The organism is Glycomyces albidus, assembly GCF_009451885.1.
Lineage (GTDB): Bacteria > Actinomycetota > Actinomycetes > Mycobacteriales > Micromonosporaceae > Glycomyces > Glycomyces albidus.
Map to the genome: position 1 here is coordinate 1 of NZ_WIAO01000017.1, position 56,794 is coordinate 56,794.

Consider the following 56,794-nt stretch of genomic DNA (forward strand, 5'->3'; position numbering starts at 1 on the left):
CGGTCCGAACACGAGCGACGAGCAGCTCTCCCGACATGGCTGCACTGGTATAACCATCACCGCGCCCACACCGCACTCGGAGGCAAACCACCCGCCACCCGCGTCCACAACCTCACAGGGCAATACACCTAGTCCTCGGACTCTTTCCCGGGGCTGTTGCGCTTGGCGTACTTGTCGACGTACTCCTGGCCCGTCAGGCGCCGGATCGCGTCCATGACCTCGTCGGTGACCGCGCGGATCACCACCCGGTCGTTCTCCATGCCCTTGTACCGGGAGAAGTCCAGCGGCTTGCCCACGCGCACGCCCACCGGCGCCACGCGCGGCCGCGACTCCCCGATCGGCAGGACCTTCTCCGTCCCGATCAGCCCGATCGGCACCACCGGCGCACCCGACGCCAGCGCCAGCCGCGCCACGCCCGGCTTCCCGCGGTACAGCCGCCCGTCGGGCGAGCGCGTCCCCTCCGGGAAGATCGCGAAGACCCGGCCCTCCTCGAGGACCTCGAGGGACGGCTCCAGGGCCGAGGCGCTCTTGCGCCCGCCCGAGCGGTCCACGGCCACCTGCCCGAGCGCCTTCACCGTCGAGGAGATGAGCTTCCCCTTGACGCCGGCGCCCGTGAAGTACTCGATCTTCGCCATCGTCGCGATGTGCCGCTTGGTGGTCAGGCCCAGGAAGTAGTGGTCGGCCACGGAGAGGTGGTTGGAGGCCAGGATCACCGGCCCCGTCTCGGGGATGTTCTCCCTGCCGTCGATCCACGGTCGCCAGATCAGTTTGATGGTCGGCGCGGCCGTCCATTGCAGTGTCTTGTACAGCACCGTGTTCAGCTCTCCAGTGGTCTCACCCATGGGACGGGTCGGCACAATTATGGCTCGCGAACCGCCGAGGCGGAACCCGCGAGCCGTCGGATCCCCAGAAGACCACATCGGCCCCGCCAGGAAGGCAGGGCCGAGTGTATACGGCATTCCGCTTCGCTACAGACCGTGCCTCCGGTAGCCACCGGCTCCGCTACAGGCTGCGCCTCCGGTACCTTCCGCTTCGCTACAGGCTGCGCCTCCAGTACCTTCCGCTCCGCTACAGACAGTGCCTCCGGTACCTTCCGCTTCGCTACAGGCTGCGCCTCCGGTACCTTCCGCTTCGCTACAGGCTGCGCCTCCAGTACCTTCCGCTCCGCTACAGGTACTGCCCCGGAGGGTGGTCGCGGTCGTCGCCGCGCGCCGCGCGCTCGGCCATCACGGCCCGGAGCTGCGGCGGGAGGTCGCTGCCGGCCGGCAGTGCCTTGATCTCGGCCCCGCGCATCTGGTCGAGTTGGAGCCGGGCGGCCATCTGCTGCGCGACGAGCGCTGCCTGGATGCCGTGGAAGAGCCCCTCGAGCCAGCCCACGAGCTGAGCCTGCGCGATCCGCAGTTCGGCTTCGGTGGGGGTCTCGTCGGAGCTGAACGGGAGCGACAGCCGCTCGAGCTCGTCGCGGAGTTCGGGGGCGAGCCCGGTCTCGAGTTCGGCGATGGAGCGCTGGTGGATGTCGCGGAGGCGCTGGCGGCCCTTGTCGTCGAGTTCGGCGGCGCGGACTTCTTCGAGGAGCTGCTTGATCATCGAGCCGACGCGCATGACCTTGGCCGGCTCGTGGACCATCCGGGACGGGTCGCTCTCGTAGGTGCGGTCCCCGTCTTCGCCGTCGGCGGCCTTGGCGGTGGCGATCGGGTTGCCGTCGGCGTCGACGATGAGCAGCTCGTCCTCCTCCTGGCGCTCGTCGCGGTCGTCGCGCTCCGGCTCGGTGTTCGCTTCGCTCATGGTCGGTTGGACCCCGCAGTCATGTCGATGGGTTCTGCTTCCTTGCATCGAGCCTAACGCGGGAACCCCCGGGGGTGTTCCCGCTCCTGATCCCGGCTCTGGATAGCGAAAAAGCCCGGTGGTCGAAACCATCGGGCCTTCACTGTGCGCGAGGGGGGACTTGAACCCCCACGTCCTTGCGGACACTGGCACCTGAAGCCAGCGCGTCTGCCATTCCGCCACTCGCGCCAGCGAGCGGCGGATCAGGAGTCCTGTCGCCACTCGCTCGTGTCGGCTGAGCCGACCGAACGATAGTACCCTGCGCGGGACGGGCCGCCCAACGGGGTATTGCCCCCGTTGAGGCAGGCGCCACTACAGGAGGGTGCGGATCCGTCCGACGGGTTCGCCGCCGCCGAGGACCTCGGGCCAGGTGAGGGCGTCGATCTCGGGCTTGGCGGCGAGCGGGATCTCCATGCCGGCGAGGGTGGTGAGCGCGCGGAGCGCGACGGGCATGGAGGCGCGGCCGCCGCCGTCGTCGATCTTGACGGCGACGGCGCCGACGCCGGGTGCGGCGACGACGTGGAATCCTTCGGCGCCGCCCTTGGCGAGCAGGCCGGGGACGGCGGCCATGGACCGCTGGTCGGGTCCGTTGGTGCCGTCGATGAGGTGGGGGTGGGCGCGCATCGCGTCGGCGACGCGCCGTTCCGGGCTGCCTTCGGGGGCTTCGACGAAGCGGGCGAAGGCGCGCGCGATGCCGTGGAGGGACACGGCGAGGACGGGCGCCCCGCAGCCGTCCACGCCGACGGCCCGGACGGGTTCGCCGGTGAGCTCTTCGACGGTGGCGGCGATGAGCTCCTGGAGCGGGTGCTCGGGGTCGCGGTAGGTCGCGGTGTCCCAGCCGGCGGCGGCGCAGGCGGCGAGCATCCCGGCGTGCTTCCCGGAGCAGTTCATGTAGACGCGCTTGGGGTCGGGGCCCTCGAGCGCGACGACCGCGTTCCGGGCGTCCTGGTTGCCGGGCAGGTCGGGCGGGCACTGGAGGTGCTCTTCGCCGAGGCCGGCGCGGCCGAGGACCGAGCGGACGCGTTCGAGGTGGAACGGTTCGCCGCGGTGGCTGGCGGCGGCGATCGCGAGGTCGGCCTCCGAGCCGGGCTCCCATCCGGCGCGGAGCATCGCGAGGGCCTGCATGGGCTTGTTGGAGGAGCGGGGGAACACGGGGGACTCGGCGTCACCGATCGCTGCGGCGAGGTTGCCCGCAGGGTCGGTCACGGCGACGCTGCCCCGGTGGGAGCTCTCGGTGAATCCGGACCTGACGACTTGTGCGACGGGTTCGCCGCCGCGGTACGAAGCACTCATACTGCGAGGCTAGCCGGGCGGCTAGAGACTCGCGGCCTGATCGCCCGTGATGAGGCGCACGTCCGGATCGGCGACGGCGGACCGCTTGACCATGGCGAGCGCGATCTGGCCCAGCTCGTAGTGCTGCACGGCGGTGCCGATGTACCCGACTTCCTTGCCATCCAAGGTGACCGGAGTGCCGTGGACGGGAGGGTGCTCGTCGGTGCCGTCGAGGTGGAGCATGACGAGGCGCCGCGGCGGCTGCCCGAGGTGGTGGACCTTCGCGACGGTCTCCTGCCCGCGGTAGCAGCCCTTGTCGAGGTGGACGGCGGCGGCGAGCCAGTGCGCGACCTCGTGCGGGACGGTCTTCTCGTCGGTGTCGACGCCGAAGCGCGGTAGCTTGGCGGCGACGCGGAGGGCGTCCCAGGCCCAGGTGCCGGCGAGCGACCCGGATCCGGCGCCTTCGGCGGCCTCGGCGAGCCGGTCGCGGCGGACGAGGACGTCGAAGGTGGGGACGCCGAGGGCGTCGGTGCGGCGGGTCCAGCCGTCGGCCTCCTGGAACGGGCCGCCCGGGTAGACGGAGGTCGGGACCGCGAGGAGGTCCTTCGAGGCGAATTTCGCGATCGGGACCGGCTGGACGGCCGGGGGCTCGTCGCCGGCGCGGGCGATGCCGGTGAAGCTGAACAGCGCCCAGTCGGCGGACTCGTCGCGGATGTCGACCTCGGTGCGGAACTTCATGAGCTCCAGGTATTTCAGGAGCGCCTCGCCGCGGCCGGGCTCGGTGTCGAGCCAGGTGGTGGCGCCGTCGTCGTAGACGTTCGCGTGGTGCTCGATGCGGCCGGTCGGGGAGAGGATGAGCGTCTCGGTGCCCTGGTGCGGCTTCAGGCTCGTCAGGTGCTGGGTGGAGAGCGAGTGCAGCCACGTCAGGCGGGCCTCGCCGGTGACCGAGACGACGTCGCGGTCGGAGCGGTCGAACAGCGCGCCCTTCTCCATCGCCTCCCGCTGCTCTTTGAGCGGCCCGCCGTAGTGCCAGGCGGTGCGGCCGTCCGCGGTGGCGACGGCGCCGGGGGCGTTCAGGAGCGGGGACGGTGCGATCGTGGTCATGCGTGCTTCTCCAGGCAGTCGGCGCAAGTGCCGAAGACGGCGACGTGGCCGACGTCCATGACGAACCCGGTGGCGTCGGCGACCTCCTTGCGCGCGTTGGCGAACATCGAGGGATCGACTTCGGTGATCCGGCCGCAGCGGTGGCACACCAGGTGGGCGTGGCCGCGGTCGCCGGACAGGTGGTACGTGGGGGCGCCGTGGGAGAGGTGGGTGTGCGACACGAGCTGGAGCTCTTCGAGGAGGTCCAGCGTGCGGTAGACGGTGGTGATGTTCACACCTTCGACCTGGTCGCGGATGCGCTCGTGGATCCGCTCGGGGGTGGCGTGCCCGAGCGCGCGGACGGCCTCCAGGACGAGCTGCCGCTGCGCGGTCATGCGCAGCCCCCTGGAGCGCAGCACCGCGGCCAGTTCGGTCTCGGCCTCGGCTTCAGTGGGCATGACTGCATCGTACTGCGCCCGCGCGGAACCGGACGCCAGCGCCGCTGCCGCCCCCGGCCGGCACGTTCGTTCCCGCCGGCCGGCGCGTTCGTTCCCGCCGGTGAACTCGTTCGGGTGACACTGCGGCTGCGGGGGACGGTTCCTGTCGGACCCGGCCGGGAGGATCGCACTATCTTCCCCGGGGTGGGTGGGGGCTGGGGATGGAACCACTACTAGCCCACCCGCCCGCCCTGCGGGCGGCCAACGTTCCCGCCCTTCCGCCGCGGGCGACTCCGGCCCGCGGCCCGGTTCCCGACCCGCCGTCCCCTTCCCCGGCCCTCCGCCCGGCGGAGCCGGCGCCGCGCGCACGCACCGCCGGTTCCGGTCGCGGCGGGGAGCACAATGAGCGCATGGCACTAGTAACCGCAGTACTGCACCGCGGCGTCGTCGACTCCGACGCGCCGCTCCTGTGCGCCGACGACCTCGGGGTCCTCCGCGGCGACGGCGTCTTCGAGACGATCAACGTCCGCGGCGGCGCGGCGTTCCTGCTCTCGGAGCACCTCGACCGCATGGCGAACTCGGCCCGGCGCATGGAGTTCGAGCTGCCGCCGAAGGCCGAGCTCGCCGAACTCGCCGAGCAGGCCCTCGAGGCGTGGCGCGACCGCGCCGAAGGCGAGGGCGCGCTCCGCCTGGTCGCCACCCGCGGCCGCGAGCACGGCGGCCCGCCCACCGTCTACGCGACGGTCGACCCCGTCCCGCGCGAGCGCATCCTGCCGCGCCGGGACGGCCTGCGGATCGCCACGGCGACCTTGGGGGTGAATGCCGATGCGCGGGGCGACGCCCCGTGGCTTCTAGGCGGGGTCAAGGCACTCTCGTACGCCTCGATGATGGCGGTGACGCGCTGGGCGAAGTCCCAGGGAGCGGACGACGCCCTGTGGGTCTCGGCCGACGGTTTCGCCCTGGAGGGCCCGACCTCGTCGCTGCTGTGGCTCGAAGGCGACACGCTCTGCACGACGCCGACGTCGGCGGGGATCCTGCCGGGGACCACGAGCGCGTACCTGCTGGAGCAGGCCCCGAAGGCGGGCCTGAAGACCGCGGAGAAGCTGATCCCGGTGGGGGACTTGAAGAACGCGGAGGCGGCGTGGCTCAGCTCCTCCGTCCGAGGTGTGGCCTTCATCACTCAGATCGACGGCGAGGCGGTCGCGCAGCGACCCGACATCACGGCTGAGCTGGACAAACTCGCCGGATTCGAAGTGCCTTCGTAACGGTTGAATATCGTTTCCCAGGTTCTTCCCAGGCTCGCCACAGGCTCCGCTCAGAGACGGTCCTCATAGTAATGAGTGTTCCGGTCACGCCGACAAGCCAAGCGGATGGACATGGGCAGTCTTCCGGGAGGCACGGAACAATCCGGGGGCACAAAGCCGGTAAGGGTAATCGGGCACAGCCCTACCGGTGCCAATGAAAAGTGGAGCTCCTCCACTTTATCGGGGCCGCAGCGAATGGGCAAGCGCTGCGGCCCCATTACTCTGTCACAGGATTGACACGAAACCGTATCGGCGCCAGTCACATCGCGGTACTGCCAGCGAAGACGCCGGCCCCTTTCAGCCGAGGACCTTCCCCGGATTGAGGATGCCGAGCGGGTCGAGCGCGGCTTTCAGCCGCCGCTGCACCGCCAGATTCACCGGGTCGAGCTCCCTTGCGAGCCAATCGCGCTTGAGCATTCCCACCCCGTGCTCGCCGGTGATGGTGCCGCCCATGGCGAGCGCCATGTCGAGGATCTCGTCGAACGCGGCCCGGCCCGCCGCCAGCGACGCCGGATCCTCGGGGTGGACGATGATGTTCGGGTGGAGGTTCCCGTCCCCGGCGTGCGCGATCACGCCGATGACGACGCCGTGCCGATCCGCCGCGGCCTGCACGCCGTCGAGGGCCTCGGCGAGCCGCGCGCGCGGCACCGCGACGTCGTCCACCAGGACCGTCCCCAGCTTCTCCATGGCGTGGAACGCGTTCCGCCGCGATTCGAGCAGCGCGTCGGCCTCCTCGGCGTCGGTCGCCCGGTACACCTCGGTCGCCCCCGCCTCCGTGCACAGCGCCTCGATCGCGACGAGCTCGCGCTCCGGATCGGTGTCGGCGGCGACCAGCAGCAGCGCGGCCGCTTCGGTCGGGAGCCCCATGGGGCGCAACGCCTCCAGGGCCCGCAGGTGCACGTTGTCGATGAGTTCGAGCAGGCTCGGCTCCCGGCCGGCGGCCATGATCGCGGTGACCGCGCGGCCGGCGTCGGCCGTCGTGGCGAAGACCGCGGCGAGCGTGAGCCGCTGCGCCGGAACCGGTGAGAGCCGCACCGTCGCCTCGGTGATGATCCCGAGGGTCCCTTCGGAACCGCAGAACAGCCGCACCAGGTCGTACCCGGCGACGCCCTTCGCGGTCCGGCGGCCGCAGCGCATGACCTCGCCCGAGGCGAGCACCACCTCGAGGCCGAGCACATACTCAGGGGTCGTGCCGTACTTGACGCAGCACATGCCGCCCGCGGCCGTGGCGATGTTCCCGCCGATCGTCGAGATCTGCCACGAGCCCGGGTCTGGGCTGTACCGAAGCCCGAACTCCTTGGCGGCCGCGGAGATCGCGGCGTTGAGGACCCCGGGCTGGACCACCGCGAGCCGGTCGACCGGGTCGATCGCGATGATCCGGTCCATGCCCGACACGTCGAGCAGGAGCGCGCCGTCGACGGCGGTCGCCGCGCCGGCGAGCCCGGTCCGGGCCCCCTGCGGCACCACCGGGACCGCGAGCTCCGCGGCGACCCGCACCGCCGCGGACACCTCCTCGGTCGAGCGGGCCCGCACCAGTGCGGCCGCCCGGCCGGGCGGCACGAGCCCGGCGTGGTCGACCGAGTGGGCGGCCAGCACGTCCGGGTCGGTGACGGGGTCCAGGCCCGCCTCGGTCAGGGCGGCGGTGAGGGCGCCTGCGAGTTCGCTCATGGAGCGATTGTCACCCGCGCCCCACGCGTCCTAGGCGTACGGGTCGGTGTCGACGATCCCGCGGATGATCTCGGCGAGCGCCTCGACCCGCTCGATGCCCTCCTCGTGGGAGGCCGAACCGCCGGTGAGGATCGCGATCTCGATCGGGTGGTCGGTGTCCCCGGCGATCACGCCGATGGAGTTGACGACCCACTCGCCGCCCATGGCGTCGCGGGTGTCCCAGCCGTTCTTCATCCACACGGTCTCGCCGTCGGCGGCCGCGGCCGAGACGCCCCACTGCTGGGAGTCGGAGAGGTCGCCCATGAGCGAGCGCGCGTACTCGGTCTGCTCGGCGTCGAGGAAGCCCGTCTCCTCGTACAGGGCGATCTCGAGCACCCGGAGCTGGTCGATCGCGGTGGTCTGGGTCTTGCCCCACTGCTCGGTCTCGTTCGGGTTGGTGTTCTCCAGCCCGAAGTCGATGTGCGCCTGCCTGATCGCGGCGTGGCCGTCGTCGAAGGTCCCGCCGTAGAGGACGTCGTTCGTCGCGTCGTTGCTGGAGTCCTGGATCATCTCCGCGGCCCGGTCGAGCAGCCAGTCCGGGACCTGGTCGAGGGTGCCGTACTCCTCGAGCATCATCGCGAGGATCTCGACCTTCACGATCGACGCCGTGTCGTACTGGGTCTCGCCCTCGTAGTCGAGGAGGAACTCGCCGTCGTCCACGGCGACCGACGCGTAGAAGTTCTCGTCGTCCTCTTCCTCGATGTACGCGGCGACGGCCTCGTCGAGCGCGGACTGGAGCTGCGCCTGGGCGGCCTCGCGCAGCTCCTCCTCGGACGGCTGGAGCGAGGAGCTCGACAGGTCGTCGGCCTGGGAGCCGGGGAGGCTCTCGTCGGAGGACCCACCCGAGCCGCCGTCGTCCCGGCCCGTGCTGACGACGAAGATCACCGCCGCGACGATGACGGCGAGTCCGGGGACGGCGAGGTAGGGCCAGAGTCGCCGCGAGGTGGAGGGTTGGGAGGTCACAGCTTGGAACCTGACTCTTCAAAAGGCGGGGTTGTGAACGATTACGCGGCCCACGCTAAAGCAGCCGCCGAAGCGATCACAAGCAGGGTCATCCGGGAGTTCCGTAACGGTTGCGCATCGGTGCGTACGCGAACCGAACGGACCCTGAACCCCCAATGATCTCTCGCCGCACGGGACACGACCAGCGTCACCCGTCACTCCCGACCCTCCGGCGCGGCATAGAACCGGACACGGCACGACGAAGCGCCCGCCGCAACGACGGGCGCTTCACGAAGAACCGCTTCGGCTTCCGAGGCCTGGCGACGAGTCGAATCCGGCGCTCGGCCACGCTCATGCCATGCAATCGGGCAATGCCATCGGGCAATGGTGCTGAGCGGCGCCGCCGAGCCGTGCGGCTCAGCCGACCGTGCCGTTCAGTGGTGCCGTTCAGTGGTGCTGGTTCCGGTGGGGCCGTGAGGCACTGGTCCGGGCGTTCGGAGTGGGACCTGGGGAGGAATTGACCATCAACGAGTGCCCGAGCCGCAGTGCCTCACGGAGACTCCACCGTGCCGCGCCTCGACTGCCCTGCGGGCAGTGCGATCGAAGACTGCGCCTTCGAAGGCTCCGGCCGCCGGGTGCGGCGGACCGGTTCGGGGCCGGTGATACACCGGGCCGCCCGCTGCCGCTCGCGGCGGTTCCGCACCCGTCCGGCCGGCACCCACGGCGACGCTTGCGCGCCGTAGATCTGCCGGGCCGGAGACTTGTGCACGGAACCCGCCGCGGCGGCCCACTGCGGCGCCGGGGTCTTGAGAGCGACGGCCGTCATGCCGTCGCTCGCTGCTTGAGGAGGGTGCGCGTCACTGCGGCGGCCACACCGATCAGGCAGATGATCGCGACCAGGGCGAGCAGCCCGTTCGCGCCGTCCCGGACGGCCTTCGGGTCGACCGCGACGACCTCTTCCTCCGCGACCGGGTCGAAGCCCGCGCCGTCGTCGACGCCCGGCTCGCCGAACGCGTTCACCTCGTCCTCGACCGGCGCCTCCGCCTCGTCCTGGGCGGGCTGCTCCGGGTCCGGGCCCTGCTGGGCCGCGGCGTCGTCGCCGGCCGGTCCGTCGCCCTCGGACCCGGCGGCCGTGTCGCCGTCCCCTTCGCCGTCCTCGTCGGCGGCCGGCAGGTCCTGCACGTCGTCCTCGCCGCCCGATTCGTCCTCGTCGGTCTGCGACTCCACCACGTGCACCTGCGCCGACCCGTACTCGGCGAACAGGCCGCGGCAGGACGGGACCATGGCGACCTCGGCGGACCGGTTCATCTCGAACACCTGGGTCGAGCCGTCCGAGATGTCGTAGACCTCGTCGCCCACATGGAGCTGCGCGTTCGTGCCGAGGTCGTTCGTGTACCGCACCTGCGAGCCCGACTCGACGGTCAGCTCCGAGGCGTCCGGGTTCGAGGAGGCCGACACCAGGCCGAGCGTGCCGCAGTCGCCGCTGAAGACGATCTCGCTGCCGGTGCCCGCCTCCGGCTCCTCCGCCGTGGCGATGCTCATCCCGGCCGCGCCGCCCGCCGCGATCACCGCGGCGGCCGAGAGCGCCGCCAGCCGCGAACGCCGGCGCTGCGAGCGCCGGTCCATCGCCGCCTGCGACGCCGGGGGGATCCGGCCGTCGTTCACCGGGTACGGCAGCGGAGGACGCGTCTGGGCCCGGGACTGGCGACCGAGCTTCGTGGTGTGTCTTCCCATGCCTGCGTCTCTCCAACCGCGATTTCCGTCGTCTGGGTACGGACCCGATCCACCGCGGGAATCAGGTCTCAACCCCGTTCAACGAACCGGCGGCCGAAAGGTGACGGCCCCTGCCGCACCCGATTCGTGGACGGTCCTCATGCGCCCGACCACCGGACGGCGACCCTCCGTAGGATGTGCCCTGACAGCACCGAGCGAGACCGCGGGAACCCCATGGTGATCACCGAGCCCGACTCCACCGAGCCCGACCGTGGCGACGGGCGCGAGCCCGAGGCCGCCGCGACGGCCCCCGAAGGCGCCGAGCCCGGCGATCAGACCGAGGACGGCACCGACGACCACGAACGCTGGCAGCGCTTCGCGGCCGGCGCCACCCCCGCGCCCGCCGCAGAAGCCCCGCCGGGGCGGCTCCGCGCCGCAGGCCGCCTCGCCGCGCGCGCCGCCCGCAGCGAATGGACCCTCGCCGCGCTCTTCAGCGCCCTCCTCGCCGTCGGCATGACCTGGCCGCTCGCCCGGAACCTGAACCGCGTCATCCCCCACGACCTCGGCGACCCGCTCCTCCAGGCGTACACGCTCGGCTGGCTCTCGGACGCGCTCCGCACCGACCCCGCGAGCGTCTGGGGCACCAACAGCTTCTGGCCCGCCCCCGACTCGCTCCTGTTCACCGACACCCTGTTCGGCTACGCCCCCGCCGCGATGTTCGCCGTCGACGGCCCCAGCACCCTCGTCGTCTACAACGTCCTCTTCATCGCCACGTTCGCCCTCGCCTTCCTCGGCGGGTACGCCCTGCTGCGCCAGCTCGGCGCCCGGGTCGCCGGATCCGCCGTCGGCGCCGCCGCGTTCGCTTACGCGCCCTGGAAACTCGCGCACCTCGGCCACCTCAACGTGCTCTCCTCGGGTGCGATCGCGCTCGCGCTGGCGATGCTGGCGCGCGGCCACGGCTGGTCGATGCGCGACGGGTTCAAGCCGGAGCGGCAGCGGCCCGGCTGGATCATCGCGGGCTGGCTGGTCGCCTTGTGGCAGTTCGCGATCGGCGTCGCCCTCGGCCTCTCGTTCGTGTACGTGATGCTCGCGATCGCCGTCGTGGTCGGCCTGTTCTGGCTCGTCAAGCGGCCGGCCCTGAACTGGCGCACGGTCGCCGCCGACGGCGCCGGCGGCGTCGTGTTCAGCCTGGGCGTCCTGTGGATCGCCGACCGCCACGCGTCGGTGGCGCAGGCGTACCCGGAGACGGTGCGCGACTACGACTACGTCGCCTGGTTCAGCCCCACCTGGCAGAGCTTCATCATCGCGCCGGAGGAGTCCCGGCTGTGGGGCGCGGCGCACGAGGCCGCCCGCACCGACCTCACCTGGCCGCCCGAGCAGACGCTGCTCGTCGGGTTCACAGTCCTCGCGCTCGCGATCGCCGGCCTCATCTGGTCGTCGTGGAGCCGGTGGCAGCGGTGGTGCCTCGCGCTCGGCATCGCAGTCCTCACCGCGCTCGCCATGGGCCCCCACTTCCTCGACGACGGCCGGTGGGCGTACGGGCTGCTGTACGAGTACGCGCCGGGCTTCGACGCGGTCCGCACGCCGGGCCGGCTCGTCCTCTACATCACGATCCTGCTGGCGATCCTGGCCGCGGGCACGCTGACGCGCCTGGCCGACGACGCCGACGCGGTCGCCCACGAGTCCAGAGTGGACCGGCGACTCCAGGTGAAGGCGCCCCGCCGCGTGCACGCGCTGTTCTTCCTGCCCATCGTGTTCGTGCTCGGGGAGGGCCTGATGGTCCCCGAGTTCCACGAGCCCCCGGCCGCTCCCCTCGATGTGTCCGAACTGGAGGGACCGGTGATGTTCCTGCCCTCCGACGGCCGCGACACGCAGGTCCAGTTCTGGACGGTGGACGGCTTCGTCGACATGGTCAACGGCAGCGCCGCGTTCACGCCGGCGGCGACCTCGGAGCTGCGGGAGATGTCGAAGTCCTTCCCCGACGAGTCGGCCATCGCCGACCTCCGCGAGGCGGGCGTCGAGACGGTCGTGGTGATTCCCGACTGGCTCCCCGGCAGCGATTGGGCCGGCCTCGACACCGAGCAGGAACCGCTGGGCGTCGACGTCGAACGCACCGACGACGCGATCATCTACCACTTGAACGCCGAGTAAAACGCATATAAGCGTTATTCCGGATATGTCCCCTAAGGGACCCCTGGCGCAAAAATACCCGCCGGGTCCGACATATCCCCTTCCGCGAGCATCACTCGCGCCGCGGACCGGCGCGCCCGAGTGCCGCTCAGGCCGGCCCGATCGGGGTCAGGAACGCGAGCGACCCGATCGCGTCCAGGCGCGGCGGGGAGTGCAGGGGCGATGCGGTGACGTCGAACGTCCGGTGCCCGCCGCGGTGCTCGATCCGCATGAGCGTGCGCTCCAGTGCGTCGGTCTGCAGCGCCTGGACGGGCGCGAGCCGCGCCAGCTCCGAGTCGACGAGCGGGTGCGCGCCGGCGGAGAAGTCCAGGAACCGAAGGCCCGCATCGAGAAAGCGGGGCATGGCGTAGTCGATGTCGGCTCGCAGGCCGAGCACTTGCCTTGTGGCGCGCGAGGTCGCGACGATCCGCGTGTCGGCGGCGAGCAGCATGCAGGCGTCGGCGCTCGCCGCGACCGCGCTGCGCCAGGGGGCCAGTGCCGGGTCGAGCCTCCTGCCATCGGGCCCGGGCGCGGAGCCGCGGAGCGGGATGACCAGTTCCATTTGCGTCAATTGGGCGTCCCGGGGGTAGTGGTTACGCTCAGTCTGTCCACGTTAACAGAGAAAAGTTGATCTCTGTCCCCGGCGCGTCTACCCTCAGGTCATGAGTGCTGATGTCGCGCCCGCATACGGAGTCGATTCGGAGGTGGGGCGCCTTCGCAGCGTCATGCTCCACCGCCCGGGAGGTGAGCTGCGCCGCCTGACACCGCGCAACAACGGCGCGCTCCTGTTCGACGGGATCCCGTGGGTCGAGCGCGCCCAGGAGGAGCACGACCGGTTCGCCGGGGTCCTCCTCGAACACGGCGTCGAAGTCCTGTACCTCGGTGCGCTGCTGCGCGAATGCCTCGAACTCGACGAGGCCCGCGAGGCCGTCACCGTCGGCGTCGCCGCCGACCCGCGCCTGGGCCAGGCCCTCGGCCGCGAGGTCGCCGCGTTCCTCTCGTCGCTCGAACCCGAGCGGCTCGCCGCGGTCCTCATCGAGGGGCTCACCAAGGAGGAGTTCGGGCCCTCGAGCAGCCTCCGGCACCGGATGATGCGCTCGACCGACTTCGTCATCGACCCGCTCCCGAACACCATGTTCACCCGCGACTCGTCGGTGTGGATCGGCGACGCCGTCGCCGTCACCAGCCTCGCGATGCCCGCCCGCCGCCGCGAGACCGCCCTGACCGGCATCATCTACCACCACCACCCGCGGTTCAGCGACGTGCCGAAGCTGTACGACCCGTCGCTGGAGCACCTCGAAGGCGGCGACGTCCTCGCCCTCGCCCCCGGCGTCCTCGCCGTCGGCGTCGGCGAACGCACCACCCCCGCGGGCGTGGAGCGCTTGGCGCGCAAGGTCTTCGAGCGCGGCACGATCGAGACGGTCCTCGCCGTGCCGATCGCGCAGCGCCGCGCCACGATGCACCTGGACACGGTCTGCACCATGGTCGACCGCGACCGCATGGTCATCTACGCTCCGGCCGCGCAGCGCCTGGAGTCGTACACGATCACCCCCGACGGCGACCGGATCGCGATCGAGGGCCCGCGCCGGTTCCTCGACGCCGCCGCTGAAGCGATCGGCGTCGAGGAGATCGAGATCATCCACACCGGCGAACGCGACGTCGTCACCGCCGAACGCGAGCAGTGGGACGACGGCAACAACACCCTCGCCCTCGCCCCCGGCGTCTCGGTCGCCTACGAGCGCAACACGGTCACCAACGGCCGCCTCGAACGCGCGGGCATCAAGGTCCTGACGATCCCCGGCTCCGAACTCGGCTCCGGCCGAGGCGGCCCCCGCTGCATGTCCTGCCCGACGAGCCGAGCACCCCTCACGACCGAGACCTCGGAAAGGCGGCCGTGAGCGCCGGAGCAGGCGCCGACACGCCGGAACCGCCGTGCAACGCGTTCACGCTCCCCTGAGAGGCGCACCCACGACTCACGAGAACCGCTACCGCAACGGTGCGCGAGCGCATCGGACGCTAGACGCGGAGAGGCCGCACCCCGCGGGGTGCGGCCTCCCAATGCGTTCGCTTCAGATGTTCGCGGCGATGTCGCGGCGGTAGTAGCCGCCTTCGAGCTTGATGCCCTCGGTGAGGGCGTACGCCTCCTGGCGGGCCTGGGCGACGGACTTGCCGGTGCCGACGCAGCCGAGGACCCGGCCGCCGGTGGCGATGAGCTGGCCGGAGGCGTCGAGGGCCGTGCCGGCGTGGAGGACGCCGTCGGCTTCGGCGCCGTACAGGGGACGGCCCGTGACGGGCGTGCCCGGATAGCCCTCGTTCGCGATCACGACGCACACCGCCGCGCCCTCGCGCCACCACAGCGACCCGAAGTCGGCGAGCTTTCCGGTGGCCGCCGCGTACAGGAGCTGCCCGAGCGGGGTCTCCAGCAGCGCGAGCACCGCCTGGATCTCCGGGTCGCCGAAGCGGGCGTTGAACTCGACGACCTTGAGGCCCTTCGACGTCAGCGCCAGACCGCAGTACAGGGTCCCGACGAACGGGATGCCGCGCCCGGCGAGCTCGGCCAGGGTCGGCTCGGCGACGCGCTCCATGACCTCGGCGACCAGGTCGTCCGGGGCCCACGGCAGCGGCGTGTACGCGCCCATGCCGCCGGTGTTCGGGCCGGTCCCGCCCTCGCCGATGCGCTTGAAATCCTGCGCGGGCAGCATCGGCTTCGCGCTCGTGCCGTCGCAGACGACGAACAGGGACACCTCGGGGCCGTCGAGGTACTCCTCGATGACGACGCGCTCGCAGTCGACGGCGTGGGCCAGCGCCTGCTCGCGGTCCTCGGTGACGACGACGCCCTTGCCGGCGGCGAGGCCGTCGTCCTTGACGACGTAGGGGGCGCCGAACTCGTCGAGGGCGGCCTCGGCCTCCTCGCGGGTGCGGCAGACGCGCGCGGCGGCGGTCGGCACGCCCGCGGCGGCCATGATCTCCTTCGCGAACGCCTTCGAGCCCTCGATCAATGCGGCCTGGCCGCTCGGCCCGTACACGGGGATGCCCTTGGCGCGGACCGCGTCCGCGACGCCGGCCACGAGCGGGGCCTCGGGGCCCACGATCACGAGGTCGGCTGCGGAGGTCACCGCCAGGGACGCCACCGAGGCGGGGTCGGTCTGGTTCACCGGCACGCAGTCGCCGAGTGCGGCCATGCCGGGGTTCCCCGGGGCGCAGATGAGCTTGGTGACGGATTCGTCCTCGGCCAGAGCCGCCGCGATGGCGTGCTCGCGGCCGCCGGAGCCGATCAGGAGTACTCGCACCCGGTCAGTTTACGGGGCGGATACGTGCTGGTTAACCGGTACGCCGAGTGTCACCGATTACTGGGCGCGGGACGCGCGCCTCGGAACCGCCCATTCCCTCTTTCGGGGGACAGGGGCGTCTCGGGGCTTCGTTTGTGTCGCACCCGCGCGCCAGGATCGGACTATCTTCCCCGGGGTGGGTGGGGGCTCGGGATGGCAATACCTCTATCCCACCCACCCGCCCTCCGGGCGGCGCACGTGCTGACCGCCTCCTGCCCCGACCGCCTCCCGGCACGCAGCGAGGGCGGCGGTCCCACAGCCCCGCGGTGGCCGTGGAGCGCGACTGCCGCGCTGCGCGCGGCGCGACTCCGCATGGAAGCGGACCCAAGCGGACCCCAGTGCACATGCCCCGCCCGTCCGTCGGTCCCCGTCATTCATGCATGACCGAGAACGCCGGGTCCGTGATGTGAACAGGGCCCGGACCAGCTGCACTCGTCGTGCATGCGTGAACGCTCGATGCCATCATTGGCGCGTGACTGCGAATGTGCTCGCCGAGCGTTACGCCTCCGCGCCGATGCGCGACATCTGGGACCCCGTCGGGAAGATCAAGGCCGAGCGGCGGCTGTGGCTGGCCGTGCTCCGCGCGCAGCACGACCTCGGCGTCACCGTGCCCGACGGTGTGATCGCTGACTACGAGCGGGTCCTGGACCAGGTCAACCTGGAGTCCATCGCCGTGCGCGAGCGCGTCACGAAGCACGACGTGAAGGCCCGCATCGAGGAGTTCTCCGACCTCGCCGGCCACCAGCACATCCACAAGGGCATGACCAGCCGCGACCTCACCGAGAACGTCGAGCAGATGCAGGTCCGCCAGGCTCTCGAGCTCGTCCGGGACCGGCTCGTGGCCGCGCTCGTGCGCCTCGCCGCCCGCGCCGAGCAGTACCGCGATCTCGTCATGGCCGGGCGCAGCCACAACGTGCCCGCCCAGGCCACGACCCTCGGGAAGCGCTTCGCGACATGGGCCGAGGAGCTCCTCGCCGCCTACGAGCGCATCGAGGACCTGCTGCGCCGCTACCCGCTGCGCGGCATCAAGGGCCCGGTCGGCACCGCCCAGGACATGCTCGACCTGTTCGGCGGCGACAACGCGAAGCTCGCCGAGCTCGAGCGCCGCATCGCCGGCCACCTCGGGTTCGAGCGGGTCATGGACTCGGTCGGCCAGGTCTACCCGCGCTCGCTCGACTACGAGGTCGGCACCGCGCTCGTGCAGGCCGTGGCGGCGCCGTCGTCCGCCGCCGTCACGATCCGGCTCATGGCCGGCGCCGAGCTCGCCACCGAAGGGTTCATGCCGGGCCAGGTCGGCTCGTCCGCGATGCCGCACAAGATGAACACCCGCTCCTCCGAGCGCGTCAACGGCCTCGCGGTCGTGGCCCGCGGCTACGCGGCGATGCTCGGCGAGCTCGCCGGGGACCAGTGGAACGAAGGGGACGTCTCGTGCTCGGTGGTCCGGCGCGTCGCCCTCCCGGACCTCTTCTACGCCGTCGACGGGCTCTATGAGACATTCCTCACCATCCTCGACAACTTCGGCGCGTACCCGGCCGTCATCGGTGCCGAACTCGACCGCTACCTCCCCTTCCTGACGTCCACAAAGGTCCTCATGGAGGCCATCAAGCAGGGCGCCGGCCGCGAAGACGCGCACGAGGCCATCAAGGAGCACGCCGTCGCCGTGGCCCGCGCCATGCGCGAGGACGGCCAGCGCGGCAACGACCTGTTCGACCGCCTCGCCGCCGACCCGCGCCTCCCCCTCGACCGGGCCGGCCTCGGCGCGCTCGTCGCGAATACGGGTGAATTCACCGGCGCCGCAGGAGATCAGGTGGACCGTGTCGCCGAAAGGGTGGCGGAAGCGGCGAAAGCGCACCCCGAAGCGGCCGCCTACCGGCCCGGCGGGATCCTCTGACGGGCTGTGACCTGGCACCGTCCCCGTAACGCGGCGCTGGCCCAGGTCACTACCGGTGAATATGCTGGTCCTGTCCCGTCCATGTGACCGACAGGAGTGCGACCGTGGCCCGTGTAGTGGTCGACGTGATGCTGAAGTCCGAAATCCTCGACCCCCAGGGCGAGGCCGTCCTCGGGGCGCTGCCCCGCCTCGGCGTCACCGATGTGGCGTCGGTGCGGATCGGCAAGCGCGTCGAGATCGAGTTCGACGAGAACGCCCAGAACGTCGAGGAGCAGTCGCGTGTCATCGCCGACCAGCTCCTGGCCAACCCCGTCATCGAGAGCTTCACCGTCTCGGTGCAGCCCGACGCCGTCGAGGCGGCATGAGCGCGCGCATCGGGATCGTCACGTTCCCCGGCTCGCTCGACGACCGGGACGCCGCCCGCGCGGCGTACCTGGCCGGCGCCGAACCGGTCGCCCTGTGGCACGACGACGCCCACATCCACGGGGTCGACGCCGTCTACCTGCCCGGCGGGTTCTCCTACGGCGATGCGCTGCGCTGCGGCGCGATCGCCCGCTTCAGCCAGGTGATGGAGACCGTGAAGGCCGCCGCCGCCCAGGGGATGCCCGTCCTCGGCGTCTGCAACGGCTTCCAGGTCCTGTGCGAGTCGCACCTGCTGCCCGGCGCGCTCGTGCGCAACGCGCACCTGCGCTACCGCAACCGCCCCGCGCGCCTGCGCGTCGAGACCACCCGGACCGCGTGGACGAACGCGTACGCGCCGGACGCCGAGGTCGTCATGCCCGCCAAGCACGGCGAGGGCCGGTACGTCGCCGACGAGGCGACCCTCGACGCGCTCGAGCAGAACGGCCGGGTCGTCTTCCGGTACCTCGACAACCCGAACGGGTCGATGCGCGACATCGCCGGGATCGCGAACGAGGCCGGGAACGTCGTCGGCCTCATGCCCCACCCCGAGCACGCCGTCGAGGCGCTCACCGGGCCGTCGACCGACGGCCTCGGCATGATCGCCTCCGTCCTGGCCCACCTCAGCGAGGGAGCGAGACGATGAACCAGCTCAACGTCGCCGTGGACACCGTCGGCGTCGCCGACGCGACCCCGGACGAGAAGCAGCCCTGGGCCGAACTGGGCCTCAAAGAGGACGAGTACCAGCGGATCCGCGAGATCCTCGGCCGCCGCCCCACCCAGTCCGAGCTCGCCATGTACTCGATCATGTGGTCGGAGCACTGCTCGTACAAGTCGAGCAGGGTGCACCTGCGGCAATTCGGCGAGAAGAACCCGCGGACCCCGCGCCTCCTGGCCGGGATCGGCGAGAACGCCGGCGTCGTCGCCATCGATGACAACATCGCCGTCACGTTCAAGGTCGAGTCGCACAACCACCCGTCGTACGTCGAGCCCAAGCAGGGCGCGGCCACCGGCGTCGGCGGCATCATCCGCGACATCATCGCGATGGGCGCCCGCCCGATCGCCGTCATGGACTCGCTGCGGTTCGGCGCCATCGACCACCCCGACACCGCCCGGGTCCTCCCGGGCGTCGTCGACGGCATCGGCCACTACGGCAACTGCGTGGGCCTGCCGAACATCGGCGGCGAGACCTTCTTCGACCCGTGCTACCAGGGCAACCCGCTCGTCAACGCGCTCAGCGTCGGCGTCATGCCCCGCTCGCGCCTCCAGTCGATGCAGGCCAGCGGCACCGGGAACATCGTGATCCTGCTGGGCGCCAAGACCGGCCGCGACGGCATCGGCGGCGTGTCCGTTCTCGCCTCCGCGACGTTCTCGGAGTCCGGCGAGGACGACGCCCGCCCGTCCGTCCAGGTCGGCGACCCGTTCACCGAGAAGCTCCTCATCGAGGTGTGCCTCGAGCTGTTCGACGCCGGACTCGTCGTCGGCGTCCAGGACCTCGGCGGCGCCGGCCTCACCTGCGCGCTCTCGGAGACCGCGGCCGCCGGCGACGGCGGCATGCACGTCGACCTCGAACTGGTCCCGCTGCGCGCCAAGGGCATGGAACCGCACGACATCCTCGCGTCCGAGTCGCAGGAGCGGATGCTCCTCATCGTCGACCCGGCCAAGGCCGACGAGGTCCTCGCCCGCGCCCGCCGCTGGGGCCTGCTCGCCACCGCGATCGGCACCGTCACCGACACCGGCCGCCTCGTCGTGGACTTCCACGGCCAGACCGTCGTCGACGTCCCGCCGAAGTCGCTCGCCGACGAGGGCCCGGTCTACCACCGGCCCATCGCCGAACCGAACGACCTCGCGCTCATCGCGGTCGACCGCGCCGAGACCCTGCCGCGCCCGACCACCGACGAGGAGATCCGCCAGACCGTCCTCGACATGGCCGCCAGCCCGAACCTGTGCGACAAGTCGTGGATCACCGAGCAGTACGACTCGTCGGTGTTCGGCAACACGGTCCTCGGCGCCCCGCACGACGCCGGCGTGGTCCGCCTCGACGAGCGCACCGGCGTCGGCATCGCGATCTCCCTCGACGGCAACGGCCGCTTCGCGCGGCTCGACCCGTACCACGGGGCGCAGCTCGCGCTGGCCGAGGCGTACCGGAACGTCGCCGTCACCGGCGCCACCCCGATCGCCGTCTCCGACTGCCTGAACTTCGGCTCCCCCGAGGACCCGCACGTGATGTGGCAGTTCGAGCGGGCCGTGACGGGCATCGCGGACGGATGCCAGAAGCTCGGCATCCCGGTCACCGGCGGCAACGTCTCGTTCTACAACCAGACCGGCCGCGAAGCGATCCACCCGACGCCCGTCATCGGCGTGCTCGGCGTGCTCGAGGACGTCGCCCGCCGCATCCCGCTCGGGCTCGGCCGCACCGGCGACACCATCGCGCTCATCGGCACCACCGGCGAGGAGCTCTCGGGCTCGGAGTGGGCCGCGGTCAAGCACGGCCACCTCGGCGGCGTCCCGCCGAAGGTCGACCTCGACCACGAGATGAAACTCGCCGACCTGCTCTCGCGGCTCGCCGAGACCGAGCAGCTCGCCGCGGCGCACGACCTCTCCGAGGGCGGGCTCGCGCAGGCGCTGGTCGAGGCGATCAGCCACTCGGGCATGGGTGCGCAGATCCTCCTCCCGGAGGGCGCGGACCCGTTCACGTACCTGTTCTCGGAGTCCTCGGGCCGGGTCCTCGTCGTCATCCCGCGCGGCCAGGAGCTCGCGGTGCGCAGCGCCTGCGAGTCCCGCGGCCTGCCGATCACGCCGCTGGGCGTGACCGACGCGAACACCGACGGCCTGCACCTGCGCGACCACTTCGACATCTCCCGCGCCGAGATCGACGCGGCCTGGAAGGGCCGCATCGGAGCCCGGCTCGGCGAGTAGCCGCGCACCGCACGACCAGACGATCGCCCCGGCGCACCGCGCCGGGGCGATCGCCGTCGCGGCGCACGCCGAACGTCCGGCACCGGCCGGGGATGGACCCCCGGTTTCGACGCCAGCGCGGAGCACCTGAAGGGGAGCTGAAGCAGCGCACGCCGACTGCACTGAGGCCGACTGGGTGAGGGCCCCCGGTCTCGAACGTACCTGGGGACACCTGAAGGGGAGCTGAAGCAGCGCACGCCGACAGCGTCGAAGCCGGCCGGGAAAGGGCCCCCGGTCTCGAACGTACCCGGGGACACCTGAAGGGGAGCTGAAGCGGCTCCTATGCCTCGGCTTCACCGGCGAGGGGTTCGCCGCGGGGGCCGGTGAGCGGGAGTACGTCGGTGAGGTCGGCGCGCTGGCCGGAGGCCGAGACGCGGCCGGTGGCGACGGCGTCGGCGAAGGCGAGGCGGCCGGAGGCGAGCTCGACGAACACGACCGGTTGACACTCGATGACGTTCGGCGGCGTGCCGCGCCGGTGGCGAGGGCCTTCGACGCACTGCACCGCGCCGTACGGCGGCACCCGAACCTCTACGGAGTGACCTGGGGCTTTGGCGGCCAATGCGCGCAGCAGCTCCCGGACCGCGGCCTTGAGGGTCTCCCGGTCCGGGGCTTCGTCGTTGTCGATCGCCGCGATGGCATCGGCCACAGCATCCACGGAGAGACCTCCCGGTCACGTTAGACTGCCCGTTACGGCACGTTGCCGAACGGCGATGACCGCCGCCGAACGATCGCCCGCGGCACCGCCCGCACCCCGGTCCCGTAACCGAAATGAGACCAGGCATAGTGGCGACGACGGCCCGCTTCCGTGGGTTCGTCGTGCCTGCCCGCTGCGGACCGCCGCGGACCGGGCCTGAAAGCACATGCCCAGGAGGGGATGTAGATGACCGTAGCGGCCGAACCGAGCGGGACCCAGAGTAACGTCCCGCGGTCCCGGCGCAGGCGAGGGGGTGGCCTGCGCGCGCGCCTGGCCGGCCTCGCCGCGGCGGGCGGCGTCCTGCTGCTCGGAGTCCTCGCCTTCCCGCAGGCCGCGATGGCCCAGGGGCAGTTCACGGCGGCGATCAACAACCCGAACCCGTACATCGACATCGGCGGCGCCCCCGCGGCCGTGTCGGTGACGCTGAGCGCGGCGCACCAGGACCCGATGGGCAAGGACGCCGACGTCTCCGCGGAGCTCGGCGGGATCGGCGACTACGCCTACATCACGATCCAGGACGGCGGCGGCTGCACCGTCACCGGCGACGCCTCCGTCAAATGCGAGGACGTCCCCATGGGACAGTCCCGCACGATCACCTTCCTGATCAACCCCTACCCCGACTCCGACCTGCCCGAGGGCCAGCAGGAGATGGGCGAGTTCAAGGTCCGGTACAACGGCGGCGACACCTCCACGAACGTCACCGTCATGGGCCACGCCCAGAACGCGATCAGCCAGATCAGCGGCAAGGTCACCTCGAACGGCGAACCCGTCGCCGGCGCGAGCGTCGTCCTCGAGGACGGCGAGGGCAACGAGCACGAGACCGAGACCGGCGACGACGGCGGCTTCGCCATCACCGGCGACGGCAACCCGATCGCGCCCGGCGACATGACCATGACCATCTCGAAAGAGGGCTTCGAGGACAAGGTCGAGGAGTTCAGCGTCGAGTCCGGCGAGTTCACCCGGAACGTGACCCTCGCCCAGACCGAGACCGAGGAGTCCTCCGCGCCGGCGCCCACGACCGAGGCGGCGCCGAGCTCCGAGGAGCCCGCGAGCGCCGAGCCCGAAGAGGACGGCGGCATCTCCGGCACCCTGCTCTTCCTCATCATCATCGGCGCGCTGCTCGTCGTCGGCGGCATCGTCGGCATCGTGTTCCTGCTGCGCGGCGGCAAGGACGACAAGGACGACGACGGCGAGAGCTTCGCCCCCGACGGCCCGCCCGAGCACCAGCCCACCGCCGCCCAGGTCGGCACGCCCGGCGTCTACCAGGCCGGGCCCGCGCCCGGTTCGGACGCGCCGACGATGATCCACCCCGGCGGCCTCGTCGACTCCGCCGCCCCGACCCAGTTCGGTCCGGCGTACGGCGGCGACAGCGCCTCCACCCAGGTCATGCCGCAGGGCGGCTTCGGCGCCCCGCCCGCACCGGGCCCGGTCGGCCCGGACGGGACCACGATCCTCCCGGTCGTCAAGCAGCCCGGCGGCCCCGGCGCGTCCGACGCGACGCAGATCATGCCGCAGGCGAACCTGTCGAACCAGCCGCCCGCGGCCCCGCACGGCTCCTTCGGGGCCGACGCGACGCGCCCGCACCCGTCGCCGACCGGCGCCTTCGGGGCCGACCCGGCCGCGACCCGGCCCCACCCGGGGCCGACGCCCGGCGCGTTCTCCGACCCGAACGCGACCCGCCCGCACCCGGGGGCCACCCCCGCCGGCGCCTACTCGGACCCGGCCGGACGGCCTTCGCCGAGCCCGTACGGGGACCCCGGCGCCACCCGGCCGCACCCGGCGCCGACCCCGCCGCCCGCCGGCGGCATGTTCGAGCCGCAGAACCCGGGCATCGCCCCCGGCCCGCCGTCGGAGCCGCGCTACGGCTCCCCGAGCGCGCCGCCGGCGGGCGCACCGCAGTACGGCCCCGGATCCGCCGGCTTCGGCGGCCCGAGCCAGCCCGGCCAGGGCTACGGCTCGCACAGCGCCCCCGGCGCGCCCAGTGCGCCGCAGGAGCCGACGGGCTACCAGAGCCAGTCGATGCGCCGCGACCCGTACGCCCCGACCGAGCAGCCGGGCGGCACCCGCCCGATGCCCCAGTACGGCAGCCAGCCGCGGCCTCCGGCGCCCCACGGCGCCGAACCGGACGCCGACCCCGAGGACCCCGACTCGCGCCGCACCGAGCGCCGCGGCTGGGGCGAATGGGACGACCGCCCGCGCTCCTGGTAGCGGCCGGGCGACGACACGAACGGCACCGAACGCCGCCGCGGGCCCGCCCGCGGCGGCGTTCCGCTGCCTGTCACGCCTCCGGGTGATACGACCGCTGCGGGACCCGGATCCTGTCGGACCCGCGCGGGAGGATCGCACCTACTCTTCCCCGGGTGGGTGGGGGTTCGGGATGGCAATAACTCCTGCCCCACCCACCCGCCCTGCGGGCGGCGCACGCTCCGCCCGCCGCCCCGGCCCCGGCCCCCTCGGCCGGCAACCGCCTCGCCCGCGCCGGTGAAACCGGCCTCCCTGGGCGGAAAAGCCTGAAGTCTCACCCGGTCGGGGAGGGGTACGGCACACACCCGCGCTCGTTGGACGGTGGCGGCTTCCCGCAGGTCCGATAGACTGGCAGCAGCGGTCCGGACGAACCGGGCGGCGATTCTCCAGCCATCTGAGGAGTTGCAGTGGCCCGAGGTGACGGTCTTCTCACCACGGAACTCGATCCCGACAATCCAGGACCTCGCGACGCCTGCGGCGTCGTCGGCATCTGGGCCCCCGGGGAAGAGGTCTCGAAACTCACCTACTTCGGGCTCTACGCGCTGCAGCACCGCGGCCAGGAGGCCGCCGGCATCGCCGTATCGGACGGCGCCCGCACCGTCGTCTACAAGGACCTCGGGCTCGTCGCCCAGGTCTTCGACGAGTCCACCCTCGCGCCCCTCCAGGGCCACCTGGCCATCGGCCACGCCCGCTACTCCACCACCGGCGCCCCCACCTGGGAGAACTCCCAGCCCACCATCCGGTCCACCTCCACCGGCACCGCGATCGCCTTGGCGCACAACGGGAACCTGGTGAACACGGCCGACCTCCTGAAAGAGGTCGACCGGCTCGGCATCGACATGGGCACCACCACCTCCGACACGCACCTGATCACCGCGCTCCTCGCGGCCCGCCCCGACGAGTCCGTCGCCGCGGCCGCCGAGCGCGTCCTGCCGCAGCTTCGCGGCGCGTTCTGCCTCGTCTTCATGGACGAGAACACCCTCTACGCCGCCCGCGACCCGCAGGGCGTCCACCCGCTCGTCCTCGGCCGCCTCGCCTCCGGCTGGGCCGTCGCCTCCGAGACCGCCGCCCTCGACACCATCGGCGCCCACTTCGTGCGCGAGGTCGAACCCGGCGAGCTGCTCACCATCGACGAGCACGGCCTGCGCTCCACCCGCTTCGCGAACCCCGAGCCCAAGGGCTGCCTGTTCGAGTACGTCTACCTCGCCCGCCCCGACACGAAGCTCGCCGGCCGGAACGTCTACGCCACCCGCGTCGAGATCGGCCGCACCCTCGCCAAGGAGCACCCGGTCGAGGCCGACCTCGTCATCGGCGTGCCCGAGTCCGGCATCCCGGCCGCGATCGGCTTCGCCGAGCAGTCCGGCATCCCCTACGGGCAGGGCTTCACCAAGAACCAGTACGTGGGCCGCACCTTCATCCAGCCGTCGCAGTCCCTGCGCCAGCTCGGCATCCGCTTGAAGCTCAACCCGCTCGTGGACCAGATCAAGGGCAAGCGCCTGGTGATCGTCGACGACACGATCGTCCGCGGCAACACCCAGCGCGCCCTCGTCCGGATGCTCCGCGAGGCCGGGGCGGTCGAGGTCCACATCCGCATCTCCGCGCCGCCGGTCGAATGGCCCTGCTTCTACGGCATCGACTTCGCGACCCGCGCCGAGCTCATCGCCGGCTCCCTCGACGTGGACGGCATCCGCGCCCAGATCGGCGCCGACTCCCTCGGCTACGTGTCGATGGACGGCCTGGTCCGCGCCACCGAGCAGCCCGCGTCCCGGCTCTGCATGGCCTGCTTCGACGGGAACTACCCGATCGAGCTGCCCGCCGCCGATCTCATCGGCAAGCACCTCATGGAACCGCAGCCTTCGTCCGCCGCGTCTCATACACCCGTCCAGACACCTCGATCCACCGAAGCGAGCACGCAAGTGCGGGAAGGGACCACAGCGTGAGCAGCGGCACCACCTCTCAGAGGACCATCTCCTACCAGTCCGCCGGCGTCGACATCGACGCCGGCGACCGGGCGGTCGAGGCGCTGAAGCCCTCGATCCGCAAGACCACCCGGCCCGAGGTCGTCGGCGGGATCGGCGGCTTCGCCGGCCTGTTCGCGCTCGACACCGAGAAGTACAAGAAGCCGCTGCTGGCCTCCTCCACCGACGGCGTGGGCACCAAGCTCGTCATCGCGCAGAAGCTCGACATCCACGACACGGTCGGCATCGACCTGGTCGCGATGGTCGTCGACGACCTCGTCGTGTGCGGCGCCGAGCCGCTGTTCCTCCTGGACTACATCGCCACCGGGCAGGTCGTGCCCGAGAAGATCGCCGACATCGGCGCCGGGATCGCCGACGGCTGCCGCTACGCCGGCTGCTCCCTCATCGGCGGCGAGATCGCCGAGCACCCGGGCGTCATGAAGCCCGACGACTACGACATCTCCGCCACCGGCGTGGGCGTCGTCGAGGCCGACCAACTGCTCGGCCCCGACCGCGTCAAACCCGGCGACGTCGCGATCGCCATGCGCGCCTCCGGCCTCCACTCGAACGGCTTCTCACTGGTGCGCGAGGCCCTGTTCGGTGTCGGCAAGCTCGACCTCGGCACCGTGGTCCCCGAGTTCGCCACCGCCGAGCGCAGCCAGCGCACCCTCGGCGAGGAGCTGCTGACCCCCACCCACATCTACGCCAAGGACTGCCTCGAGCTCGCCAAGGAGTGCGATGTGCACGCCTTCGCGCACATCACCGGCGGCGGGCTCGCCGGCAACCTGGTCCGCTCGCTCCCCGAGGGCCTCCAGATCGAGGTCGACCGCGGCACCTGGACGCCGAACCCCGTGTTCGACGTCGTCCAGCAGACCGGCGGCATCTCGCTCGAGGAGATGGAGCGCACGTTCAACATGGGCGTCGGCATGGTCGCGGTCGTCGCGCCCGACCAGGTCGACCGGTCCCTCGCGGTGCTCACCGCCCGCCACGTCGAGGCGTGGACGATCGGCGAGGTCGCCGAGGGCGGCGCCGGCGTCAAGCTCTCCGGTGACTATCTGACTGCTGGTTAGGGATCTCCGGGTCCGTCTCCGCGAGTGCGGTCGGGCCCGGCTCCTGCGCCGCTTCGGCCGCCGCGGCGACCGCGTCGCGGTGCTGCTTCGCCTTGATGCTGAGCCACAGCCAGATCAGGCCGAGGGACGGCAGCACCGCCGCGGAGATCAGCGCCGGCACCAGGTGCAGCGTTGGTGTGAGCATGACGCCGACGATGAGCAGCACCGATATGAGGATGGTGCGCCTGGTCGCCGGGTCGAACACCTCGAGCGGGCCGAGCGGGATCGTGTGCCAGGGGACGCGTTTCGCGCAGCGGATGATGATGAGGCCCAGCAGGAATCCGGCCGGTTCGTCCGAGAGCCAGTGGTGCCCCAGGAACACCTGGGAGCAGAACACGATGATCGGCGGGGCGATCAGCAGCGACAGGCGCGCCCATTTCGGGAGCACCCCGCCGATGAGCATCACGATGAGGCCGAACAGCAGGATCGAGTTCACCGCGTGCCCGGAGGGGAACGCGGTCGCGTCGGGGATGGCGCCGCCGCCTTCGGGGTGGTAGGTGAACAGCAGGGGTCCTTCGGGGGAGACCTCGCGCAGCGCGAAGGGGTGCTGCGAGAGCGGCCGGCCCAGGAGGTGCTTCATGCCGAGGATCGAGGCGAGGGTGATGAACGAGAGCACGTACATCAGCAGGGGGCGGATCGACCGGGACCTGAGCGCGCACCAGATCGCGATGAGCAGCGTGACCGTCGCCACGGTGCGGGCCTGTCCGAGTTCGGCGCCCGCTTTCGCGAGGTCCCGCAGCCATATGGTGTCGTTGGCGTCGACCGCCCACATGCGCACCTCCCAGTCGAGGCGCACGAGCCACGACGGGTAGGTGACGAAGAACGCGAGGCCGAGGAAGCTGAGGAACATCAGCAGGTCGGGCCACCAGCTCTTCGGGCGCTTTCCGTAGGGTTCCCAGTCGAACCAGCCCACGGGGATGTACCGGCGCAGCGGCGTGATCACCTGCCGCACGAATGCGTCGTCGCTGACGGTGACGCCGCGGTCGGTGATGCTGTCGCTCCTGCGCGCGGTCGTCGACCGGTTCGATTCAGAAGACATATACGGATGTTCGCCGGTGAAAGTTAATTTTGATGCCGCCACACCCGAACTGGACCGAATTTGTTATCAGGTCGGTATATATGGTGTGGTTTGCGACGCAACGAGGGTGAGCTGCAACGGCGGGCAGCGATGCCGGTCACGTTGCAATCCTTTGCAAGCCGGGCTCATGACGCACTGTATCGGACGGCTCGAGGGGCGCCCTCGCGGCCGCGGCGACGCGAGTCCGGCTCCCCTGATTCCTGGCCCCGCCTCGCATCCCGAGGGGCGGTAGACGGCCGACGTGGCCGGTGTCACTCGCGGATGCGAAGAGCTGCAACTCGAACGGTGCCGCTTCCTTGCGGCGGGCGGCGCCCTCGGCGGGACGGCGTTCCCCACGGCCTGCTCAAGCGCCGGCAGAGGGTCCACAGGTGACTCCGGGTCGTTCGCGCATGACCGCGGCGAGGCGGTCGAACTGGACGGTCCCCCTGAGACGATCGCCGTGTTCGACGGCCTGGCCGCGGTGCTCGTCGACATGCTCGACGACCACGGCGCCGGAGGCCCGCGTCGACGGGGTCGAGGCGGACCGCGGCCTAGGAGGCCGCCGCGGGGAGCGGGAAGCGGACCCCGGTCAGTGTCTCGGAGACGTCCCACAGGCGTCGCGCCAGGGCGGGGTCCGTGGACGCCGGTACCGGCTGGACGACGACCGGGGCGCCCTTGCGTTCGCGCTTGCCGTCGGGGCCGATGTACTGGCCGCCTTCGGCTTCGGGGGCGGTGGCGGCGTAGAGCTGCGGGAGGGCGCCGTCGGCCGCCGACTGGGTGACGAGCGGCATGACCATCGTGCCGACGGTCCGGATCAGCGTGTTCGAGGCGCGCAGCAGACCGGTGGCGGAGAAGCCCGGGTGGGCGACGAGGCTCTTCGCGGGGCTGCCGGCGGCGCGGAAGCGGCGCTCGAGCTCCAGCCCGAAGAGCATGTTCGCGAACTTCGACTGCCCGTAGTACTTGATGGGCGCGTACCCGCGCTCGCCGGTGAGGTCGTCGAAGTGGATCCGCCCGTGCCGGTGCGCGAGGGACGAGACGGTGACCACGCGCGGGTCCGGGCCCTGGAACCGGTCGAGCAGGAGGCCGGTGAGGGCGAAGTGCCCGAGGTGGTTGGTGGCGAACTGCGACTCGTGGCCCTGCGGGCTGAGCGAGCGCGGCGGCGTCATGATCCCGGCGTTGTTGACCAGGACGTCGAGGCCGGAGTCGAAGGACTCGGCGAAGGCGCGCACCGAGTCGAGGTCGACGAGGTCGAGCTTGCGGACCTCCAGGTCGGCGCCCGGCACCTCGTCGGCGATCTGCGCCGCCGCGGCCTCGCCGGCCGCGGTGTTGCGCACCGCCATGACGACCCGCGCCCCGCGGCGCGCGACCGCCCTGGCGGTCTCGAGGCCGAGGCCCGAACCCGCACCCGTGACGAGGAAGACCCGTCCGGACTGGTCGGGGATGTCGGCGCTGCTCCATTTACGGCTCATGTCCGCTCCTTCGGTCGACTAAGATGAACCTGCCTTCACTATATAATGAACCTAGATTCAGGTTATGGCAAATGTGAAGCACCGCATATGATGCTTCGCGGACGAGAGGAGACCGGATGCCCGACGGACGGCCGCTGCGCGCCGACGCCGCCCGGAACCGCGCCAAGATCCTGGAGGCCGCGAACCGGCAGATCATCGCCCGCGGGCCCGAGGTGCCGATGGAGGCCATCGCCGAGGACGCCGGCGTCGCGGTCGGCACCCTCTACCGGCACTTCCCGACCAAGGACGACCTCGTCACCGCGGTGCTCCACGCCCACTTCGAGTCGATGGTCGCCGCCGCCGAGGCCGCCGCGGACCGCATCGAGGCGGGCGCCCCGGCCATCGACGAGTTCGCCGGGTTCTTCCGGTTCGTGCTGGAGCTGGCCGCTGGCAACATGGCGGTGAAGGCCGCCGCCCGCGCGCTCGGCGCCGACTGGGAGGAGGACCTCCTCCGCGGCCGCGGCCTCCAGGCCCTGGAACGCATCGTCGCGGCCGGGATCGACCGCGGCGACCTGCGCCCGGACATGACCCTCGACGACTGCTTCCTGTTCTTCGCCACCGCGCCGATCGACCAGCCCGCCCCCGTGCGCGAGCGCTGGTTCACCCTGATGCTGGACGGCTGCCGCGCGGACGCGGCCCGCCGCACCGGCTAGGTCAGTACGTCAAGGGCCCCTTGAGGACCGACAGCGCCGACGCGCGGTCGCCCTCCCACGCGAGCGACGGGTCGTCCTTGGACAGGCGGCCCCACAGCATGAGCAGGAGCGACCCGGCGGTGCCGTGGACGTCGGCCACCGGGTCGCCCGGGCCGTAGATCCACCAGTCGCCGGAGTCGGAGGCGTTGAACTTCACGCACGCGTCCGGCGGCCACGCCTTCCCGACCCCGACCATCTTGGGCGCCAGGACGTCCACGACCTCCGAGACGCCCGCGCCGGCCAGCTCCGGGTCGAGCGGGGCCGGGTCGCCGACGGCCTGCTGCGCGTCCCAGCGGTGCAGCATCGTCTCGACCGCGATCGACCGCTGCCAGTATCCGGCGTTCGGCGGCGTGTAATGCCCCCACGCGGGCGTGGCCGGGTCGACGTCGAGCGACATCACCAGGAGCTCGGCGGTGCCCTCGAGCCAGCGCAGGAGCTCCGCCCGGTCCTGCGGCGCCAGTGGCGGCGCGCCGTCCGGGGGCGTGTCGCCGCCGGACCACTCGGCCACGCACGCGGCCGTGAACAGGTTCGAGTGCCCCACCGCGCGCGCCAGCCCGGCGAGGTCGATCGGCTCCGAGAACTCCTCCCGGTACGCGATCGGCGCACCGAGGTCGCCCGAGGCGACGCACTCCCGGAACGCGTCCATCTCCCGCCGGAAACTCCGCAGATATGAGGCACCGTCCATGTCCTCAGCCTATCGGCGCACCGTGAGCGCCCCGGAACGGGAGCGCCGGCCCGGCCGCCGACGAGGTGCCCGAGCGTGTTCCGCTCCGACGCCGGGGCGCCGGACGGAACCGCGGACGCGCCGGCGGCGTCCTACCCGTGTCCATTCCATTTCGGATCCCGGAGGTCCCCATGCGACACCCCGTGTCGGTTCTCGGAGCGGTGGCGCGGTCCGGTGGCGCGGTCCGGCGGCGTGCGCGGCCGGGCCGTTCGGGGGTGCGGCTCCGCTGCGACGGGGCGCCGGTCGACCGGCGCCCCGCCGGTTCAGCGCACCAGGCGCAGGCCCTGCATGCCGCCGTCGACGGCGAGGCTGGTGCCGGTGACGGCCTTGTTGGCCGGGTCGGCGAGGTAGACGATCGCGGCGGCGACCTCCTCGGCGGTGACGAGGCGGCCGGTCGGCTGCCGGGCCTCGAGGCGGGCGCGCTCGGCGGCCGGGTCGTCGGCCTGGTCGAGCAGGCGCGCCACCCACGGCGTGTCCGCCGTCCCGGGCGCGACGCAGTTGACGCGGATCCCTTCGGCCACATGGTCGGCGGCCATGGCGAGGGTGAGCGAGTGGACCGCGCCCTTCGACGCCGAGTAGAGGGCGCGCTTGACCAGGCCGGCCGAGGCGGCGATCGAGGAGGTGTTGACGATCGCGGCGTGCTCGGACTCGCGCAGGTGCGGCAGGCACGCGCGGGCGAGGCGGACCATGCCGAGGAGGTTCACGTCGAGGACCCGGAACCACTGCTTGTCGGAGTTGTCCTCGACCGAGCCGACCGCGCCGATCCCGGCGTTGTTGACCAGCACGTCGATCCGGCCGAAGTGCGCCGCGACGGCGGCGACGGCCTGGCGCACCTGGTGGTCGTCCGCGACGTCGCAGGTGTGCGACCAGTGGTCGGGGCTCGGGTTCAGGTCGAGGACGGCGACGTTCGCGCCGCGCTCGGCGAACGCCGCGGCCGCGGCCGCGCCGATGCCGGAGGCGCCGCCGGAGACCACCGCCGTGAGGCCCTCGAAACCGCTCATGCGTCTGCCCTCCATTCAGGACCGTTCGGGTAGGCGAAGCGCTGGAGGCTCTCCCGCTTCATCTCGGCCGAGAATCCGGGGGCGGTCGGCGCCCGGTAGCGGCCGTTCGCGATCACCGTCGGCGCGGCGAAGTGCTCGTGCAGGTGGTCGACGTACTCGATGACCCGGTCGTCGAGGGAGGCGCTCACCGAGGTGTAGTCGAACATGGACAGGTGGCAGACCAGTTCGCACAGGCCGACGCCGCCCGCGTGCGGGCAGACCGGGACGCCGAACTTCGCCGCCAGCAGCAGGATCGCGAGGTTCTCGTTGACCCCGGCGACGCGGGCGGCGTCCATCTGCAGGAAGTCGATCGCGCCGGCCTGCAGGAGCTGCTTGAACATGATCCGGTTGTGCACGTGCTCGCCGGTGGCGACCTTGACGTGCGGCGCGAGCCGCCTGCGGATCGCGGCGTGGCCGAGGACGTCGTCCGGGCTGGTCGGCTCCTCGACCCACCACGGGTCGAACTCGGCGAGGGCCTTGGTCCACTCGACGGCCTGGTCGACGTCCCAGCGCTGGTTCGCGTCGATCGCGATGCGGACGTCCGGCCCGACGGCGGCGCGGGCCGCGGCGAAGCGGCGCCGGTCGTCCTCCAGGTCGGCGCCGACCTTGAGCTTGATCTGCTGGTAGCCCTGGGCGACGGCTTCGCGGGCGAGGCGCACGACCTTCTCGTCCGAGTAGCCGAGCCAGCCCGGGGAGGTGGTGTACGCGGGGTAGCCGTCGCGCTCGACCTCGGCGACCCGCTCGGCCTTCCCGTCCTCGGCGGCGCGCAGGAGGTCCAGGGCCGCTTCAGGAGTGAGCGCGTCGGAGAGGTAGCGCCAGTCGATGCACGCGACGACCTCCTCGGGCGTGAGCGAGGACAGGTACTTCCACAGCGGGAGGCCGGCGCGGCGGGCGGCGAGGTCCCAGGCGGCGTTCACCAGGGCCGCGGCGGCCAGGTGCATGACGCCCTTCTCGGGGCCGAGCCAGCGGATCTGCGAGTCGTGGGTGAGCCGCTTGTACAGGTCGCCGAGGTCGGCGGGGCCGTGCACGTCGGTGCCGACGACGGCGTCGCCGAGGGTCGCGATGGCGGCGCAGCAGAGGTCGTTGCCGCGCCCGATGGTGAAGGTGAACCCGTGGCCCTCGTGGCCGTCGTCGGCGTGGAGGACCACGTACGCGGCGGAGTAGTCGGGGTCGGGGTTCATCGCGTCCGAGCCGTCGAGGCTGCGCGAGGTGGGGAAGCGGACGTCGACGACGTCCACGGTCGTGATGGTCACCGCGGGCTCCGGTGCGGGAGGGCCCGGACGGGTCGGGCCGCCGGCGCCGGGCGGGTCACGCCTGCACCGCCGGGTTCTTCGTGGAGCCGAGCCCGTCGGCGCCGACCTCGACGACGTCGCCGGCCTTCAGGTACGGGAAGCGGCCGGAGAGGGCGACGCCCTCGGGGGTGCCCGTCAGGAGCAGGTCCCCGGCGTCGAACGCCATGAACTGCGACATGTGGTGGATGATGCGCGCGACCGTGAAGATCATGTCCTTCGAGTTCGAGTCCTGGCGGATCTCGCCGTTGACCTTGGACCACAGGCGCAGGTTCTGGACGTCGGCGATCTCGTCGGGCGTGACCAGCCACGGGCCGAGCGGCGTGAACGTCGGGCACGCCTTGCCCTTGGAGAACTGGCCGCCGGAGCGCTCGATCTGGAAGTCGCGCTCGGAGAGGTCGTTGGCGACGACGAACCCGGCGATCACGTCGAGGGCCGCCTCCTCGGACTCCAGGTAGGACGCGGGCTTGCCGATGACGACGCCGAGCTCCACCTCCCAGTCGGTCCGGACCGAGGTGCGGGGAATCTGCACCTGGTCGTGCGGGCCGACGATCGTGTTGGGGTGCTTGTAGAACACCACCGGTTCGGCGGGCGGCTCGGCGCCGGACTCGGCGCAGTGCGCGGCGTAGTTCATGCCGATGCAGACGATCGCGCTCGGTTTCGCGATCGGCGGCGCGATGCGCTGCGCCGCGATGTCGATCTCGGGGAAGCCGGCCGTGGTCCGGATGCCGCCGCGGGCGAGGAACTCGCCGTCGATGTCGCCGATGGGGCCGGAGAGGTCGTAGTACTTGCCCTCGTGGAGCGCCACGGGGGTCTCGTAGCCGGGCCGGCCGATGCGCAGGTACTTCATGACTCTCCTAGCTGGTAGACCTTGGCGGCGGTGCCGCCGAAGACGTCGGGGTCGGCCCGCCCGAGGACCTCGGTGAGGGCGTCCTTCACTTGCGTGTAGGTGGCCGCGAGCTCGCAGACGGGCCAGTCGGAGCCGAACATGAGGCGGTCGGGGCCGAACAGTTCGAGCGCGGTCTGCACGAACGGTCGCAGGTCGGCGGGCTTCCAGGTCTCCCAGTCGGCTTCGGTGACGAGCCCGGAGAGCTTCGCGACCGCGTTGGGCCGCTTGGCGAGCGGCGCGACCGCCGCGCGCCAGGCGCGCAGCCCGTCGTCGCCGTCGCGCACCTGCGGCTTGCCGAGGTGGTCGAGGACGAAGGTGAGCTCGGGGACCGCGGCGGCGGCCTCGGCGGCTGCCGCGAGCTGGTCGACCCGGACCACCAGGTCGAACGTCGGCACGTGCCGGGCGACGGTCTTGAGCGCCGCGATCACGTCGGGCCGGGCGAGGAACCCGGACTCGGGGCGGCCCTGGACCTGGTCGCGGACGCCCACGAGGAAGCGGGCGCGTGGGTGGCTCGCGTACCGGGCCAGAGTGGGCGCGAGGTCGGGGGCGAGCAGGTCGGCGAAGCCCACCACGCCCGCGATCTCCTCGACCGCGCCCGCGAGGTGCAGGAACTCGACGGTCTCGGAGGGGTGGCCCCAGTCGGCCTCGACGAGGACCGTCCGGTCGACCCCGGCGGCCTTCAGGTTGGCGCGCAGGTCTGCGACGCCGTAGTCGCGGCGGATCGGCGCGAACTCGGGCCGGCTCGCGAGCCACGGGTAGTCGGCGGTCCAGATGTGGTGGTGCGCGTCGATGACGAGCGGAGCCGTCATGGTACGGGTGCCTCCTCGGCCAGGAGCCCGGCTCGCTTGAGGTCGTGCCACAGCGCGCCGGGTACGGGATGGGCGAACATGGCGAGGGCGTCGTCGACCTCTTCGGGGGTGCGCGCGCCGACGAGGATCGACGCGACGGCGGGGTGGGCGGCGGTGAACTGGAGGGCGGCGGCGCGCAGGGGCGTGCCGTGCCGCTCGCAGACGGCGGCGATCGCCTGGGCCTTGGCCACCAGGCGCGGATCGGCCTGCGCGTAGTTGAAGGTCGCGCCGGGCTTCGGGTCGGCGAGGATCCCGGAGTTGAAGACGCCCGCGGCGATCACGGAGACGCCCCGGTCGAGGCACAGGGGGTAGAGCCGGTCGAGCGCGGACTGGTCGAGGAGCGTGTAGCGGCCGGCGATGAGGGCGGTGTCGAACGCGGCCCGCTCGATGAGATCGGCCGCGGCGCCGGTGGAGTTCATGCCGATCCCGATCGCGCCGATCCTCCCGCCCGCCTTGAGTTCGGCGAGGGCCCGGTAGGTGCCTTCGAGGGCGGCGTCGCGGTGGTCGTCGGCGTCGTGGATGAGGCCGATGTCGGCGCACTCGACGCCGAGCCGTTCGAGGCTGCCGAGGTAGGAGTCGTAGGCGGCCCGGTAGGAGAAGTCGAACTCGGCGCGCTTGCCGTTCGGTTCGGCCCACAGGTCCCAGGCGCCCTCGTGGTCGACCAGGACCCGGCCGAGCTTCGTGGAGAGCGTGTACTCGCCGCGATCCCTCGGGGCGAGCGCGTTGCCGAGCCTGAGTTCGGAGAGCCCGGCGCCGTAGTGCGGCGCGGTGTCGAAGTGCCGGATCCCGCCGGCCCACGCGGCGTCGACGGTCGCGGTCGCGACGGCCGGATCAACCGGCGTGAAGAGCCCGCCCAGGGGCGCGCACCCGAGGCCGACGGCGGAGACGGTGACGTCGGTGGAACCCAGCCGCCGAACCGGCAGCGCGGACTGGTGAGCGCTCACGGGGTCTCCTATGCGGGAGTTATGGGGGCGTTTCCGGAGGTTGGTCCGCATACGGACCGGCCCCCGCGACACTATCCTATAGGATATTCGGCATGACAGCGAGAGCCGCCGACCCCGCGAACCGGACCGCCGCGGAAGCCGCCGGGAAACGCACGCTGGCCGACGACGCGTACGCCGAGCTCAAGGCCCGCATCATGCGGTCCGAGCTCGCGCCGGGCGCCAAGCTGAGCATCGACGGCATGGCCAAGGAGCTCGCGTTCTCGCAGACGCCGATCCGCGAAGCGCTGGCGCGCCTGGAGTCCGAGGGGCTGCTGGCCCGGCGCCCGCTCAGCGGCTACACGGTCGAGCCGCTGCTGTCCGCCGCCGAGTTCGCCGACCTGTTCGACCTGCGCATGATGCTCGAACCCCTCGCGGCCCGCCGGGCCGCCGAGCGGCTCGCGGCCGAGGCCGAGCTCGGCGGGGCCGCGGCGGCCGAACCGGTGCAGGGGCCCGCCGCGGGCCTCTTCGACGCCGCCCGCACCCCGCACCCGAGCGCCGGCAAGCTCGAGTTCACCGAGGCCGACCGGCGCTTCCACGACGCGGTCGCCGAATGCAGCGGCAGCGTCCAGATCGCGAAGGCGATCCGCCGCCTCGACGCGCACCTGCACCTCCACCGGGCGTACATCGCGCCCGAGTCGATCGGGGAGACCGAGGCCGAGCACCTCGCGATCGCGGACGCTATCATTGCCATGAAACCGCTTGCCGCCGAGGAGGCGATGCGCCGCCACCTCGAACGCTCGAAGGTGCGGCACGCCGCCGCCTTCACCGCGGCGAACGCCGAGGCCGTCTCGAAACCGAAGCGCGCCAGAGCGAACCGTTGACACCGACCGACGGCCGCGACCGGACCACCCGGCCCGACCGCACCGCACCATCCGGTCGGCCGTCTCCGGACCGACCGGCCGGGCCGACGAGCCCGGCCGCCGTCCGGGACCGGCCGGTCCGGGCGACCCGCTGGACCACCCGGTCCACACCGACCCGAAGAGAAGAGGTGACCGCGCGATGAAGCGCGTAGCGCTGTTCATCACCTGCGTCAACGACGCGCTCTTCCCCGAGACGCCCAAAGCGGTCGTGCGGATCCTGGAGCGGCTCGGCTACGACGTCGACTTCCCCACCGCCCAGACCTGCTGCGGCCAGATGCACGCCAACTCCGGCTACCGGCGGGACGCCGCGACGCTCGCGCGCGCCTTCGACGACGTCTTCGGCGGCTACGACGCGATCGTCACCCCCTCCGGCTCCTGCGCCGCCATGGCCCGCGACCAGTACCCCCACCTCACCGGGTCCGCCATCGGGCAGCGCGTCCACGAGCTCTCCGAGTTCCTCATCGACGTCGCCGGCGTCGAGGACGTCGGCGCGGTCTTCCCCCACACCGTCACCTACCACCCGACCTGCCACGGCACCCGCGCACTCGGCCTGGGCGACAAACCGCTCCGCCTCCTGCGCGCCGTCGGCGGGATCGACCTGATCGACCTGCCCGCCGCCGACCAGTGCTGCGGCTTCGGGGGGACCTTCGCCCTCAAGAACTCCGAGGTCTCCTCCGCGATGCTCGCCGACAAATGCGCCAACGCGGCCGGCACCGGCGCCGAATACCTCGCGGCCGCCGACAACTCGTGCCTGACCCACATCGGCGGCGGCACCTCCCGCAGCGGCGGACCCCGCCCGATCCACTACGCCGAGATCCTCGCGAGCACCGCATGAGCACCGACGCCCCCGCCCCCCGCGGCGACCTCGTCCCCGCCGCCTCGCTCATCCCCGCCGACGCGCCGTTCCCCAAGGCCGCCAAGGTCGCCCTCGGCATGCCGCAACTGCGCGCCAACCTCGCCCACGCCACCGGCACCATCCGCGCCAAGCGCGCCAAGGTCGCCGGCGAACTCGACGACTGGGAGCGGCTGCGCGACACCGCGGCCGCCGTCAAAGCGGACGTGCAGCGCCGGCTCCCCGAACTCGCCGTCCAGTTCGAGGCCAACGCCACCGCCGCCGGCGCCGTCGTCCACTGGGCGCGCGACGCCGCCGAGGCCAACGCCATCGCCGCGCGCCTCGTACGCGAGGCCGGCGCCGACGAGGTCGTCAAGGTCAAATCGATGGCGACACAGGAGATCGAACTCAACGAGCACTTCGAGGCCGAGGGCCTCAAGGCGTTCGAGACCGACCTCGCCGAACTCATCGTGCAGCTCGCCGAGGACAAGCCGAGCCACATCCTCGTGCCCGCGATCCACTACAACCGCACCGAGATCCGCGACATCTTCGACCGGCGCATGGGCGACGCCCCGGCCGGCCTGACCGACGACCCGGCCGCGCTGGCCGAGGCCGCGCGGCTGCACCTGCGGCGCCGGTTCCTGTCGGCGAAGGCGGCCGTCTCCGGCGCGAACTTCGCGGTGGCGGAGACCGGGTCGCTGGTCGTCGTCGAGTCGGAGGGCAACGGCCGCATGTGCCTGACGATGCCCGAGACGCTCATCAGCATCGTCGGCATCGAGAAGCTGCTGCCGTCCTTCGCCGACCTCGAAGTGTTCATGCAGCTCCTCCCGCGCTCGTCCACGGGCGAGCGGATGAACCCGTACACGTCGGTCTGGACCGGGGTGCGCGAGGGCGACGGCCCGCAGAACGTGCACGTGATCCTCCTCGACAACGGCCGCACCGGCGTGCTCGCCGACGAGGTGGGGCGCCAGGCGCTCTCGTGCATCCGCTGCTCGGCGTGCCTCAACGTGTGCCCGGTGTACGAGCGGACCGGCGGGCACGCGTACGGGCACGTCTACCCGGGCCCGATCGGCGCGATCCTCGCGCCGCAGCTCGAGCCGGGCCGGCACGACGACCTGCCGTACGCGTCGAGCCTCTGCGGGGCCTGCTACGAGGTGTGCCCGGTCAAGATCAACATCCCGGAAGTGCTCGTCCACCTGCGCCAGCAGGGGCCGCACGCAGCGGGGGAGCGGGCCGCGATGGGAGCCGCCGAGGCCGTGATGGCCCGCCCGCGCCTGTGGCGCACCGCCCTGCGAGCGGCACGGTTCGGTGCGATGCCGTGGCGCCGAAAGGGGTACATGCGGCGCCTGCCCTGGCCGGGTTCGAAGTGGACGGTCAGCAGGAACCTGCCGGTGCCGCCGAAGGAGTCCTTCAGGGACTGGTGGAAGGAGCGCGACCGATGAGCGAGCGAGGCGGCGCGCCGGGCGGTGCCCGCGAGGAGATCCTGGCCCGGATGCGGCGCGCCCTGGAGGGCGCCTCGGAGGCGCCGCCGGTGCCGCGCGAGTACCGGCGCGCCCTGGCGCCGGGGACCGACATCGTGGCGATGCTCGTCGACCGCCTGGTCGACTACAAGGCGAACGTGCACCACGGCGCCGCCGCGATCACCGACGCGCTGGCCGGCGCCCGGCGCGTGGCGGTCCCGGTCGACTTCCCGGCGCAGTGGCGGCTCGGCACGGCCGAGTTCGTGGAGGACACGGCCCTGACCACCGAGGAGCTCGACGCGGTCGACGCGGTCATGACCGGATGCGCGGCGGCCGTTGCGGTCTCCGGAACGATCATGCTCGACGCGGGCGAGGCCCAGGGGCGCCGCGCGCTGACGCTGGTCCCGGACCACCATGTCGTGGTGGTCCGCCGGAACCAGATCGTCGGCCATCTCGCCGAGGCGCTGCCGCGCCTGGACCCCGGGGCCCCGCAAACCTGGATCTCGGGCCCGTCGGCGACCAGCGACATCGAGCTCCAGCGGGTCGAGGGCGTCCACGGCCCGCGCCGGCTCGACGTCGTAATCCTGGACGACTGAGCCGGCGGACGACTGGGCCGGCGGGGCCTTCAAGGGCGGTCGGTCAGCCGTTGCAGGTTCGGAAGATCTCCTCCTTACTTCTCCACAGGCATATGGCGTGGTCGAGGACGGCTTGAGTGCGGGCCGGGTCGTCTTGGCGGAGCCAGTCGAGGTTGTCGGGGGCTGGGGTCAGGCGTGGGAGGCAGTCGAGGTGGGTGACGTGGCCGAGCAGGGGTGGTGTGTGTTCGGTGAAGGTGAGGCGGAAGGTCGGCTCGTGCCAGTGCCAGGCGAAGGCGATGGTGCGGTCGGCGACCTCGCGGTAGCCGAGGACGGGCAGGCCGTCGGCGAAGCGCAGGGTCATCCTTCGACCTCCGCTTCGTGGCGGGCGGCGTGGTGCCAGATCGCGGTGGCCCGTTCCCTGGCGGTGCGGCGGAGCGCAGGGGCCCATTCGGCGCGGTAGAGGTGGAGGCGGGCGAAGGGTGAGCCGATGCGGTTGATGTAGCCGAGGTCGACGGCGGGTTCGGGTGCGATGCGGCGCAGGCGGACGGCGGTGGTGGGGCCGCCGGCGAGCTGGTACACCTCGATGCGGCGGTGTTCGAGGGTGAAGCGGCCCAGGACGATGCGTTCGGGGTTCATGCGGCACCGCCGTCCCAGGAGAAGCCGATCAGGGCCGTGAGGACGTCGCGGAGGGAGTCCGAGCCGATGCAGGAGGCGAGGAGTTTGACGGCGGAGCGGCGTTGGGGGCAGCCGTGGGCGCCCCAGGTGTGGTGGCACCATTCGCAGCGCAGGCGGCCGAGGCCGAACCAGGTGCGGTAGGGCTTGTGGAGTTCGAGGTCGATTTTGACCGAGGCGGGGACCGGGTCATGGCGTACGCTGAACGAGACCACGGGAGGTTTCCTCTCTGGTAAGGGGCGGGCCGCCGGCTTCGATTGGCGTTGGAGATGCGGCGGCCCGCCGCGTTTCTATTCAGTTGGTTTTCTGGGACGCGTGATACACGCGTGCTGAAACCATTGCATGGTCATTCGCGAACGGCAAGCAGCGACACGCGACAGGGCCTGAAACGTCTAGTCGACGGCGAGTCGCTTCCGAGACAAGGCCAACGAGCGAGCCGGCTCTGCGCTCTGCGTGGCAACTCGCCCTTGCTTGACTGAGGGTCGAGCCGAGCCAATAGGCTGCGGCAGTGCCCCAACGCTTGAGCGAGTCCCTGTCCTCAGTTCTTGCCGAGCAGTTCGGGTTGCTCATCACCCACGCCGACCCGGTCCGGGGACTTGGCGGTGAGTGCGAGATCTGGAAGTCGTCCGCAGCGGGCGGGCTCGCCATCCGGATCAGCCCCCGGAGCAGAACCGTGGACGACCCGGAGTGGGTCTATCAGGTCGCTGCTCAGCTTGCAGAAGTCGTACCCGAAGTCGTAATCCCGCTACGAGGAGCCAGCGGTCGAGTTCATTATCGGGTTGATCGACTGGGATGAACTTCGGATCGACTTCCCCGAGCGAGAACTTGCCTGGGCGACACGGGAGATGTCCAAGAACCCGGCCGGTGACACACTTCTGCACGACCGAGCACACGACTTCCTTGATGTCTACGTCCAAGGAACTGGACGAACGGTCGATCGCAGCACCGTCATACCCCTGATCCGCGACGGGCTTCGCACGGAGATCTGTCGGGCCTGTACTGATCAGGGCGAGAAGGCCAACGATAACGGCTACACCGAAACGCAAATCAAAGCATTTTGGGCAATGCGCGATGCTGCGCTGTAACCGCCTTTGACTGAATCTCGCCGGAGCGGAATTGCCTCAACCGCGTGCCCGAGCACGTCCAGGGCGGTGGGATTCCAAGAGCGGAGGACCGACGGGTGTTCGCGGCGATCGTGTCTGACCGACCGTCTCGTTGCCGGTTCGCGCCGGTTGCGGTCAGAGCGGCAGCGACGAAGGGCGGAGGTCGGTGCGTGGCTCGATTGCGTGCTACCGGTTCGCGCGGGCTGGGGTCAGAGCGGCGGCGACGAAAGCCGGTGAATGGCGCAGGCTCGGGGGCGTGCTGCGGGTGCATCCGGGTCGGGGTCGGGGTCGGAGCGGCAGCGACGAGGGAGTGTCGGCTGGGCGGGTGTTCGAGGCTCGGGCCGGGGCGGGTTGCGCTCGCCCCGGGCTCGGGTTCGGGCCATATCGCTTGGGCCGCTTGGCGACTGGTGCTCGAATGTGAGTGTTCTGTGCGCGTGTGGGTGATGACGGTATCGCACAAGGGTGCGAGAATGGGGGTACGCACAGGGACAGGGAGTTCGGTGCAGGTGCAGGGCGGTGCAAGCAGACTGAGACAAGCCTCTGGCCGGCCGGCAGACCACACTGACTTCGAGGCAGGGCCCCCGACGCAAGCGGTCGGAACCGGGTCGATCTCATCCCTCACTGCGATCGGGACCCGCAGCAGTCAACCGGCCCCACCCCATGGAGGGGGTGGGGAGGTGATCGGGCGGGGGATCGACCGGTCGGGATCACCCCGCCGGCGGCAGTGCTCCAACGAGGCACAAGACCGGACCACCACGGGAGACGACACTGCTATCAAGCACGACAAGGATGACTCGGTGCTGCGGCCTGCGCGATAGCGCCCGGCCGGGGCATGAGCGAGTGCCAGCCGATGTCGCTGCTGCCTTCACAACTCAACAGGGGATACGCCAAGAAGCGGCGACACAGGAGTGCGCTCGATGCGCGCTGGATGGAGTCGAGCAGGGCCACGCGGAGTCTGGCACGAGTGGCCAGGGCAAGCAGTGAGCGTCGCGCGAGCGTGCGCTCAGGCCGCAGCCGGGAACGCCACATGTGCCGGAGCGATTGGGATCGGGCACGATCGGATCCAGGGCCGACCGAGGTGAGCGGTGATCGGAGATCGTGGTTCACCGGGGCCGGTCCAGGGCCGCCTGAGGTGAGCGCGATCGGAGCGACCGTGGCTCACCAGGACCGGTTTTGTCAGGCTCGCCGCACGCGAGCGGGAAGACCCAGACGACGCGAGCACAGCGGCGGAGTGCGGGAATGATGGTGAGTGCGCGAGCCTGCCGTGAGGCGCTGATCGCTGCACGAGAGCGGGTAGGCCGGCGGTGCGAGCACAGCGGCGGAGTCGGGAGGGCTGGCGAGGGCGCGAGCCTACCGTGAGCGCTGGAAGCGCCTCCGGCATGGCGTGAAGCGGTGCCGAGCAGAGCAGCGCCGGACAGCTGAGGCAGCCAAGGCAGCCAAGGCAGCCAAGGCCGAGCATGCATTGCCGAGCCCGGCCACTCCAGGCCATGTCGGGGCCGTGGCGCACCGCGGGGACCGTTCCAGCGACGGACCGAACTCGATTCGCAGGCGACGACATCCTGGCCGGCCGAAGCGGACCCGGCCACGGCAACACGCCTTCGACACGCACGGCTCGACCCGTCATCGGTGCCTTACGGACCTTGCCCGCATCGCGACCCGAGACCCGGCGCGCACCTCGGGCACGCACTCACCTGGTGGTCGCTGCCCGATCGAACACCGGCCCGACGCGACCGGGGCGCGACCCGGCTCGGTTTTCGCAGGTCATTGATGGCGTTAGACACCGGGCGGAGCGAACCCGGCCGCGGCGGCATGCCTCCGACACATGCGGCTCAACCCGTCATCGGTGCCTTGCGGACCTTGCCCGCATCGCGACCCGGCCCCCGGCGCGCACCTCGGGCACGCACTCAGCTGTCGTCGCCGCCTGATCGAACACCGGACACGACCAGACACCGCCACGGAGGCACGACCCGTACCGCTACTCAACCTCTCGTCGCTGCCGGGTTGAACACGGATCCCGGCGATTCCGGGGGCGGGACCGGCTCCGGTTCGCACGCACGTGATGGGGTTCGACGCCGGACGGAGCGAACCCGGCCGCGGCAACCCGCCTTCGACACCCGCGACGCAACCCGCCATCGGTGCTCTTCCGGACCTGGCGCGGATCGCGACCCGGCCTCCGGAGCGCACCCGCAGCCACGCCCTCACCGGTTCGTCGCCGCCTGATCGAACACCGGTCCGACGCGACCAGGGCTTGACCGCGCTCCGGTTCGCAGGCCATTCATGGGTTCGACGCTGGCCGAAGCAGACCCGGCCACGGCTCAACCCGCCATCGGTGCTCATCCGGACCCGGCACGGATCGCGACCCGATCGTTCGAGCGCACGACCGCCCGCCGCGAACAGCACCGCGCCGCCGTCCACGTCGCCGTCATCAGCAACTGGCTCGACGACATCTCGCACACGGCCTAGCCTCCTCGCCCGCCCACCCGCCGTGCGGGCGGCGCGCGTCGCCGGCTCCGTCAGCCCGAGTACATGAGGACGATCGCGGCGCACGCGCCCGCGGCCGCGCTGATCAACGGGGCCCGTACCGAGCGCCTCCGGTCCGCGCGCGCAGTCGCGGCCACGATGAGCCACGGGCACAGCGCGATCCAGCCGTACTCGGGGTGCTCGGGGTTCGAGCCGCTGAGCGGCGCGATCATGAGCGCCAGCACCGGGCCGATCATGAGCGGCCACGCCGAGCTCGACCCGAAGCGGCGCAGGCTCTCCACGACCGCCGGGCCGCACGCCACGGCCACGAGCGCCGGCATGAGCGCCACCCACCACAGCTGCTCGGGGTGCGCGGCGACCTCGCCGATCGCCGCGTTGTAGGTGTCCACGAGCCCGTACGGCCACGACGACCCGAACGAGGCCGACACGGCGAGCACCGCCAGCGCCGCCGCCGCCGACACCAGGATCTGCGCCGGGCGCCGCCGCGCGAAGTAGAGGCACAGCAGCGACACGGCGAACCACGCCGCCCCGTACGACAAGAGCGCCGCGATCCCGAGGAGCCCGCCCGCGGCGGCCGCGCCCCAGAACGCGTCCGCGCCCTTCACGTGCTTCTCGGAGACCACCGCGCCGCACGCCAGGACCGCGGCGCACGCGGCCGCGGCGATCCCGTCGATGCCGAGCGTCGCCCAGGCCGCCCACGGCCCCAGGATGAGCGCCGGCGCGAGCGCCCGCGCCGCCACCGGCCCCGACACCGACTTGACCGCCACGAGCACCAGCGGCACCGACAGGCACGACAGCGCGATGACCGTGATCGCCAGGCCCGCCTCCGAACCGGTGTAGGACACCAGGAGCGCCGCCGCGCGGCGCGCGCCGTCGGTCGCCGTCGACATCGTGGTGGGGTCCACATTGGTGTGCAACGCGGCCGACCACGTGATCGACGCCAGGTACGACAGCACCAGCAGCGTGTGCCACGACATGCGCGCCGCCGCGGGCCGGGAGGCCGCCGCCAGCACGGCCGCGGCCGCCAGCGGCGCCACCACCATGCCGGGCGTGACCCGCAGCGACAGGTTCTGCGCGGGCCACCACGGCAGCGTCGTCGGACCGACCACTTCGGAAGTCGACACCGCCACCGACGCCATCGTCAGGACCGCGACCGTCAGGCACAGCCAGATCCCGAGGTCGCGCAGGCTCGCGTGGCGCCGCGCCGGGGCGAGGGCGTCGACCCGGTCGGTGAAAGAGGTCTGCGGTGCGGTCACACCACGAAACTATCGGGTATCCGACAGAAGCGTCCGCCGGGCGACAGAACTCCGGCAAACTTCACAACACACCGAGATCACCCTCCGTATGCGGGAAAGGACTCATGACCCCCGAATCCAATCCGAGCACCGGCGGCGCCGCCGACGAAGCGGGCGCCGCGAAGACCGATCCGAACCGGCAGGTGCGCGGCGACGAGCGCCGCGAACTCACCGAACGCGTGACCGCCGCCTACGGCCAGGGCCGCAGCATCCGCGACATCGCGTCCGCGATAGGCCGATCGTACGGTTTCGTCCACCGCCTACTGGCCGAGGCCGGCGTCGACTTCCGCACCCGGGGAGGCGCCCGCAAGGGCGGCCGGAAATAACCGGGGCCCGGCGCGGCGTTGCACCGTCGGAGAGAAGCGACGGAACGGCCCAAGCCCTACCGGATGACGACCTGCCGGACGACGAACGCACTTGGGCATCTACACGGGAGGCCCAGTGTCATCGATGGGAGCCGCCGGTTGGGACGCCATGCGCTCGATGCGGCGCGCGGACGAGCTCAAAGGCGTCAAACTCAGCCGCGGCGTCAAACGCCGCATCCTGCGGTTCGCGCGCCCCTACCGCCGCGACATCGCGGTGTTCATCGCGCTCGTGACGTTCATCGCGGCCATCGGGGTCGCGACGCCCGTCCTCGCCGGCGACATCGTCAACGAGCTCACCGGCCCGGGCGGCACCCAGCGCGGCGTGGTCGCCATCGCGGCGGTCATCGCCGGGCTCGCCCTCCTCGAGGGCCTGCTCAACCTCGCGATGCGCTGGTACGGCGCGAAACTCGGCGAAGGCATCATCTTCGACCTGCGGCGGGCCGTGTTCGACCACGTCCAGTCCATGCCGGTCGCCTTCTTCACCCGCTCGCAGACCGGCGCGCTGGTCTCGCGGCTGAACAACGACGTCATGGGCGCCCAGCGCGCCTTCACCAGCACCCTCTCCGGGCTCGTCTCGAACGGCATCGCCGTCGCGCTCATCATCGGCGTCATGTTCTTCCAGTCCTGGCAGATCACCCTGCTCTCGCTGGTCCTGGTACCGGTGTTCCTGGTGCCGGCCAAGTGGGTCGGGCGCAAGCTCGCCGAGCTCACCAAGGAGTCCTTCGACCTGAACGCGGCCATGAACACCCAGATGGCCGAGCGGTTCAACGTCGGCGGCGCGATGCTCGTGAAGCTCTTCGGCCGCCCCGACACCGAGTCCGCCGAGTTCGCCGACCGCGCCGACCGGGTGCGCGGCATCGGCATCACCACCGCGATGTACGCGCGCACCTTCATCGTCGCGCTCACGGTCGTCGCGGGCCTGTCCCAGGCCCTCGCGTACGGCCTCGGCGGCGCGTTCGTCTTCGCCGGCCAGCTCAGCGCCGGCACCGTCGTCACCCTCGCGCTCCTCCTCACCCGCCTGTACGGGCCGCTGACGGCCCTGTCGAACGTCCGCGTCGACGTCATGAGCGCCCTCGTGAGCTTCCAGCGGGTCTTCGAGGTCCTCGATCTCAAGCCGCTCATCCATGACAAGCCCGACGCCCGCGAGCTGCCCGCCGGCGCGGCCTCGATCCGCTTCCGCGACGTCGGGTTCCGCTACCCCGGCGCCGACCAGGTCTCCCTGGCCAGCCTGGAGGACCTGGCCCGGCCCGACCGCTCCGACAGCGGCCGCGACATCCTCCGCGGCGTCTCCGTCGAGGTCGCCCCCGGCGAGCTCGTGGCGCTCGTGGGCCACTCGGGCGCCGGCAAGACCACCATGGCGAGCCTCGTCCCGCGCCTGTACGACGTGACCGCCGGCGCGGTCGAGGTCGGCGGCGTCGACGTCCGCGACCTCAAGTCCGACTCCCTCGCGTCGCACATCGGCATGGTCACCCAGGACGCGCACCTGTTCCACGACACCGTCCGCGAGAACCTCCGCTACGCCCGGCCCGAGGCGTCCGACGACGAGATCTGGGAGGCCCTCGACCGGGCCCAGATCGGCGACACCGTGCGCCGCCTCGAATCCGGGCTCGACACGGTCGTGGGCGAACGCGGCTACCGGTTCTCCGGAGGCGAGAAGCAGCGCCTCGCGATCGCGCGGGTCCTGCTCAAGGCCCCGCCGATCGTCATCCTCGACGAGGCGACCGCCCACCTCGACTCCGAATCGGAGGCCGCCGTCCAGCGCGCCCTCGACACGGCCCTGGAAGGCCGCACCTCGCTCGTCATCGCCCACCGGCTCTCGACCGTGCGCCGGGCCGACAAGATCGTCGTCCTCGAGGACGGCGAGGTCGTCGAGTCGGGCACCCACGACGACCTCGTGGCCCGCGGCGGCCTGTACGCCGAGCTCTACCGGACCCAGTTCGAGGAGCGCGGCGAGGACCGGAGCGGGTCCGGAGAGCGCGGCGAGGACCGCGGCGCCGGCCGGGACGTGGAGCCGGAGGCGTCCGTCTCCACCGCCGCGTGAGTGACTTGGGTCATAGAAGCCGCGAGCGAACGGTCGTCTTCGCAGGTCACCGCCCCGGACCGGGGGTGCTTCTCGCGCTGCGGGATGGCGGTGAAGCACGCGTACTGTAGGGTCCAAAGGCCGCTTCGGTTCACTATGCACCGAAGCGGTGAAGCGCCAGCAATGGCGGCACACCTCAGACCGTCGCGCCGTCCCCCACCGAGGAGTCAACCCCCTGGACCGGGTGGACTGCGGGTCTGAACATCAACATCGCAAGGAAATGCAGTAATGGCGCAAGGCACCGTTAAATGGTTCAACGCGGACAAGGGCTTCGGCTTCATCGCTCCTGACGGCGACGGTCCGGACATCTTCGTCCACTTCACCGCGATCACGGGGAACGGCTACCGCACCCTGGAAGAGAACCAGCGCGTGGAGTTCGAGATCGAAGCCGGCAAGAAGGGCCCGCAGGCCGCGAACCTGCGCGCCCTGTAGGCAACGAGCACGGAGCCGCTGCCCTTCATCCCGAAGGACAGCGGCTTCTTCGGCGCCCGGGCCCGCCAGAGGCAGTACGCGACCGGCTCCCGGACGCCCCCTCCCGCGGGCAGGTCCCGCCGGTCGACGCCCCGCCGGAGCCGTCGCCGACCGGAAACCCCGTTGAAGCCGCCGGACCCGCACTGCACACTGAGGCGGTGAAAATCATCGAGTTCAACGCGGCCGACGCCGATCTGATCGACCAGGCGCTCGCCATCCTCAAAGCGGCGCACGACGTCGACACCCCCGAGAACCCCACCTACACCGAGCGGTTCTTCCGCACCCTCTTCACCCACCTCATGCCCGGCCGCGAGCGCCACTGGTTCGCCGCCGTCGGCGACGACGGCCGCGCCGCCGCCTTCGCGCGCGCCAACTTCTTCACCGAAGAGAACCGCGAACTCGCCATGTACGAGCTCAAGGTCCACCCCGACCACCGCGCCGGCGACGCCGACGCGCTCCTGCGCGACCACGTCGAGCGCTTCTGCGCCGAGCACGGCCGCACCTCGATCGTCACGGCCGTCCCCGTCTACTGGGAGGGCGGCCCCGCCCGCGACGGCAGCACCGCCCGCGCCCTCGAAGCCCGCGGCTACACGCTGGCGCTCACCACCGTCAACCGCCGCAGCCCGGTCGACCCGCTCGGCGCCGACGAGGAGGAGCGCCGCTACACCGAGGCCCTCGCGAAGGCCGGCGACGCCTACGAGGTCCGCCAGTGGATCGGCCCCGTCCCCGACGACCTCGTCGACACCATGTGCCGCATGGACACCATGATCATGGCCGAGATCCCGCTCGGCGAGATCGAGGCCCAGCCCGAGCAGGTCACCCCCGAGAAGCTCCGCGCCCGCGAGGCCGTCAACGCCGTCGAAGGCCGCACCTGGGTCCACTCCGTCGCGGTCGAGCGCGCCACCGGCGAAGTCCGCGCCTGGACCGAGATCGCCCTCGACGAGGGCGACACCGTCAACGGCATGCAGGGCATCACCATCGTCGATCCGGCCCACCGCGGCCACCGCCTCGGCCTGCTCCTCAAGCTCGCCAACCTCCGGCAGCTCCGCGCGCACTCCCCGTCCACCCAGTGGATCTGGACCGACAACGCCGACGTCAACGCCCCCATGATCGCCATCAACGAGCTCATGGGCTACGAGACCGTCGACGCCAACGCCGAGTACCAGCTCAAGCGGTAGCGCCCGACCCTCGAGGCGCCCTCGGGCCCGCCCCGGGGCGCCGCGAGAGGGACCCCGACTGTGGACGATCCCGGCCATACTCGGGTCATGGAGATCAGACCCCTGAACCCCGAAGACGACCGCGCCGTAGGCGAAGTCCTCGCAGTCGTGCGCGCCGTCCGCGACGCCGACGCGCCGGAAGGCCCCCGACCGGTCGAGCGGACCTTCCGGGCCGAACTCCGCCACGAACGGCCGGGCCTGGAGGTCACCCACCACACCGCCGTGGAGGACGGCGAGGTCGTCGGCTACCTCGGCATCGGCCTCCTCGTCGGCGACAACCCGCACCTGGCCATGGCCGAGCTCCTCGTCCACCCCGTGCACCGCGGCCGCGGCCACGGCACCGCCCTGCTCGAGCACTACGTCGAGTACGCCTCCTCCCGCGGCCGCACCGACCTCACCGCCGGCACCCTCACCACCTGGGGCGACGGACCCCGCCGCCCCGGCGCCGGCGTGCGGTTCCTCGAACGCAACGGCTTCACCCTCGCCCTAGTCAACATCCGCCGCCGGTGCCGCACCGACGCCCTCACCCCCGAAGCGGAGCAGCGCCTCTGGGAGAAGGCCGCCGCCGCCGAAGCCGGATACGAACTGCGCACCTGGACCGGCCCGGCCCCCGACGACCTCATCGAGTCCCTCTGCCGCCTCGACGCCCTGACCCGCACCGAGGTCCCCACCGGCGACATCCGGCTCGACGCCGAACGCGTCGACGTCGAACGCGCCCGCGCCAAGGAGGCCGCCCTCGCGGCGATCCACCAGACCGGCGTCAAGGCCGCCGCCGTCCACCGCGCCACCGGCGAGGTCGCCGCCCTCACCGACATCCGCGCCTTCGACGACCCCACCGCGGCGCACGCCGTCCAGGGCATCACCATCGTCGACCCGGCCCACCGCGGCCACCGCCTCGGCCTGCTTCTCAAGCTCGCCAACCTCCGCCAGCTCCGCGAGCACCACCCGCGGGTCGCGGAGATCTGGACCGAGAACGCCGACGTCAACGACCACATGATCGCGATCAACAGTGAACTCGGATACGAGGCCGTCGACGCCCTCAGCGTCTATCAGCGCAAACTCCGGCCCTGAGCGGCGGCCCGCGGCCCGCCGGCGCCGAAATTCGGTTGCCGCGGGCCCGCCGTCTGTCCAGACTGAGCGGATGAGCAACCTGCAAATCACCGAGCTCGACCCCGCTGACGGCGACCTCGTCTCCGGCGCGTTCGAGGTGCTGCGCGCCGCCCACGCCGCCGACGCGCCCGAGGCCCCCGCCCCCCATAAGGGCAAGTTCGCGCTGGGCCTGATCCACCCCAAGCCCGACGAGGACGAGGTCCCGTTCATCGCCGTCCGCGACGGCGAGGTCGTGGGCATCGCCGAGGCCGGGTTCCCCAACCGCGAGAACCTCCACTTCGGCTGGGCGAGCATCCACGTGCACCCCGACCACCGCCGCCAGGGCATCGGCACCGCCCTCCTCGAGCACTTCGTCGACTACGCCCGCAAAGAGCGCGGTCGCACGACGCTCACCTTGGACACCCGGCTCACCTGGGAAGACGGCATCGAGCGGTCCGACGCCGGCCGCCGCTTCGCCGAGAAGCACGGCTTCGAACCGGCACTGACCTGGATCAACCGCCGCTGCGCCGTCGACGCCCTCGAACCGGCCGTCGAACAGGAACTGCTGGAGAAGGCCCAGGCCGCCGCCGGCGACGCCTACGAGATCGTCTCCTGGGTCGGGCGCACGCCCGACCACATGATCGAGACCATGGCCCGCATCGACTCCACGATCCTCGCCGAGGTCCCCCTCGGCGACCTGGAGCTCGAACCCGAGACCATCGACGCGGACCTCAAGCGCGCCCAGGCCGACCGCAACGCCGCCATGGGCGTCATCCCGATCCAGACCGTCGCCGTCGACAAGGCCACCGGCGAGGCCGTCGCCAACACCGCGGTCTTCGTCTTCGACGACACCGAGTACCCGGACGCCTTCCAGGGCATCACGATCGTGAACCCGGACCACCGCGGCCACCGCCTCGGCACCCTCCTCAAGATCGTCAACCTCCGCCTCGTGCGCGAGCACTACCCGAACGTCCGTACCATCTGGACCGACAACGCCGACGTCAACGCCCCGATGATCGGCATCAACGTCGTCCTCGGCTACGAGATCCTCGACGCCGGGGCCGAGTTCCAGAAGAAGTTCGACGCCTGACCCGGACCCCGAAAGGGTGTCTCCAGGCACAAGCCGGCCGTGAGAGTGGCGATCGCTCTTCACGGTCGGCTATTGTTCATAGCTGGCCCAGTTCTTCATTGCAGAGGCCCGATCAGGCGCGTCCCGCCCCATCATCACCGTCGGCTCATGGTGAAACCGATATTCCCGCGGAACGTGCGTCACTACGAAGTCGTTCTCGCGGAAGGCGAACCATGACTCTTGACCAAACTGTGTCCGACGCTGCCATCAATGCAATCGACACTGCCCCCGAACCTCTCGAAACCCCCGAAACCTCCCCCGCCGAAGCCGTCGTGAGCGAGTCCGCTCCCGCCGCCGAGGCCGCCGCTGCGACCGAGCGGCCCGTCGAGGAGTTCACCGTCGAGACCGACGAAGTGGACCAGTACGACGGTCCGGCCTTCGAAGACCTCGGCCTGCCCGAGAAGATCACCGCCGCGCTGGCCGAGCAGGGCATCGTCAAGCCCTTCCCGATCCAGGCCGCGACGATCCCCGACGCGGTCGCCGGACGCGACATCCTCGGCCGCGGCCAGACCGGCTCGGGCAAGACCCTGGCCTTCGGCCTCCCGACCCTGGCCCGCCTAGCGGCGGGCGGCCGGACCAAGTCCAAGCGCCCCCGCGCGATCATCCTGACCCCGACCCGCGAACTGGCCATCCAGGTCGCCGAGTCGCTCCAGACCTACGGCGACGCCGTGGGCATCGAGATGAAGGTCGTCTGCGGCGGCACCGCGTTCTCCCGCCAGATCGACGCGCTCCGCGCCGGGGTCGACATGCTCGTCGCCACCCCGGGCCGCCTGCGCGACCTGATCCGGCGCGGCGACTGCTCGCTCGAGGACGTCGAGCTCGCGATCCTCGACGAGGCCGACCAGATGGCCGACATGGGCTTCCTGCCCGAGGTCGAGGAGCTGTTCGACATGCTCCCGGTCGGCGGCCAGCGCATGCTCTTCTCCGCGACCCTGGAGAAGGAGATCGACGTCCTGGTCCGCAAGTACCTGTCGGACCCGGTCACCCACTCGGTCGACCCGTCGGCCGGCTCGGTCACGACCATGACCCACCACCTGCTGCTCATCGGGCCGCGCGACAAGGCCACCATGACGGCCGCCGTCGCCGCCCGTCCGGGCCTGACGATGGTGTTCGTGCGGACCCAGCTCGCGGTGGACCGCATCGCCGCCGAACTGCGCGAGCAGGGCGTCAACGCCGAGGGCCTCCACGGCGGCATGACCCAGGCCGACCGGTCGAAGGTCCTGGAGCGCTTCAAGGAGGGGCGCCTCGACGCGCTCGTCTGCACCGACGTCGCCGCGCGCGGCATCCACGTCGACGGCGTCGACATGGTCCTGCACGTCGACCCGCCGAAGACCCACAAGGACTACCTGCACCGCGCCGGCCGCACCGCGCGCGCCGGGCAGTCCGGCCACGTGGCCACCCTGGTGCTCCCGCACCAGAACCGCACCATGTTCAGCCTGATCGAGCGGGCCGGTGTGGAGGCCAAGCGCCACTACGTGAACGACAACTTCGACGCCGAGCTCGCCGAGCTCATGGGCGCCCGGAACTTCACCGACCTGCGCGCGGTGTCCTCCGAGCACCAGGCCTCCCGCAACGACGACGAGGTCAAGCGCCTCGAGCGCCAGATCGAGCGCCTGAAGGAGGACGCCGAGGGCCTGCGCGCCGAGGCGGCCCGCCTGCGCGAGCAGGCCGAGCGCGAGATCCTCGAAGGCCCGTCCAAGCGCCGCGACGACCGCGGCCCGCGCCGCGAAGGCGGCGGCGACCGCGGCGGCTACCGCGGGAACCGTGAGGGCGGCCGCACCGGCGGCTACCGCGGGAACCGCGAAGGCGGCGGCTACCGGGGCAACCGCGAGGGCGGCGACCGCGGTGGCTACCGCGGCAACCGCGAAGGCGGCGACCGCGGCGGCTACCAGGGCAACCGTGACGGCGGCGGCTACGGCGACCGGGGCCGGGGCGGCTACGGCGACCGCGACAACCGCGGCGGCGGCTACCGGGGCAACCGCGAAGGCGGCGGTTACCAGGGCAACCGCGAAGGCGGCGGTTACCAGGGCAACCGTGACGGCGGCGGCTACGGCGACCGGGGCCGGGGTGGCTACGGCGACCGCGACAACCGCGGCGGCGGCTACCGCGGCAACCGCGAGGGCGGCTTCCGCGGCGGCGACGACCGGGGCCGTGGCGGCTACGGCGACCGTGACCGCGGCGAGCGCCGCGGCTACGGCGACCGCGAGCGCCGCGACCGCTGGTAAGCACTGACCGAACGAAGGCCGGCGGGGGATCACCCCCGCCGGCCTTCGGCGTATGCCCGGCCGGGCAGCCGGGCGGACATCGCACGGCTCGCCGGAGCAATCGCGGGCGCGATCCTGACCGCGCTTCCGCCTCGGGGGAGCCGGGATCGGCGGCGGCGCAGTACCCTGGCGGGGTCGCCTCCCCTTCCCCCGAAAGGTCCTGAATGGACTCTGCTCGCACGGGCGCCGCGCTCGGCGTCGACTTCGGCACCCACAACACGGTCGCCACGGTCCTGCGCGGCGACGGACGGCGGCACCAGCTCCTCTTCGACGGCCATCCCCTGCTGCCTTCAGGGATATACCTCGACCACGATGGTTCGATCCTGGTCGGCGCCGACGCCGCGAGGGAGGCCCGCCGCCATCCTCACCGCTACGAGCGCACCCCGAAGCTCCGCCTCGACTCGCCCTCGATCCTCCTGGGCGACAGGGAGGTCCCGATCGGCCACGCGGTCGGGGCCGTCCTGCGGCGGGTCCTCGCCGAATGCACCGCAGTGGCCGGCCCTCCCCGGTCGGTGACGATCACCGTCCCCGCCGCCTGGGGCCCGGCGCGCCGCCACATCGTGAGCGACGCCGCGATCGCGGCAGGCGCGCCCGCGCCCGTCCTGCTGCCCGAGCCGGTCGCGGCCGCCCGGTACTTCGCCGAGGTCCTCGGCCACCGCGTCGGCCCAGGACAGGCGGTCGTCGTCTACGACCTCGGCGCCGGTACGTTCGACGCCAGTGCGGTCACCGCCGCTCCGCACGGCTTCGAGGTCCTCGCGGTCGACGGCTCGGACCGCGTGGGCGGCCACTACCTCGACCAGGCGCTGGTCGACTACCTCGGCGGCCGCTTCGCCGGCACCGAGGAGCGCGCGGCGGCCTGGCGGGCCCTGATCGACGGCGGGGACGACGCCACCGAGTCCCGCCGGGCCCGCTTCATGCTCTACGACGAGGTCCGCGGCGCGAAGGAGCGGCTGTCGCGCCGTTCGACCACCGAGGTCCTCGTCCCCGGTTTCGCGGCCGAGGAGCTGCTGACCCGCGCCGAGCTCGAACTCCTGGCCCGCCCGCTCCTGGCGCAGACCGTCGCGATCACCAAGGCCGTGATCCGCGAGGCGAGGCTCGCCCCGGAGCAGATCGCGGGCATCTTCATGGTCGGCGGCGCGAGCCGCATGCCGTTGGCCGCCACCATGATCCACCAGGAGATCGGCGTCGCCCCGACCATGATCGAGCAGCCCGAGCTCGTGGTCGGCGAAGGCGCGGTGGCGCTCGCGGACCAACCGCTCACGCCTGCCGCGGCCCCGCTTGTCCTGCCGCCGACCCTGACCGGCGCGCCGTCGGCGGGTCCGGCGGCCCCGGCGCCCGCGACCCCGGTGGTCCAGCCGCCCGTTTCGGGTCCGGCGACGGCGGTCCAGCCGTCCGTTCCGACGGCGGTCCAGCCGGTTCCCGGCCCGGTGACGACGGTGCAGCCCCTCGTCCGGGACCGGCCGCGCCGGCGCCTGCCGGTCGCGATGCTCATGCTGGCGACGGTGCTCGCGTTCGCCGTGATCGGGGGCGGCGCATGGTGGTTGAGCGGCCGCACCGGCCAGGCCGCGGAGGAGGACCCGACCGAGTCCATCGGGACGGCGGAGTCGGTGTCGCCGGCCGCCGAGTCCGAATCCCCGGCGCCTTCGGACAGTCCCGAGCCGGACCCGGCTTCGCAAGCGCCGCAGACGATCACCGGGGAGGTCTACTGGGACTGCCCGATGACTCGCACCTACTGCCGCGACCAGGGCGGCGAACCGGGCATCCGCGCCGCCGCCGACGATGTGACGGCCATCGGCTATGCCGCGGTCGGCACGGTGTTCGAGCTGGTCTGCTACGACAGGGCCGAGCTGATCACCCCGCGCGGCAACGAGGGCGAGGAAGGCCACTGGGACTACCACCCCGGCAAGGACGCCTCTGACGTCATGGTCAAGGTCGCCCTGGGCGGCGGGGAGTACGGCTTCATCCCGTTCGTGTGGCTGGTGATCGACCCGGCCGACCCGAACTCGCTCGGGGGACTGGCCGAGTGCTGAGCAGGCCGGGCGGGCGGCTCGGCGCCGCCCGCCCGGACACCCGGTCAGGCCGTCGCAGCGGCCGGTTCGACGGACTTCTCGTCCATCTTCTTGTTGAGCCACAGGTTGTCGAGCGCGAACAGCCCGCCGCCGGAGAACCCGATGGCGATCGAGACCGCGGCGAGGGTCAGCACGTACTCGTAGCCGCCGTCCCTGGAGAAGAACCCGCCGTCGAGGTGGACGTAGAACATCGCGCCGAGCATCACCCCGGCCAGGGCGAGCCCCACCAACGGTAGGAGCGCTCCCAAAATAAGGAACGCGCCACCGATGAGCTCGGCGAAGACCGTGAAGTAAGCCGAGAGCGTGGGTGCCGGGATGCCCAAGCCCTCGAAGCCCTGCGCGGTCTCGTCGAGGCCGCCGCTCAACTTCTGCCAGCCGTGGGCGATGAAGACGATGCCGAGCACCACCCGTCCGATCAGCAGGCCGATCGGTTGGAGTTTTGCGATCATGTTGCCTCCCATAGGCTAAGCCGCAACCGCCGGCCCATAGTGGACCAGTGGCGGCGGCGATCGGCGCCGTCCGCCGTCTCCGGGAGGAGAGTCCGAGGCAGGCGTAGTTGACTTTTCAACTAACCCCGGAGCCTACCAGTGGCAATCGATGTATGTAAATATGTCCGGCTTCATGGATTGGGAGCGATTCCGCCGCGAGCGCGCCGCGGCCGGTCCGGGACCCGGTCGCCCGGCGCTAGCGGCGGCGGACCGCCTCCTCGACCAGTTGCAGGATCCGCGTGATGTCCAGATCGTCCCGCCCGGTGGCGAGGTAGCGGACC

The 56,794-nt window shown here is 71.8% G+C and carries 51 protein-coding genes and 1 tRNA gene (1 of these 52 cut by a window edge); 26 read left to right on the plus strand and 26 right to left on the minus strand.

Annotated features, from left to right (window positions below):
• The coding region (locus tag GFD30_RS14485) for an integrase core domain-containing protein (protein ID WP_153025922.1) at positions 1 to 132 on the plus strand (132 nt) is incomplete at its 5' end.
• Here GFD30_RS14485 and GFD30_RS14490 read toward each other — a convergent pair.
• From GFD30_RS14490 to GFD30_RS14515, 6 genes are all read right to left on the minus strand, one after another.
• On the minus strand, positions 129 to 842 hold the full coding sequence (locus tag GFD30_RS14490) for a lysophospholipid acyltransferase family protein (RefSeq protein WP_227996337.1): 714 nt from the start codon (positions 840 to 842) through the stop codon (positions 129 to 131). The two genes, GFD30_RS14485 and GFD30_RS14490, sit on opposite strands and share 4 nt — an antisense overlap.
• Before the next feature lie 325 nt (positions 843 to 1,167).
• Complete coding sequence (locus tag GFD30_RS14495) at positions 1,168 to 1,785, minus strand: bacterial proteasome activator family protein (protein WP_153025923.1); 618 nt, start codon at positions 1,783 to 1,785, stop codon at positions 1,168 to 1,170.
• 145 nt (positions 1,786 to 1,930) lie between these two features.
• Positions 1,931 to 2,013, minus strand: a tRNA-Leu gene (locus GFD30_RS14500).
• A gap of 123 nt (positions 2,014 to 2,136) precedes the next feature.
• Positions 2,137 to 3,117: an asparaginase gene (locus GFD30_RS14505; RefSeq protein WP_153025924.1), complete on the minus strand. Its 981-nt coding sequence runs from the start codon at positions 3,115 to 3,117 to the stop codon at positions 2,137 to 2,139.
• Between the two features lie 21 nt (positions 3,118 to 3,138).
• Complete coding sequence (gene ygfZ, locus GFD30_RS14510; protein ID WP_153025925.1) at positions 3,139 to 4,200, minus strand: CAF17-like 4Fe-4S cluster assembly/insertion protein YgfZ; 1,062 nt, start codon at positions 4,198 to 4,200, stop codon at positions 3,139 to 3,141.
• A complete protein-coding gene (locus tag GFD30_RS14515; protein WP_153025926.1) occupies positions 4,197 to 4,637 on the minus strand; it encodes a Fur family transcriptional regulator in 441 nt (146 codons plus the stop codon). The genes ygfZ and GFD30_RS14515 overlap by 4 nt, the downstream gene beginning before the upstream one ends.
• 389 nt (positions 4,638 to 5,026) lie before the next feature.
• On the opposite strand from GFD30_RS14515, the gene GFD30_RS14520 reads away from it, so the two are divergent.
• A complete protein-coding gene (locus GFD30_RS14520; RefSeq protein ID WP_153025927.1) occupies positions 5,027 to 5,881 on the plus strand; it encodes an aminotransferase class IV in 855 nt (284 codons plus the stop codon).
• A 336-nt stretch (positions 5,882 to 6,217) separates the two neighbouring features.
• On the opposite strand, the gene GFD30_RS14525 is transcribed toward GFD30_RS14520, so the two are convergent.
• From GFD30_RS14525 to GFD30_RS14535, 3 genes are all read right to left on the minus strand, one after another.
• Positions 6,218 to 7,588 carry an FAD-binding oxidoreductase gene (locus GFD30_RS14525; protein ID WP_153025928.1) on the minus strand — a complete coding sequence of 457 codons (1,371 nt, stop codon included), beginning with the start codon at positions 7,586 to 7,588 and terminating at the stop codon, positions 6,218 to 6,220.
• Between the two features lie 30 nt (positions 7,589 to 7,618).
• Positions 7,619 to 8,590, minus strand: coding sequence for a serine hydrolase (locus GFD30_RS14530; protein ID WP_153025929.1), 972 nt, complete (start codon positions 8,588 to 8,590; stop codon positions 7,619 to 7,621).
• Between the two features lie 801 nt (positions 8,591 to 9,391).
• A complete protein-coding gene (locus GFD30_RS14535) occupies positions 9,392 to 10,303 on the minus strand; it encodes a hypothetical protein (RefSeq protein ID WP_153025930.1) in 912 nt (303 codons plus the stop codon).
• 213 nt (positions 10,304 to 10,516) lie between these two features.
• Here GFD30_RS14535 and GFD30_RS14540 point away from each other — a divergent pair, with 213 nt between their 5' ends.
• Positions 10,517 to 12,433 carry a hypothetical protein gene (locus GFD30_RS14540; protein WP_153025931.1) on the plus strand — a complete coding sequence of 639 codons (1,917 nt, stop codon included), beginning with the start codon at positions 10,517 to 10,519 and terminating at the stop codon, positions 12,431 to 12,433.
• 127 nt (positions 12,434 to 12,560) lie between these two features.
• Here the strand turns inward: GFD30_RS14540 and GFD30_RS14545 are convergent, their stop codons facing one another.
• On the minus strand, positions 12,561 to 13,013 hold the full coding sequence (locus GFD30_RS14545; protein WP_153025932.1) for a hypothetical protein: 453 nt from the start codon (positions 13,011 to 13,013) through the stop codon (positions 12,561 to 12,563).
• A 100-nt stretch (positions 13,014 to 13,113) separates the two neighbouring features.
• Here GFD30_RS14545 and GFD30_RS14550 point away from each other — a divergent pair, with 100 nt between their 5' ends.
• Positions 13,114 to 14,349: an arginine deiminase gene (locus tag GFD30_RS14550; protein ID WP_153025933.1), complete on the plus strand. Its 1,236-nt coding sequence runs from the start codon at positions 13,114 to 13,116 to the stop codon at positions 14,347 to 14,349.
• Positions 14,350 to 14,520: 171 nt separating this feature from the next.
• On the opposite strand, the gene purD is transcribed toward GFD30_RS14550, so the two are convergent.
• Positions 14,521 to 15,741, minus strand: coding sequence for a phosphoribosylamine--glycine ligase (purD, locus tag GFD30_RS14555; RefSeq protein WP_322633247.1), 1,221 nt, complete (start codon positions 15,739 to 15,741; stop codon positions 14,521 to 14,523).
• A gap of 511 nt (positions 15,742 to 16,252) precedes the next feature.
• Between purD and purB the strand changes: the two genes are divergently transcribed.
• From purB to purL, 4 genes are all read left to right on the plus strand, one after another.
• Positions 16,253 to 17,671, plus strand: coding sequence for an adenylosuccinate lyase (purB, locus tag GFD30_RS14560; protein WP_322633248.1), 1,419 nt, complete (start codon positions 16,253 to 16,255; stop codon positions 17,669 to 17,671).
• 104 nt (positions 17,672 to 17,775) lie between these two features.
• Entirely contained in the window at positions 17,776 to 18,036 is a 261-nt protein-coding gene (purS, locus tag GFD30_RS14565; RefSeq protein ID WP_322633249.1) for a phosphoribosylformylglycinamidine synthase subunit PurS, read from the plus strand.
• Positions 18,033 to 18,716: a phosphoribosylformylglycinamidine synthase subunit PurQ gene (purQ, locus tag GFD30_RS14570; protein WP_153025935.1), complete on the plus strand. Its 684-nt coding sequence runs from the start codon at positions 18,033 to 18,035 to the stop codon at positions 18,714 to 18,716. The genes purS and purQ overlap by 4 nt, the downstream gene beginning before the upstream one ends.
• Positions 18,713 to 20,989, plus strand: coding sequence for a phosphoribosylformylglycinamidine synthase subunit PurL (gene purL, locus GFD30_RS14575; protein WP_153025936.1), 2,277 nt, complete (start codon positions 18,713 to 18,715; stop codon positions 20,987 to 20,989). Before purQ ends, purL begins: the two co-directional genes overlap by 4 nt.
• 319 nt (positions 20,990 to 21,308) lie before the next feature.
• On the opposite strand, the gene GFD30_RS14580 is transcribed toward purL, so the two are convergent.
• Positions 21,309 to 21,674 carry a sterol carrier family protein gene (locus GFD30_RS14580; RefSeq protein ID WP_322633250.1) on the minus strand — a complete coding sequence of 122 codons (366 nt, stop codon included), beginning with the start codon at positions 21,672 to 21,674 and terminating at the stop codon, positions 21,309 to 21,311.
• Positions 21,675 to 21,908: 234 nt separating this feature from the next.
• Between GFD30_RS14580 and GFD30_RS14585 the strand changes: the two genes are divergently transcribed.
• From GFD30_RS14585 to purM, 3 genes are all read left to right on the plus strand, one after another.
• On the plus strand, positions 21,909 to 23,930 hold the full coding sequence (locus GFD30_RS14585) for a carboxypeptidase regulatory-like domain-containing protein (protein WP_153025937.1): 2,022 nt from the start codon (positions 21,909 to 21,911) through the stop codon (positions 23,928 to 23,930).
• A 443-nt stretch (positions 23,931 to 24,373) separates the two neighbouring features.
• Positions 24,374 to 25,906 (plus strand): amidophosphoribosyltransferase, encoded by a 1,533-nt coding sequence (gene purF / locus GFD30_RS14590; RefSeq protein WP_322633251.1) that lies wholly within the window; start codon positions 24,374 to 24,376, stop codon positions 25,904 to 25,906.
• Positions 25,903 to 26,994: a phosphoribosylformylglycinamidine cyclo-ligase gene (purM, locus tag GFD30_RS14595; RefSeq protein ID WP_322633252.1), complete on the plus strand. Its 1,092-nt coding sequence runs from the start codon at positions 25,903 to 25,905 to the stop codon at positions 26,992 to 26,994. Before purF ends, purM begins: the two co-directional genes overlap by 4 nt.
• Here purM and GFD30_RS14600 read toward each other — a convergent pair.
• Both GFD30_RS14600 and GFD30_RS14605 read right to left on the minus strand, forming a co-directional pair.
• On the minus strand, positions 26,960 to 28,072 hold the full coding sequence (locus tag GFD30_RS14600; protein ID WP_153025938.1) for a phosphatase PAP2 family protein: 1,113 nt from the start codon (positions 28,070 to 28,072) through the stop codon (positions 26,960 to 26,962). The genes purM and GFD30_RS14600 overlap by 35 nt on opposite strands.
• A 569-nt stretch (positions 28,073 to 28,641) precedes the next feature.
• Entirely contained in the window at positions 28,642 to 29,559 is a 918-nt protein-coding gene (locus tag GFD30_RS14605; RefSeq protein WP_153025939.1) for an oxidoreductase, read from the minus strand.
• Positions 29,560 to 29,675: 116 nt separating this feature from the next.
• On the opposite strand from GFD30_RS14605, the gene GFD30_RS14610 reads away from it, so the two are divergent.
• Positions 29,676 to 30,251 (plus strand): TetR/AcrR family transcriptional regulator, encoded by a 576-nt coding sequence (locus GFD30_RS14610; RefSeq protein WP_153025940.1) that lies wholly within the window; start codon positions 29,676 to 29,678, stop codon positions 30,249 to 30,251.
• Position 30,252: 1 nt separating this feature from the next.
• On the opposite strand, the gene GFD30_RS14615 is transcribed toward GFD30_RS14610, so the two are convergent.
• The 6 genes from GFD30_RS14615 to GFD30_RS14640 form a co-directional block, all read right to left on the minus strand.
• Positions 30,253 to 30,975, minus strand: a complete 723-nt coding sequence (locus tag GFD30_RS14615) for a maleylpyruvate isomerase family mycothiol-dependent enzyme (protein ID WP_153025941.1) — start codon at positions 30,973 to 30,975, stop codon at positions 30,253 to 30,255.
• 302 nt (positions 30,976 to 31,277) lie between these two features.
• Complete coding sequence (locus GFD30_RS14620; RefSeq protein ID WP_153025942.1) at positions 31,278 to 32,015, minus strand: SDR family NAD(P)-dependent oxidoreductase; 738 nt, start codon at positions 32,013 to 32,015, stop codon at positions 31,278 to 31,280.
• Positions 32,012 to 33,307 carry an enolase C-terminal domain-like protein gene (locus GFD30_RS14625; protein WP_322633253.1) on the minus strand — a complete coding sequence of 432 codons (1,296 nt, stop codon included), beginning with the start codon at positions 33,305 to 33,307 and terminating at the stop codon, positions 32,012 to 32,014. The genes GFD30_RS14620 and GFD30_RS14625 overlap by 4 nt, the downstream gene beginning before the upstream one ends.
• A 55-nt stretch (positions 33,308 to 33,362) precedes the next feature.
• On the minus strand, positions 33,363 to 34,193 hold the full coding sequence (locus GFD30_RS14630) for a fumarylacetoacetate hydrolase family protein (protein WP_153025943.1): 831 nt from the start codon (positions 34,191 to 34,193) through the stop codon (positions 33,363 to 33,365).
• Positions 34,190 to 35,041, minus strand: coding sequence for an amidohydrolase family protein (locus tag GFD30_RS14635; RefSeq protein ID WP_153025944.1), 852 nt, complete (start codon positions 35,039 to 35,041; stop codon positions 34,190 to 34,192). Before GFD30_RS14635 ends, GFD30_RS14630 begins: the two co-directional genes overlap by 4 nt.
• Positions 35,038 to 36,024, minus strand: a complete 987-nt coding sequence (locus GFD30_RS14640) for an aldo/keto reductase (protein ID WP_322633254.1) — start codon at positions 36,022 to 36,024, stop codon at positions 35,038 to 35,040. Before GFD30_RS14640 ends, GFD30_RS14635 begins: the two co-directional genes overlap by 4 nt.
• 92 nt (positions 36,025 to 36,116) lie before the next feature.
• On the opposite strand from GFD30_RS14640, the gene GFD30_RS14645 reads away from it, so the two are divergent.
• The 4 genes from GFD30_RS14645 (at position 36,117) to GFD30_RS14660 (ending at position 39,811) form a co-directional block, all read left to right on the plus strand.
• Positions 36,117 to 36,884 carry a GntR family transcriptional regulator gene (locus GFD30_RS14645; protein WP_153025945.1) on the plus strand — a complete coding sequence of 256 codons (768 nt, stop codon included), beginning with the start codon at positions 36,117 to 36,119 and terminating at the stop codon, positions 36,882 to 36,884.
• Positions 36,885 to 37,062: 178 nt separating this feature from the next.
• Positions 37,063 to 37,758 (plus strand): (Fe-S)-binding protein, encoded by a 696-nt coding sequence (locus GFD30_RS14650; RefSeq protein WP_153025946.1) that lies wholly within the window; start codon positions 37,063 to 37,065, stop codon positions 37,756 to 37,758.
• Positions 37,755 to 39,197: a lactate utilization protein B gene (locus tag GFD30_RS14655; RefSeq protein ID WP_153025947.1), complete on the plus strand. Its 1,443-nt coding sequence runs from the start codon at positions 37,755 to 37,757 to the stop codon at positions 39,195 to 39,197. Before GFD30_RS14650 ends, GFD30_RS14655 begins: the two co-directional genes overlap by 4 nt.
• The gene (locus GFD30_RS14660; protein ID WP_153025948.1) at positions 39,194 to 39,811 is read left to right on the plus strand and encodes a LutC/YkgG family protein; all 618 of its coding nucleotides are present in this window, start codon (positions 39,194 to 39,196) and stop codon (positions 39,809 to 39,811) included. The genes GFD30_RS14655 and GFD30_RS14660 overlap by 4 nt, the downstream gene beginning before the upstream one ends.
• 43 nt (positions 39,812 to 39,854) lie before the next feature.
• On the opposite strand, the gene GFD30_RS14665 is transcribed toward GFD30_RS14660, so the two are convergent.
• From GFD30_RS14665 to GFD30_RS14675, 3 genes are read right to left on the minus strand one after another with little or no spacing between them, the layout of a single operon-like run.
• Positions 39,855 to 40,151, minus strand: a complete 297-nt coding sequence (locus GFD30_RS14665) for a hypothetical protein (protein ID WP_153025949.1) — start codon at positions 40,149 to 40,151, stop codon at positions 39,855 to 39,857.
• Entirely contained in the window at positions 40,148 to 40,426 is a 279-nt protein-coding gene (locus GFD30_RS14670; protein ID WP_153025950.1) for a hypothetical protein, read from the minus strand. The genes GFD30_RS14665 and GFD30_RS14670 overlap by 4 nt, the downstream gene beginning before the upstream one ends.
• A complete protein-coding gene (locus tag GFD30_RS14675) occupies positions 40,423 to 40,677 on the minus strand; it encodes a hypothetical protein (RefSeq protein ID WP_153025951.1) in 255 nt (84 codons plus the stop codon). Before GFD30_RS14675 ends, GFD30_RS14670 begins: the two co-directional genes overlap by 4 nt.
• Before the next feature lie 564 nt (positions 40,678 to 41,241).
• On the opposite strand from GFD30_RS14675, the gene GFD30_RS14680 reads away from it, so the two are divergent.
• Both GFD30_RS14680 and GFD30_RS14685 read left to right on the plus strand, forming a co-directional pair.
• On the plus strand, positions 41,242 to 41,547 hold the full coding sequence (locus GFD30_RS14680) for a hypothetical protein (protein WP_153025952.1): 306 nt from the start codon (positions 41,242 to 41,244) through the stop codon (positions 41,545 to 41,547).
• 2,295 nt (positions 41,548 to 43,842) lie between these two features.
• Entirely contained in the window at positions 43,843 to 44,028 is a 186-nt protein-coding gene (locus GFD30_RS14685) for a hypothetical protein (RefSeq protein ID WP_153025953.1), read from the plus strand.
• 50 nt (positions 44,029 to 44,078) lie between these two features.
• Here the strand turns inward: GFD30_RS14685 and GFD30_RS14690 are convergent, their stop codons facing one another.
• Positions 44,079 to 45,302, minus strand: coding sequence for a hypothetical protein (locus GFD30_RS14690; protein ID WP_153025954.1), 1,224 nt, complete (start codon positions 45,300 to 45,302; stop codon positions 44,079 to 44,081).
• 104 nt (positions 45,303 to 45,406) lie between these two features.
• Between GFD30_RS14690 and GFD30_RS14695 the strand changes: the two genes are divergently transcribed.
• From GFD30_RS14695 to GFD30_RS14730, 8 genes are all read left to right on the plus strand, one after another.
• Positions 45,407 to 45,667 carry a helix-turn-helix domain-containing protein gene (locus tag GFD30_RS14695; RefSeq protein WP_153025955.1) on the plus strand — a complete coding sequence of 87 codons (261 nt, stop codon included), beginning with the start codon at positions 45,407 to 45,409 and terminating at the stop codon, positions 45,665 to 45,667.
• 97 nt (positions 45,668 to 45,764) lie between these two features.
• Complete coding sequence (locus GFD30_RS14700) at positions 45,765 to 47,747, plus strand: ABC transporter ATP-binding protein (protein WP_407649057.1); 1,983 nt, start codon at positions 45,765 to 45,767, stop codon at positions 47,745 to 47,747.
• A 267-nt stretch (positions 47,748 to 48,014) separates the two neighbouring features.
• A complete protein-coding gene (locus tag GFD30_RS14705) occupies positions 48,015 to 48,218 on the plus strand; it encodes a cold-shock protein (RefSeq protein WP_106364496.1) in 204 nt (67 codons plus the stop codon).
• 197 nt (positions 48,219 to 48,415) lie between these two features.
• Positions 48,416 to 49,435, plus strand: a complete 1,020-nt coding sequence (locus tag GFD30_RS14710) for a hypothetical protein (protein ID WP_153025956.1) — start codon at positions 48,416 to 48,418, stop codon at positions 49,433 to 49,435.
• An 87-nt stretch (positions 49,436 to 49,522) separates the two neighbouring features.
• A complete protein-coding gene (locus GFD30_RS14715; RefSeq protein WP_153025957.1) occupies positions 49,523 to 50,545 on the plus strand; it encodes a GNAT family N-acetyltransferase in 1,023 nt (340 codons plus the stop codon).
• 70 nt (positions 50,546 to 50,615) lie between these two features.
• Complete coding sequence (locus tag GFD30_RS14720) at positions 50,616 to 51,653, plus strand: GNAT family N-acetyltransferase (protein WP_153025958.1); 1,038 nt, start codon at positions 50,616 to 50,618, stop codon at positions 51,651 to 51,653.
• Positions 51,654 to 51,964: 311 nt separating this feature from the next.
• Entirely contained in the window at positions 51,965 to 53,917 is a 1,953-nt protein-coding gene (locus GFD30_RS14725; RefSeq protein ID WP_322633255.1) for a DEAD/DEAH box helicase, read from the plus strand.
• Positions 53,918 to 54,120: 203 nt separating this feature from the next.
• A complete protein-coding gene (locus tag GFD30_RS14730; RefSeq protein WP_153025960.1) occupies positions 54,121 to 55,986 on the plus strand; it encodes an Hsp70 family protein in 1,866 nt (621 codons plus the stop codon).
• Between the two features lie 44 nt (positions 55,987 to 56,030).
• Here GFD30_RS14730 and GFD30_RS14735 read toward each other — a convergent pair whose 3' ends face one another.
• The gene (locus GFD30_RS14735; RefSeq protein ID WP_153025961.1) at positions 56,031 to 56,474 is read right to left on the minus strand and encodes a DoxX family protein; all 444 of its coding nucleotides are present in this window, start codon (positions 56,472 to 56,474) and stop codon (positions 56,031 to 56,033) included.
• Positions 56,475 to 56,709: 235 nt separating this feature from the next.
• Positions 56,710 to 56,794, minus strand: partial view of a TetR/AcrR family transcriptional regulator gene (locus tag GFD30_RS14740; RefSeq protein ID WP_322633256.1) — the 3' portion only. 488 nt of this gene lie beyond the right edge of the window; only the last 85 of its 573 coding nucleotides appear in the window; its start codon lies beyond the right edge, outside the window; its stop codon occupies positions 56,710 to 56,712.

Coding starts and splice junctions, on each gene's coding strand:
- GFD30_RS14490 (WP_227996337.1), bottom strand. CDS start 842: ATGGGTGAGACCACTGGAGAGCTGAACACGGTGCTGTACAAGACACTG.
- GFD30_RS14495 (WP_153025923.1), bottom strand. CDS start 1,785: ATGAGCGAAGCGAACACCGAGCCGGAGCGCGACGACCGCGACGAGCGC.
- GFD30_RS14505 (WP_153025924.1), bottom strand. CDS start 3,117: ATGAGTGCTTCGTACCGCGGCGGCGAACCCGTCGCACAAGTCGTCAGG.
- ygfZ (WP_153025925.1), bottom strand. CDS start 4,200: ATGACCACGATCGCACCGTCCCCGCTCCTGAACGCCCCCGGCGCCGTC.
- GFD30_RS14515 (WP_153025926.1), bottom strand. CDS start 4,637: ATGCCCACTGAAGCCGAGGCCGAGACCGAACTGGCCGCGGTGCTGCGC.
- GFD30_RS14520 (WP_153025927.1), top strand. CDS start 5,027: ATGGCACTAGTAACCGCAGTACTGCACCGCGGCGTCGTCGACTCCGAC.
- GFD30_RS14525 (WP_153025928.1), bottom strand. CDS start 7,588: ATGAGCGAACTCGCAGGCGCCCTCACCGCCGCCCTGACCGAGGCGGGC.
- GFD30_RS14535 (WP_153025930.1), bottom strand. CDS start 10,303: ATGGGAAGACACACCACGAAGCTCGGTCGCCAGTCCCGGGCCCAGACG.
- GFD30_RS14540 (WP_153025931.1), top strand. CDS start 10,517: ATGGTGATCACCGAGCCCGACTCCACCGAGCCCGACCGTGGCGACGGG.
- GFD30_RS14545 (WP_153025932.1), bottom strand. CDS start 13,013: ATGGAACTGGTCATCCCGCTCCGCGGCTCCGCGCCCGGGCCCGATGGC.
- GFD30_RS14550 (WP_153025933.1), top strand. CDS start 13,114: ATGAGTGCTGATGTCGCGCCCGCATACGGAGTCGATTCGGAGGTGGGG.
- purQ (WP_153025935.1), top strand. CDS start 18,033: ATGAGCGCGCGCATCGGGATCGTCACGTTCCCCGGCTCGCTCGACGAC.
- purL (WP_153025936.1), top strand. CDS start 18,713: ATGAACCAGCTCAACGTCGCCGTGGACACCGTCGGCGTCGCCGACGCG.
- GFD30_RS14585 (WP_153025937.1), top strand. CDS start 21,909: ATGACCGTAGCGGCCGAACCGAGCGGGACCCAGAGTAACGTCCCGCGG.
- GFD30_RS14600 (WP_153025938.1), bottom strand. CDS start 28,072: ATGTCTTCTGAATCGAACCGGTCGACGACCGCGCGCAGGAGCGACAGC.
- GFD30_RS14605 (WP_153025939.1), bottom strand. CDS start 29,559: ATGAGCCGTAAATGGAGCAGCGCCGACATCCCCGACCAGTCCGGACGG.
- GFD30_RS14610 (WP_153025940.1), top strand. CDS start 29,676: ATGCCCGACGGACGGCCGCTGCGCGCCGACGCCGCCCGGAACCGCGCC.
- GFD30_RS14615 (WP_153025941.1), bottom strand. CDS start 30,975: ATGGACGGTGCCTCATATCTGCGGAGTTTCCGGCGGGAGATGGACGCG.
- GFD30_RS14620 (WP_153025942.1), bottom strand. CDS start 32,015: ATGAGCGGTTTCGAGGGCCTCACGGCGGTGGTCTCCGGCGGCGCCTCC.
- GFD30_RS14630 (WP_153025943.1), bottom strand. CDS start 34,193: ATGAAGTACCTGCGCATCGGCCGGCCCGGCTACGAGACCCCCGTGGCG.
- GFD30_RS14635 (WP_153025944.1), bottom strand. CDS start 35,041: ATGACGGCTCCGCTCGTCATCGACGCGCACCACCACATCTGGACCGCC.
- GFD30_RS14645 (WP_153025945.1), top strand. CDS start 36,117: ATGACAGCGAGAGCCGCCGACCCCGCGAACCGGACCGCCGCGGAAGCC.
- GFD30_RS14650 (WP_153025946.1), top strand. CDS start 37,063: ATGAAGCGCGTAGCGCTGTTCATCACCTGCGTCAACGACGCGCTCTTC.
- GFD30_RS14655 (WP_153025947.1), top strand. CDS start 37,755: ATGAGCACCGACGCCCCCGCCCCCCGCGGCGACCTCGTCCCCGCCGCC.
- GFD30_RS14660 (WP_153025948.1), top strand. CDS start 39,194: ATGAGCGAGCGAGGCGGCGCGCCGGGCGGTGCCCGCGAGGAGATCCTG.
- GFD30_RS14665 (WP_153025949.1), bottom strand. CDS start 40,151: ATGACCCTGCGCTTCGCCGACGGCCTGCCCGTCCTCGGCTACCGCGAG.
- GFD30_RS14670 (WP_153025950.1), bottom strand. CDS start 40,426: ATGAACCCCGAACGCATCGTCCTGGGCCGCTTCACCCTCGAACACCGC.
- GFD30_RS14685 (WP_153025953.1), top strand. CDS start 43,843: ATGGGTTCGACGCTGGCCGAAGCAGACCCGGCCACGGCTCAACCCGCC.
- GFD30_RS14695 (WP_153025955.1), top strand. CDS start 45,407: ATGACCCCCGAATCCAATCCGAGCACCGGCGGCGCCGCCGACGAAGCG.
- GFD30_RS14705 (WP_106364496.1), top strand. CDS start 48,015: ATGGCGCAAGGCACCGTTAAATGGTTCAACGCGGACAAGGGCTTCGGC.
- GFD30_RS14715 (WP_153025957.1), top strand. CDS start 49,523: ATGGAGATCAGACCCCTGAACCCCGAAGACGACCGCGCCGTAGGCGAA.
- GFD30_RS14720 (WP_153025958.1), top strand. CDS start 50,616: ATGAGCAACCTGCAAATCACCGAGCTCGACCCCGCTGACGGCGACCTC.
- GFD30_RS14730 (WP_153025960.1), top strand. CDS start 54,121: ATGGACTCTGCTCGCACGGGCGCCGCGCTCGGCGTCGACTTCGGCACC.
- GFD30_RS14735 (WP_153025961.1), bottom strand. CDS start 56,474: ATGATCGCAAAACTCCAACCGATCGGCCTGCTGATCGGACGGGTGGTG.